The sequence below is a fragment of the Streptomyces sp. NPDC093568 genome (assembly GCF_044764945.1).
Taxonomy (GTDB): domain Bacteria; phylum Actinomycetota; class Actinomycetes; order Streptomycetales; family Streptomycetaceae; genus Streptomyces.
This window is the reverse complement of sequence record NZ_JBIWJD010000008.1, coordinates 319570-376084: the sequence shown is the minus strand read 5'-3', so window position 1 is coordinate 376084 and position 56515 is coordinate 319570. Positions and strand designations below refer to the sequence as shown.

Annotated in this window: 47 protein-coding genes, 3 tRNA genes and 1 pseudogene (1 of these 51 cut by a window edge); 26 read left to right on the top strand and 25 right to left on the bottom strand. The window is 71.6% G+C overall.

The features are described 5' to 3' along the window. The 3 genes from ACIRD7_RS30820 to ACIRD7_RS30810 all read left to right on the top strand — a co-directional run. Positions 1-542, top strand: the 3' portion of a protein-coding gene (locus ACIRD7_RS30820) for an RNA polymerase sigma factor SigF (protein ID WP_403458737.1). The gene continues 313 nt to the left of window position 1, outside the view; 542 of the gene's 855 nt are visible here — the last part of the coding sequence; the start codon falls outside the window, past its left edge; its stop codon occupies positions 540-542. A gap of 268 nt (positions 543-810) precedes the next feature. Further along, on the top strand, positions 811-1698 hold the full coding sequence (locus ACIRD7_RS30815) for an RNA polymerase sigma factor SigF (RefSeq protein ID WP_403458736.1): 888 nt from the start codon (positions 811-813) through the stop codon (positions 1696-1698). 73 nt (positions 1699-1771) lie between these two features. Beyond that, positions 1772-2527, top strand: coding sequence for a hypothetical protein (locus ACIRD7_RS30810; RefSeq protein WP_403458734.1), 756 nt, complete (start codon positions 1772-1774; stop codon positions 2525-2527). Between the two features lie 12 nt (positions 2528-2539). Here the strand turns inward: ACIRD7_RS30810 and ACIRD7_RS30805 are convergent, their stop codons facing one another. Next, positions 2540-2737 carry a hypothetical protein gene (locus tag ACIRD7_RS30805; protein WP_403458733.1) on the bottom strand — a complete coding sequence of 66 codons (198 nt, stop codon included), beginning with the start codon at positions 2735-2737 and terminating at the stop codon, positions 2540-2542. 206 nt (positions 2738-2943) lie between these two features. On the opposite strand from ACIRD7_RS30805, the gene ACIRD7_RS30800 reads away from it, so the two are divergent. The 4 genes from ACIRD7_RS30800 to ACIRD7_RS30785 all read left to right on the top strand — a co-directional run bounded on the left by ACIRD7_RS30800 (position 2944) and on the right by ACIRD7_RS30785 (position 7404). Continuing rightward, positions 2944-3444, top strand: coding sequence for a MarR family winged helix-turn-helix transcriptional regulator (locus tag ACIRD7_RS30800; protein ID WP_403458732.1), 501 nt, complete (start codon positions 2944-2946; stop codon positions 3442-3444). Between the two features lie 13 nt (positions 3445-3457). After that, complete coding sequence (locus tag ACIRD7_RS30795; RefSeq protein WP_403458730.1) at positions 3458-5962, top strand: MFS transporter; 2505 nt, start codon at positions 3458-3460, stop codon at positions 5960-5962. Positions 5963-6057: 95 nt separating this feature from the next. Beyond that, positions 6058-6882 carry a YceI family protein gene (locus ACIRD7_RS30790; protein ID WP_403458729.1) on the top strand — a complete coding sequence of 275 codons (825 nt, stop codon included), beginning with the start codon at positions 6058-6060 and terminating at the stop codon, positions 6880-6882. A gap of 48 nt (positions 6883-6930) precedes the next feature. Continuing rightward, a complete protein-coding gene (locus ACIRD7_RS30785; RefSeq protein WP_403458727.1) occupies positions 6931-7404 on the top strand; it encodes a PPOX class F420-dependent oxidoreductase in 474 nt (157 codons plus the stop codon). An 81-nt stretch (positions 7405-7485) separates the two neighbouring features. Here the strand turns inward: ACIRD7_RS30785 and ACIRD7_RS30780 are convergent, their stop codons facing one another. The 8 genes from ACIRD7_RS30780 to ACIRD7_RS30745 form a co-directional block, all read right to left on the bottom strand. Beyond that, positions 7486-8286 carry a TetR/AcrR family transcriptional regulator gene (locus ACIRD7_RS30780; RefSeq protein WP_403458726.1) on the bottom strand — a complete coding sequence of 267 codons (801 nt, stop codon included), beginning with the start codon at positions 8284-8286 and terminating at the stop codon, positions 7486-7488. A gap of 146 nt (positions 8287-8432) precedes the next feature. Further along, a complete protein-coding gene (locus ACIRD7_RS30775; protein WP_403458725.1) occupies positions 8433-9938 on the bottom strand; it encodes an MFS transporter in 1506 nt (501 codons plus the stop codon). Between the two features lie 119 nt (positions 9939-10057). Next, entirely contained in the window at positions 10058-12226 is a 2169-nt protein-coding gene (locus ACIRD7_RS30770) for an ArnT family glycosyltransferase (protein WP_403458723.1), read from the bottom strand. Beyond that, positions 12223-13656, bottom strand: a complete 1434-nt coding sequence (locus ACIRD7_RS30765; protein ID WP_403458721.1) for a glycosyltransferase — start codon at positions 13654-13656, stop codon at positions 12223-12225. The genes ACIRD7_RS30770 and ACIRD7_RS30765 overlap by 4 nt, the downstream gene beginning before the upstream one ends. Before the next feature lie 14 nt (positions 13657-13670). Next, positions 13671-15314: a sensor histidine kinase gene (locus ACIRD7_RS30760; protein WP_403458719.1), complete on the bottom strand. Its 1644-nt coding sequence runs from the start codon at positions 15312-15314 to the stop codon at positions 13671-13673. Continuing rightward, positions 15311-16051 (bottom strand): response regulator transcription factor, encoded by a 741-nt coding sequence (locus ACIRD7_RS30755; protein WP_403458718.1) that lies wholly within the window; start codon positions 16049-16051, stop codon positions 15311-15313. Before ACIRD7_RS30755 ends, ACIRD7_RS30760 begins: the two co-directional genes overlap by 4 nt. Before the next feature lie 192 nt (positions 16052-16243). After that, positions 16244-17119: a DUF2797 domain-containing protein gene (locus tag ACIRD7_RS30750; protein ID WP_403458717.1), complete on the bottom strand. Its 876-nt coding sequence runs from the start codon at positions 17117-17119 to the stop codon at positions 16244-16246. Positions 17120-17169: 50 nt separating this feature from the next. Continuing rightward, positions 17170-17559: an HGxxPAAW family protein gene (locus ACIRD7_RS30745; protein ID WP_403458716.1), complete on the bottom strand. Its 390-nt coding sequence runs from the start codon at positions 17557-17559 to the stop codon at positions 17170-17172. Between the two features lie 84 nt (positions 17560-17643). Here ACIRD7_RS30745 and ACIRD7_RS30740 point away from each other — a divergent pair, with 84 nt between their 5' ends. Continuing rightward, the gene (locus tag ACIRD7_RS30740) at positions 17644-18120 is read left to right on the top strand and encodes a MarR family winged helix-turn-helix transcriptional regulator (RefSeq protein WP_403458714.1); all 477 of its coding nucleotides are present in this window, start codon (positions 17644-17646) and stop codon (positions 18118-18120) included. Positions 18121-18155: 35 nt separating this feature from the next. On the opposite strand, the gene ACIRD7_RS30735 is transcribed toward ACIRD7_RS30740, so the two are convergent. Continuing rightward, positions 18156-18536, bottom strand: a complete 381-nt coding sequence (locus ACIRD7_RS30735) for a winged helix-turn-helix transcriptional regulator (protein WP_403458711.1) — start codon at positions 18534-18536, stop codon at positions 18156-18158. Positions 18537-18652: 116 nt separating this feature from the next. On the opposite strand from ACIRD7_RS30735, the gene ACIRD7_RS30730 reads away from it, so the two are divergent. The 5 genes from ACIRD7_RS30730 (at position 18653) to ACIRD7_RS30710 (ending at position 25329) form a co-directional block, all read left to right on the top strand. After that, positions 18653-19480, top strand: coding sequence for an NAD(P)H-binding protein (locus ACIRD7_RS30730; protein ID WP_403458877.1), 828 nt, complete (start codon positions 18653-18655; stop codon positions 19478-19480). Positions 19481-19769: 289 nt separating this feature from the next. Next, entirely contained in the window at positions 19770-20375 is a 606-nt protein-coding gene (locus ACIRD7_RS30725; RefSeq protein WP_403458875.1) for a hypothetical protein, read from the top strand. Then, the gene (locus ACIRD7_RS30720; protein ID WP_403458708.1) at positions 20372-23335 is read left to right on the top strand and encodes a SpoIIE family protein phosphatase; all 2964 of its coding nucleotides are present in this window, start codon (positions 20372-20374) and stop codon (positions 23333-23335) included. The genes ACIRD7_RS30725 and ACIRD7_RS30720 overlap by 4 nt, the downstream gene beginning before the upstream one ends. 126 nt (positions 23336-23461) lie before the next feature. Continuing rightward, complete coding sequence (locus ACIRD7_RS30715; RefSeq protein WP_403458707.1) at positions 23462-24289, top strand: PP2C family protein-serine/threonine phosphatase; 828 nt, start codon at positions 23462-23464, stop codon at positions 24287-24289. Positions 24290-24294: 5 nt separating this feature from the next. After that, entirely contained in the window at positions 24295-25329 is a 1035-nt protein-coding gene (locus ACIRD7_RS30710; protein WP_403458704.1) for an MASE1 domain-containing protein, read from the top strand. 302 nt (positions 25330-25631) lie between these two features. Here the strand turns inward: ACIRD7_RS30710 and ACIRD7_RS30705 are convergent. Together ACIRD7_RS30705 and ACIRD7_RS30700 are read right to left on the bottom strand one after the other, a co-directional pair. Then, a tRNA-Arg gene (locus ACIRD7_RS30705) sits at positions 25632-25704 on the bottom strand. Between the two features lie 235 nt (positions 25705-25939). Then, a tRNA-Ser gene (locus ACIRD7_RS30700) sits at positions 25940-26030 on the bottom strand. A 169-nt stretch (positions 26031-26199) separates the two neighbouring features. Between ACIRD7_RS30700 and ACIRD7_RS30695 the strand changes: the two genes are divergently transcribed. The 3 genes from ACIRD7_RS30695 to ACIRD7_RS30685 all read left to right on the top strand — a co-directional run bounded on the left by ACIRD7_RS30695 (position 26200) and on the right by ACIRD7_RS30685 (position 32356). After that, positions 26200-26718 (top strand): SSI family serine proteinase inhibitor, encoded by a 519-nt coding sequence (locus tag ACIRD7_RS30695; protein ID WP_403458701.1) that lies wholly within the window; start codon positions 26200-26202, stop codon positions 26716-26718. Between the two features lie 328 nt (positions 26719-27046). Further along, on the top strand, positions 27047-31273 hold the full coding sequence (locus ACIRD7_RS30690) for a PAS domain-containing protein (RefSeq protein WP_403458698.1): 4227 nt from the start codon (positions 27047-27049) through the stop codon (positions 31271-31273). A 177-nt stretch (positions 31274-31450) separates the two neighbouring features. After that, a complete protein-coding gene (locus tag ACIRD7_RS30685; protein WP_403458695.1) occupies positions 31451-32356 on the top strand; it encodes a prohibitin family protein in 906 nt (301 codons plus the stop codon). Between the two features lie 97 nt (positions 32357-32453). Here ACIRD7_RS30685 and ACIRD7_RS30680 read toward each other — a convergent pair whose 3' ends face one another. The 6 genes from ACIRD7_RS30680 to ACIRD7_RS30655 all read right to left on the bottom strand — a co-directional run bounded on the left by ACIRD7_RS30680 (position 32454) and on the right by ACIRD7_RS30655 (position 38592). After that, positions 32454-34133, bottom strand: coding sequence for a long-chain fatty acid--CoA ligase (locus tag ACIRD7_RS30680; protein WP_403458693.1), 1680 nt, complete (start codon positions 34131-34133; stop codon positions 32454-32456). 235 nt (positions 34134-34368) lie between these two features. Continuing rightward, positions 34369-34938, bottom strand: a complete 570-nt coding sequence (locus tag ACIRD7_RS30675; protein WP_403458691.1) for a SigE family RNA polymerase sigma factor — start codon at positions 34936-34938, stop codon at positions 34369-34371. A gap of 146 nt (positions 34939-35084) precedes the next feature. Further along, a complete protein-coding gene (locus tag ACIRD7_RS30670; RefSeq protein WP_403458689.1) occupies positions 35085-36251 on the bottom strand; it encodes a lipid-transfer protein in 1167 nt (388 codons plus the stop codon). Further along, entirely contained in the window at positions 36248-36721 is a 474-nt protein-coding gene (locus tag ACIRD7_RS30665) for a MaoC family dehydratase (RefSeq protein WP_403458874.1), read from the bottom strand. Before ACIRD7_RS30665 ends, ACIRD7_RS30670 begins: the two co-directional genes overlap by 4 nt. An 83-nt stretch (positions 36722-36804) precedes the next feature. Then, entirely contained in the window at positions 36805-37872 is a 1068-nt protein-coding gene (locus ACIRD7_RS30660; protein ID WP_403458687.1) for a bifunctional MaoC family dehydratase N-terminal/OB-fold nucleic acid binding domain-containing protein, read from the bottom strand. A 387-nt stretch (positions 37873-38259) separates the two neighbouring features. Continuing rightward, a complete protein-coding gene (locus ACIRD7_RS30655; protein WP_403458685.1) occupies positions 38260-38592 on the bottom strand; it encodes a hypothetical protein in 333 nt (110 codons plus the stop codon). Positions 38593-38979: 387 nt separating this feature from the next. Between ACIRD7_RS30655 and ACIRD7_RS30650 the strand changes: the two genes are divergently transcribed. From ACIRD7_RS30650 to ACIRD7_RS30640, 3 genes are all read left to right on the top strand, one after another. After that, on the top strand, positions 38980-39846 hold the full coding sequence (locus ACIRD7_RS30650; protein ID WP_403458682.1) for a bifunctional DNA primase/polymerase: 867 nt from the start codon (positions 38980-38982) through the stop codon (positions 39844-39846). 146 nt (positions 39847-39992) lie between these two features. Further along, positions 39993-40424 (top strand): hypothetical protein, encoded by a 432-nt coding sequence (locus tag ACIRD7_RS30645; RefSeq protein WP_403458680.1) that lies wholly within the window; start codon positions 39993-39995, stop codon positions 40422-40424. A 28-nt stretch (positions 40425-40452) separates the two neighbouring features. Continuing rightward, positions 40453-40896, top strand: a complete 444-nt coding sequence (locus ACIRD7_RS30640) for an amphi-Trp domain-containing protein (protein ID WP_403458679.1) — start codon at positions 40453-40455, stop codon at positions 40894-40896. A gap of 6 nt (positions 40897-40902) precedes the next feature. Here ACIRD7_RS30640 and ACIRD7_RS30635 read toward each other — a convergent pair whose 3' ends face one another. The 5 genes from ACIRD7_RS30635 to ACIRD7_RS30615 all read right to left on the bottom strand — a co-directional run bounded on the left by ACIRD7_RS30635 (position 40903) and on the right by ACIRD7_RS30615 (position 45385). Then, the gene (locus ACIRD7_RS30635) at positions 40903-41247 is read right to left on the bottom strand and encodes a hypothetical protein (RefSeq protein ID WP_403458677.1); all 345 of its coding nucleotides are present in this window, start codon (positions 41245-41247) and stop codon (positions 40903-40905) included. Then, the gene (locus tag ACIRD7_RS30630) at positions 41241-41573 is read right to left on the bottom strand and encodes a hypothetical protein (protein ID WP_403458676.1); all 333 of its coding nucleotides are present in this window, start codon (positions 41571-41573) and stop codon (positions 41241-41243) included. Before ACIRD7_RS30630 ends, ACIRD7_RS30635 begins: the two co-directional genes overlap by 7 nt. A gap of 182 nt (positions 41574-41755) precedes the next feature. Continuing rightward, positions 41756-41842: transfer RNA gene (locus tag ACIRD7_RS30625), tRNA-Ser, on the bottom strand. Positions 41843-41998: 156 nt separating this feature from the next. After that, positions 41999-43594, bottom strand: coding sequence for a protein kinase (locus ACIRD7_RS30620; protein ID WP_403458673.1), 1596 nt, complete (start codon positions 43592-43594; stop codon positions 41999-42001). Positions 43595-43795: 201 nt separating this feature from the next. Next, positions 43796-45385 (bottom strand): S1C family serine protease, encoded by a 1590-nt coding sequence (locus ACIRD7_RS30615; protein WP_403458671.1) that lies wholly within the window; start codon positions 45383-45385, stop codon positions 43796-43798. 268 nt (positions 45386-45653) lie between these two features. Between ACIRD7_RS30615 and ACIRD7_RS30610 the strand changes: the two genes are divergently transcribed. The 3 genes from ACIRD7_RS30610 (at position 45654) to ACIRD7_RS30600 (ending at position 48462) form a co-directional block, all read left to right on the top strand. Continuing rightward, positions 45654-46481: a glycerophosphodiester phosphodiesterase gene (locus ACIRD7_RS30610; RefSeq protein WP_403458668.1), complete on the top strand. Its 828-nt coding sequence runs from the start codon at positions 45654-45656 to the stop codon at positions 46479-46481. A 200-nt stretch (positions 46482-46681) separates the two neighbouring features. Next, the gene (locus ACIRD7_RS30605) at positions 46682-47320 is read left to right on the top strand and encodes an ATP-binding protein (protein ID WP_403458667.1); all 639 of its coding nucleotides are present in this window, start codon (positions 46682-46684) and stop codon (positions 47318-47320) included. 152 nt (positions 47321-47472) lie between these two features. Beyond that, positions 47473-48462, top strand: a complete 990-nt coding sequence (locus ACIRD7_RS30600) for a DUF5926 family protein (RefSeq protein WP_403458665.1) — start codon at positions 47473-47475, stop codon at positions 48460-48462. A gap of 243 nt (positions 48463-48705) precedes the next feature. Here ACIRD7_RS30600 and ACIRD7_RS30595 read toward each other — a convergent pair whose 3' ends face one another. Both ACIRD7_RS30595 and ACIRD7_RS30590 read right to left on the bottom strand, forming a co-directional pair. Then, positions 48706-49359 carry a hypothetical protein gene (locus tag ACIRD7_RS30595; RefSeq protein ID WP_403458663.1) on the bottom strand — a complete coding sequence of 218 codons (654 nt, stop codon included), beginning with the start codon at positions 49357-49359 and terminating at the stop codon, positions 48706-48708. 55 nt (positions 49360-49414) lie between these two features. After that, entirely contained in the window at positions 49415-50074 is a 660-nt protein-coding gene (locus ACIRD7_RS30590; RefSeq protein ID WP_403458660.1) for a bifunctional DNA primase/polymerase, read from the bottom strand. Between the two features lie 501 nt (positions 50075-50575). Here ACIRD7_RS30590 and ACIRD7_RS30585 point away from each other — a divergent pair. From ACIRD7_RS30585 to ACIRD7_RS30570, 4 genes and pseudogenes are all read left to right on the top strand, one after another. Next, a complete protein-coding gene (locus ACIRD7_RS30585; RefSeq protein ID WP_403458659.1) occupies positions 50576-52078 on the top strand; it encodes a PP2C family protein-serine/threonine phosphatase in 1503 nt (500 codons plus the stop codon). Positions 52079-52223: 145 nt separating this feature from the next. After that, positions 52224-53708 (top strand): aminopeptidase P family protein, encoded by a 1485-nt coding sequence (locus tag ACIRD7_RS30580; protein ID WP_403458657.1) that lies wholly within the window; start codon positions 52224-52226, stop codon positions 53706-53708. Between the two features lie 105 nt (positions 53709-53813). Next, a pseudogene (locus tag ACIRD7_RS30575) lies at positions 53814-55159 on the top strand (PLP-dependent aminotransferase family protein). A gap of 68 nt (positions 55160-55227) precedes the next feature. After that, positions 55228-56460, top strand: coding sequence for an MFS transporter (locus tag ACIRD7_RS30570; protein WP_403458655.1), 1233 nt, complete (start codon positions 55228-55230; stop codon positions 56458-56460). Positions 56461-56515 lie beyond the last annotated feature (55 nt).

The window sequence follows — 56515 nt, the reverse complement described above, 5'->3', positions numbered from 1 at the left end:
ACCCGGACCGGGGCGTGCAGTTCCCGACGTTCGCGATGCCGACGGTCGTCGGCGAGATCAAGCGGTACTTCCGGGACAACGTCCGCACGGTCCACGTCCCGCGCCGGCTGCACGAGCTGTGGGTCCAGGTCAACAGCGCGAGCGAGGACCTCACCACCGCGTTCGGACGGACCCCGACTACCGCCGAGATCGCCGAGCGGCTGCGCATCACCGAGGACGAGGTGCTCTCCTGCATCGAGGCCGGGCGGTCGTACCACGCCACCTCGCTGGAGGCCGCGCAGGAGGGCGACGGGCTGCCCGGGCTGCTGGACCGGCTCGGCTACGAGGACCCGGCCCTGGACGGCGTGGAGCACCGGGACCTCGTACGGCATCTGCTGGTGCAACTCCCCGAACGGGAGCAGAGAATCCTGCTCCTTCGCTACTACAGCAACCTCACCCAGTCGCAAATCAGTGCGGAACTCGGGGTATCCCAGATGCACGTTTCGAGGCTACTCGCGCGTAGCTTCCAGCGGTTGCGTTCGGCGAACCGGATCGACGCGTAACCGTATAGAGGATCGAGCGGTCACCGTCGCGAGCGAATCGCCCACCAGGGCGGATCCCGACAGTTCAGAGCCGAAATACCGTCAGACCCCCTTTATCCAGGGCGGATTCGAGTCTCACATGTCGACATGTCACTACAGCGTGTTGCCGACATGTGACATTCTTCGGGAAGCGCGTTTGCCGTGGCTTCGGCTCCGGTATTCAGGTGAAGGCCGACGTTCCTCGATCGGAGCGTTCGCCACGACCGTCCCGCGACCCAAAGGGGGTGGCATGTCCGCAGACCAGGGCAGCTCGAAGGTGCTCACGCTCACGAAGAGCGAGTCCGCGCCCGACGCCGTTCTCGACGACGTCACGGCCCTTGAGGCCGTCCCGGCCCCGGCCCTCCCGTCCTCGGGAGCCATCGACACCCGCACCCTGTCCCGCTCCCTGTTCCTGCGGCTCGCCGCACTGGACGAGAACAGTCCCGAGCGTGCCTACGTCCGGGACACCCTGATCGAGCTGAACCTCCCGCTCGTGCGCTACGCGGCGGCCCGCTTCCGCTCGCGCAACGAGCCGATGGAGGACATCGTCCAGGTCGGCACCATCGGCCTGATCAAGGCGATCGACCGCTTCGACTGCGAACGGGGCGTGGAGTTCCCGACGTTCGCGATGCCGACGGTGGTCGGCGAGATCAAGCGGTTCTTCCGCGACACGTCCTGGTCGGTGCGGGTGCCGCGCCGGCTCCAGGAGCTGCGCCTGGCCCTCACCAAGGCCAGCGACGAGCTCTCCCAGAAGCTCGACCGCTCCCCGACCGTCACCGAACTCGCCGCCGTGCTCGGTGTGTCCGAGGAGGACGTCGTCGACGGCCTCGCCGTCGGCAACGCCTACACGGCCTCCTCGCTGGACTCCCCGGCCCCTGAGGACGACGGCGGCGAGGGCTCGCTCGCGGACCGCCTCGGCTACGAGGACACCGCGCTGGAGGGCGTCGAGTACCGCGAGTCCCTCAAGCCGCTGCTGGCCAAACTGCCGCCCCGCGAGCGGCGGATCATCATGCTGCGCTTCTTCGCCAACATGACCCAGTCGCAGATCGGCGAGGAGGTCGGCATCTCCCAGATGCACGTCTCCCGGCTGCTGACCCGGACCCTGGCGCAGCTGCGCGAGGGGCTCATCTCCGACTGACCCTCATCTCCGACCGTTCCTCATCTCCGGACGACCCCTTCATATTTGACGGAGCGTCAGCCACCATGGCCCGATGCTTCGGCGGATATGGACGACCTCGACACCTGGCCGTCGGTGCGCCCTGATCGGCGCCTCGGCGGCCGTCGTCTGTCTGGGCGGGGCGCCTGCCGCGTGCGGAGGCGGCGGGGGCGGTGACGGGTTCGTCGCGACGGGAGCCGCGGGCGTTCCGCCCCGGGTCTCCGGTACGGCTGTCGCGCCGACGGGCGAGGTGACGCTGGTGCCGCTCGACGGACCGGTCGGCGGCAGCGGCGGTGATGCGGGGTCCCGCGACTCTTCCGGGCGGGGCGGGAGCCAGGAGCCGGCGACCACCCGGGCGGCCGGAGGCGCCGGTACGCAGAGCCCCGCCAGCCCGTCGAGTGAGCCGACCGGCCCGATGCTCACGCCGTCCGGCTCGGCCAGTGGTTCACCCGCCGCGCCCTCGACACCCGCGACCACCATCCCCGCGCCCGCCGCCACTCCCGCTCCCGCGAAGCTCACCGTGAGCGACCCCGAACGGGAGCCCACGGATCAGCGCTGGTGCGAGAAGGTCACACTCGGCTTCCACAACTCGGGCGGCACGGCCGTGCGTTCGGGCACCGTCACCTTCGGCACCCACATCATCGGCGCGCTCGGCATCGACTGGGCGACGATCGAGTCGACGCGGGACATCCCGGCGCCGATCGGAGCCGGGGCGCACAAGGAGCGGACCTGGACGGTGTGCGTCGACGCCTGGCGGGTGCCGCTCGGCATGCGCATCGAGACGCGGGACGTCACCGTCCGGTGGAAGTGAGGCCGGCGGCGCCTACTTGAGCGCGAGCCAGGCCACCGCCGCCACGATCGCCACGGCGACGATCACGCCGACGATCACGCCGATGCGGGGGCCGGCGGAGGAGGCCTGCTGCTGCCGGCCGCCCTGCGGGCCCTCGTCGACGAAGGCACGGAACATCTGGGTGCTGCCTGCGGGGTCGTGGTTGCCCTGGGGGCCCTGGGTGTTAGCCATGGCCTGAGACCCTAGCGAATCCGCCCGTTCGGCCCAAGTGGGGGCTCGACCCCTGCACAAGGGGTCACAGGACCCGCCCCACCTGCACATTTACGGTCGCAATACTTGCCTTTGCCGAGTTTTTATACCGGGCACCCGCCCATTTGTTTGCCTGTAGCAACCAAGCGCTTCTATGGTTGCCCTAAGCAACAAATGACGGAGGTGTGATGGCCGAGCAGGCGCAGTACGAGGAGCTGGTACGTCAGTTCAGCGCCTTCGGCGCCGTGAAGCGGGAGATGGGGCGGATCCTGCCGTCCGACTGCCCGTCCGGCTCCGCCGCCGTACTGACGTTGCTGAGCCGCCACGGGGACATGCGCATGAGCAAGCTCGCGGAGCTGCTGGCCGTGGACATGTCGGTCACCAGCCGCCATGTCGCCCACGTGGCCGAGCGCGGCTGGATCGAGCGCTCCCCCGACCCGGCGGACAAGCGCAGCCGCATCCTGCACCTCACCCCGGCAGGCGAGGAACGCGTCCGGGAGATGTCCCGGCTGACCACCGAGCTGCTCGCCGAGCGCCTGAGCGACTGGACCGACGAGGAGGTCGCCCAGCTCACCGGGCTGATGACCCGGCTGCGGGCCAGCTTCGACGACTGCCGCTCCGCGCACCGGCCGCCGGCGCCCCCCGACCCACCCGAACACTCCCCCCGTACACCCGCGATCACCCAGTAGGAAAAGGAACCCCATGGCAACGACCACACCAGCCGGTGTGCGGGCGCACGCCAAGCACTCAGGAGGGCCGTCCGGCGCTCCGATGTCGCACCGGCAGATCATGGAAGCGCTGACCGGGCTGCTGCTCGGCATGTTCGTCGCGATCCTGTCGTCGACGATCGTCTCCAACGCTCTGCCCGACATCATCAAGGACCTCGGCGGCGGCCAGAGCGCCTACACCTGGGTGGTCACCGCGTCGCTGCTGGCGATGACCGCGTCCACCCCCCTGTGGGGCAAGCTCGCCGACCTCTTCTCCAAGAAGCTGCTCATACAGCTGGCCCTGGTCGTCTTCGTGGCCGGCTCCGCGCTGGCCGGTCTCTCGCAGAACCCGGCCATGCTCATCACCTTCCGCGCGGTGCAGGGCATCGGCATGGGCGGTCTGTCGTCGCTGGCCCAGATCATCCTGGCCGCGATGATCTCCCCGCGTGAGCGCGGCCGCTACAACGGCTACCTCGGCGCCACCTTCGCCACCGCGATGGTCGGCGGCCCGCTGATCGGCGGCGTCATCACCGACACCGACTGGCTCGGCTGGCGCTGGTGCTTCTACGTCGGCGTGCCCTTCGCGGTCGTCGCGCTGATCGTGCTCCAGCGCACCCTGCACCTCCCGGTCGTCCGGCGGAAGGTCAAGGTCGACTGGGCCGGCGCCTTCTTCATCACCGCCGCGGTCTGCCTGCTGCTGGTCTGGGTGACCTTCGCCGGTGACAAGTACGACTGGCTGTCGTGGCAGACCGGTGCGATGACCGGTGGTGCGCTCGCGCTGCTGCTGATCTTCGTCCTCGTGGAGTCCAGGGCGAGCGAGCCGATCATCCCGCTGCGCCTGTTCCGCAACCGCACGATCACGCTGGCCTCGCTGGCCTCCCTGTTCGTCGGCATCGCGATGTTCGCGGGCACGATCTTCTTCAGCCAGTACTTCCAGCTGGCGCGGGGCGAGTCGCCGACCATGTCCGGCGTGCTGACCATCCCGATGATCGTCGGCCTGTTCATCTCCTCGACCGTCTCCGGCCAGGTCATCACCCGCACCGGCCGCTGGAAGGCCTGGCTGCTGGCCGGCGGTGTGCTGGTGACGGCGGGCCTCGGGCTGCTGGGCACGATCCGCTACGACACCGAGTACTGGCACGTCGCGATCTTCATGGCCCTGCTGGGTCTCGGCGTCGGCATGATGATGCAGAACCTGGTCCTGGCCACCCAGAACCAGGTGGCCCCGAGCGACCTGGGCGTCGCCAGCTCGGTCGTCAACTTCTTCCGGTCCCTCGGCGGTGCCATGGGCGTCTCGGCGCTCGGCGCGGTCCTCAGCCACCGGATCACCCACTACGCCGAGGAGGGCCTGACCCAGCTCGGCGTGCAGGGCTCCGGCGGCGGCCACGGTGAGATCCCCGACCTCGACGCGCTGCCCGGCCCGGTGCGCACGGTCATCGAGAGCGCGTACGGCCACGGCGTCGCCGACGTCTTCCTGTACGCCGCGCCGATCGCCTTCCTCGCCCTCCTGTTCGCGCTGTTCATCAAGGAGGTCCCGTTGAAGACGAAGGGCGCGCTGGCCCAGGCCGCCGAGACCGAGTCGCCGGAGCCGGCCGAGACCCCGGCGGTCGCGCCGGCCGCGGCGCAGGAGCGGGTGCCGAGCTGGGCCGCGGCCTCCCCGGACACCGAGGTCGCTCCCGACGGCACGCAGAAGCTGTCCGCCGTCGCCACGGTGGCCCGGCCGGAGGAGTCGACCGGCGGCGGTGTCCCGGTCCGCGGCTTCGTGCGGGGCGCCGAGAGCGCGCCGGTGCCGCGGGCGGCGGTCACGCTGATCTCGCTGGCCGGCCGGCAGCTGGGCCGCTCGGTCGCGCAGACCGACGGTGGGTACGCGGTGGACGCGCCCGGCGCGGGGTCGTACGTCCTGATCGCCTCCGCCGACGGCTTCCAGCCGCAGGCCTCCACGATCGTCGTGAACGGCGACGAGCCGGTGGCCTACGACATCCTGCTCAGCGGCACCAGCGGCCTGAGCGGTGTCGTGCGCGCCTCGCAGAGCGCGCTGCCGGTCAAGGACGCGATGGTGATCGTCACCGACGTGCGCGGCGACCTGCTGGCCACCGCCGCCACCGGTGAGCAGGGCGAGTTCAGCTTCGCCGAGCTGGTGCCGGGCGCGGTGACCGTCGCGGTGAACGCCGCCGGTTACCGGCCGCGCGCCCTGCCCGTCGAGGTCGGCGGCGCCGGGGTCACCCGGATCGAGGTCGACCTGGAGGCCGGCGCGCAGGTCCAGGGCGTCGTACGGGCGCCGCACGGTCCGCTGGCCGACGCCCGCGTCACCCTGGTCGACGCGGCGGGCAACGTCGTGGGCACCGCCACCACCGGCACGGACGGGGCGTACGCCTTCACCGACCTGGACGGCGGCGAGTACACGGTCATCGCGACGGGCTACCCGCCGGTGGCGACCGCCCTGACGGTGACCGGCCCCGGCACCGACGACCACGACATCGAACTCGCCCACCCCGGCGAGTAGTCGAACTCCGGCCCGTGGCGGGCGGCGCGCTCTGAGCGGAGGTGCGCCGTCGCCGCGGGCCGGTTCTTCTTGAGACCTTCTGAGGAGTACGTGAGATGGGACTGACCGCGAGGATCCGTACCCGGGACGGGTGGGCCGTGTCGCACGCGGTCGTCACGGTGACGGACATGACCGGGACGCAGGTGCTGCGGCTGGAGGCGGACGCGGAGGGGGCCGTACGGGACGCGAACCCGCTGGTCCCGGGGGCGTACACCGTGATCGTCACCGCCGTCGGCTACGCGCCCGCCGCCGCGAGCGCGATCGTCACCGCGAGCGGTCGCGCCGAGGTCGGCACGGTGACGCTGGCCCGGCAGGGCGGCACGGAGTTGCCGCCGCCCGGTCCGTGGACCGTCGACCCGGCGCACTCCAGCGTCGCCGCCGTCGCCCAGCACCTGGGGATCTCCAGCGTGCACGGCCGGTTCACCCGGTTCTCCGGCGCCATCGAGATCGCGCCGGACGATGTCACCAAGTCCCGGGTGGAGGCGGTGATCCTGGCCGACTCGATCGACACGGGCAACGGCATGCGGGACGGGCATCTGAAGTCGCCCGACTTCCTCGACGTGGAGAAGTACCCCGAGATCACGTACCGCTCGACGGGGGTCACGGCCGCCGCTGGCACCGACCGCTGGACCGTGCACGGCGAGCTGACCATGCACGGCGTCGTACGGCCGGTGGACCTGGACCTGGCCTACCTCGGCACCGGAGCCGACCCCTGGGGCGGGACGCGGGCGGCGTTCCGCGCGACGGCCGAGCTGCACCGCGACGACTTCGCCATGAACTACAACCAGGTCGTCCAGGCGGGGATCGCGGCCATCGGTTCGACGCTCAAGGTCGAGCTGGACATCCAGGCCGTGCAGGGCGAGACACTGCCGCGAGCGTAAGCACGGCAGGGGCAGGCTGAACGGCCCGTGGGCCCCTAGGCTGCCCTCATGGCACCGAACATCGCGACCAACACCCGCGTCTCGCTCGAAGAGCTGCTCGACTTCGTACGGACCCGTCATCGCGCCGTCCTGCTGACCCGGCGGACCGACGGCAGCCCGCAGGCCTCGCCGCTGACCTGCGGGGTCGACGACTCCGGGCGGATCGTGATGTCCACGTACCCCGAGCGGGCCAAGACGCGCAACGCCAAGCGGGACCAGCGGGTCAGCGTCCTTGTCCTCAGCGACGACTGGAACGGGCCGTGGGTGCAGGTCGACGGGACCGCCGAGGTCATCGACTCGCCGGATTCCGTGGAGCCGCTCGTCGAGTACTACCGGAACATCGCCGGGGAGCACCCGGACTGGGACGAGTACCGGGCGGCGATGGTGAAGCAGGGGAAGTCGATCATTCGGGTGACGCCGGAGAAGTGGGGGCCGGTGGCCACCGGTGGGTTTCCCGCGCGGCTCGTGGAGGGTGACGCCTAGGAGCTCGGGGGGCGTGGGTCGTCGTGCGGGTGCGGGTCCGTTGTGGCCGGTCGCGCCCGCGCGGCGGAGCCGCATATCGATTCAGTCCCGCGCCCCTGAAGGCGCTTCGCGCCCTCCGGGTGGGGCGCTGCGCGCCACCATCGCCTCGATGCCCGCCACCAGCAGGTCCAGGGCGAACTCGAAGTCCCGCTCCCACATCTCCTCGACCGTGTCGCCGCCCCTGGCCTCCATGAGTTCCGCGGAATCCTGGACGATGTCGGCGGCCTCGGGGGACTGGGTCACCGTGCTCATGGCGTGGTGGAAGTAGTCGTCCGGGGTCATGCCGAACGCCGTGCTGCGGGCGATGAAATGGCCCTCGATCGTGCCGAAGCCGTACACGAACTGGAAGACCGCGGAGATGGCGGCCACCAGGCCGTGCGCGGGCAGGCCCGTCCTGCGGATGATCCGCTGGACCTGGCGGGAGAAGGCAAGGCTGTTCGGGCCGATGTTGACGTACGTGCCGATCAGCGGCGACAGCCACGGGTGCCGGACCAGCAGGCCGCGGTACTCGCGGGCCAGCGCGCGCAGTTGGTCGCGCCAGTCCTCGTCGGTCTCCGGGTCGGGCAGGGCGAGCTCCCCGAACGCGGCGTCGAGGGCGAGTTCGAGCAGGTCGTCCTTGGTGTCGACGTACCAGTACACGGACATCGCGGTGACGTTCAGCTCGGCCGCCAGCCGCCGCATGGAGAACTTGGCCAGCCCTTCGGCGTCCAGCATCCGTACGGTCACCTCGGTGATCCGGTCCCGGTCGAGCCCTGAGGGCTGACCGCCACCGCGCCCACCTCTCCGCTCCTTGCCCTCCAGCCAGATGCTGGTCCGCGCGGACTGCCGGGCTGCCCTGGCCATGGCGCACCTTCCTAGAACATTCGATCGGCGATCACGAAAACGCCCCTCCAGGGGCGCGGGGCTGTTTCAATTTTGCGGCTCCGCCGCGTGGGCGCGACCAGCCACAACGGTCCCGCAGTCGCCCGACAACGGTATGCCCCGAGCTCTCAGGCGGAATCTCCCCTTTCAGCCCGCCGCAGCAAAGCGCCCGCGACCAATCCTCCCAACAGCACAGCCAACGCCCCCACCAGCAGACTGGTCTGAAGCCCGGAGGAGAACGCGTCCGTGATCTCCGCCTTCTCCTCGGCCGACCCGGCAGCCGCCAGCGCCGCGGGCAGGGACGTCGCCGCCACCGGAATCAGCGCCGCGAACCGCGAGTTGAGCAGGGCGCCCAGCACGGCGACCCCCAGCCCGGTGCCGAACTCCGCCACCGTGCCGTTGATCCCGCCGCCGACCCCGGCCTTCTCCGGCGGAATCGCACTCATGATCGCGTGTGACATCGCCGGACTCGCCACCGCCGCACCGGCACCGATGAGCACCAGCCCCAGCAGCGTGCCGGTGTAACCGCCGGAGGACACCGTGGCGATGGAGGCCAGGCCCGCCGCCATGACCGCCATGCCGAGCCCGATGGCGAGCGGGGTGCCCAGCCGGGTCGCCCACTTCGCCGCCACACCGGTGAAGTTCAGCGCCACGATCATCAGGGCGAGCGGGGCCGTGCGCAGCCCGGCCTCCAGCGGCTCGTAGCCGAGCACGAACTGCATGTGCTGGGTGAGCAGGAAGAGCGAGCCGCCCATGCCGAAGGTGATCAGCACACCGCCCGAGACCGCGCCCATGAACCGCCGGTTCCGGAAGAAGTGCATGTCGATCATGGGGTACGGGATCCGGCTCTCCCAGTACGCGAAGGCGGCCAGCACGAGGACGGCCACCGCCGCCGTCAGCAGGACCCGGCCCGACGTCCAGCCGTGCTCCGGCCCCGAGATGATCGCGTACACGAGCGAGGCCATGCCGATCGTGGAGAGGACGGCGCCCAGCAGGTCGGGGCGGTCGCCCTGGGGGTTCTTCGACTCCGGGACGAGCACCACGACGGCGATCAGGGCGAGCACCGCGACCGGGATGTTGATCAGGAAGATCGCGCCCCACCAGAAGTGGTCCAGCATGAAGCCGCCGAGCAGCGGGCCGGCCGCGAAGCCCAGCGAGTTCACCGCCGCCCAGATGCCGATCGCCTTGGGCTGCTCCTCCGGCGTGAAGATCTGGATCGCCACGGCCAGCACGGTGGTCATCAGCAGCGCGCCGCCGACGCCCATCCCGGCCCGCGCCGCGATCAGCTGGCCCGTGGAGTCGGCGAGGCCGGCCACCAGCGAGCCCACGCCGAACAGGGCCAGGCCCGCGGCCAGCATCTTCTTGCGGCCGTAGCGGTCGGCCGCACTGCCGGCCGTGAGCAGCAGACCCGCCTGCACCAGCGAGTAGGCGTTGATCATCCACTGGATGTCCGAGGTGGCGGCGCCCAGTTCGCGGGTGAGCGAGGGGATGGCCACGTTCAGCACGGTGTTGTCGAGCACCACGGTGAGCACCGCGAGGCACAGGACACCGAGGATCAGCCAGCGCTGCGGGTGGCCGCCCGGTGACTGGGGCTGCGGCGGGGCCGGCGCCTGTTCCTGGGGGGACGTCGTCATGTTGTACACCGTAGAACACCTCTCATACGGTGTACAGCAGATTTCCCATACAGCGTATAAGAGGAGGCCGAGAAGGGGGCGGTGGCTCTGGCCACCGCCCCCTGTTCTCGCAGGGACCGTCAGCTGTCGCTCGTCGGCCGCGTCAGGTCGTAGAAGGTCGTGCCGTCGACCGTCACCGACTTGAAGTTCTCCTGGACCCAGGAGCTGATCTGCGAGGAGGTGCCGTTGCCGCTGCCTCCCATGCCGCCGCCGCTGCCACCGGCGATGAAGTAGTGGATCTTTCCGTCCGCCACGTACTCCTTGAACTCGGCCAGTGTCGGGGACGGGTCGGTGCCGTTGAAGCCGCCGATCGCCATCACCGGCTCGCCGGTGGAGAGCTGGTAGCTCGCGGCGTTCTGGGCCCCGATGGCCGCGGCCGCCCAGGTGTAGTCCCCGGCGTTCGTCTCCAGCAGCTCCTTGACCTCGTCGCTGACGCTGGCGCCGTTGAGCAGACCGCCGACGCCGCCGCCTCCCATGCCGCCGCCCTCGCCCATCCGGCCGCCGCCGGGCATGCCGCCCTGCTGGTTCTGGCCCTGGCCCTGGCCCTGGGTGTTGCCGTTGCCGTTCTGCCCGCCCGGCGTGCCGCCGCCCGGGAAGCCGTTCTGGCCGTTCTGCTGGTTCTGGCCGGGCATGCCGCCACCTCCGGGGCCGCCGCCCATGCCCCCACCGCCGCCGGGGCCGCCACGGCCGCCCGCGACCGCGGGGCCCGCGGTGACGATCGAGCCGGTGTGGCCCTCGTTGACCGTGGTGAGCGTGTACGCGGTCGGGCCGGCCAGCGCCGCGACGAGGCCCAACCCGACGACGCCCATGGTCAGTCGGCGTCCGAGCTTCGAGGCGAAGATCAGGCCCAGCGCCGCGGTCAGTCCGCCGACCAGGACCAGCCATTTCAGCCAGGGCAGGTAGTCCGAGGAGCGGTTGAGCAGGACGTAGCCCCAGGCGGCGGTGGCCGTCATCGCGCCCGCCAGGGTCAGCGACGCCCACACCTTGTCGCGCCTGTCCCAGAGCAGCGCCGCGCCCATGCCGATCAGCGGGGCGATGTAGGGGGCGAGGGCCACCGTGTAGTACTCGTGGAAGATGCCCTGCATATAGCTGAAGACCAGCACGGTCGTGATCAGCGCGCCGCCCCAGACCAGGAACGAACCGCGCGTCACCGACGTACGGCGCGCCTTGCGCGTGGCCACCAGGGCCGCGACCAGCAGGATCAGCGCGGCCGGGAGCAGCCAGGAGATCTGGCCGCCGATGGAGGAGCTGAAGAGGCGGTCCCAGCCGGTCTCACCCCAGTTGCCGCCGCCGTTTCCGCCGCCACCGCCCCCGCCGACGCTGCCGGTCTCGTCGCCGCTGAGCCGGCCGAGGCCGTTGTAGGCGAAGGTCAGCTCCAGGAAGGAGTTGTTCTGCGAGCCGCCGATGTAGGGACGGGAGGAGGCGGGCCACAGTTCGACGATCGCGACCCACCAGCCGCCCGAGACGACGATCGCGGCGAGGCCCGCGGCGAGCTGGCCGATCCGCTTCCTCACCGGCACCGGGGCGCAGACCGCGTACACGAGCGCGAGCGGCGGCAGGATCAGGAAGGCCTGGAGGGTCTTGGCGAGGAAAGCGAAGCCGATCGCGGCCCCGGCCCACACCAGCCACCTGGTACGGCCGTCCTCCATCGCCCGGATGACGAAGTAGCAGGCCACGGCCATCAGCAGGGCCAGCATCGCGTCCGGGTTGTTGAACCGGAACATCAGCGCCGCGACCGGCGTGAGCGCCAGCACCGCGCCCGAGATCAGGCCGGCGGCCGGGCTGAAGCGGCGGCGTACGGCCGCGTACACCACGGCGACCGTGCCGACGCCCATGAGGACCTCGGGGAGCAGGATCGCCCACGAGCTGAGGCCGAAGAGGCGGACGGACAGGGCCATCGGCCACAGGGAGGCCGGGGGCTTGTCGACGGTGATGGCGTTCGCCGCGTCCAGTGAGCCGAAGAAGAAGGCCTTCCAGGACTGGCTGCCGGCCTGGACGGCCGCCGAGTAGAAGGAGTTGGCGTAGCCGGAGGCGCTCAGGTTGTAGAGGTAGAGGAGGAGGGTGGCGAGCAGGAGGCCGAGGATGGCCGGGCGCGCCCAGCGCGGGTCCTCGGGGCGGCCGCGCCACAGCCGCCGTACGAAGGGCTGCTCGGGGTCGCCGGCGCCGGGGGCCGGCGGTGGAGCCCAGGTGGCGGGGCCCGCGTCTCTGCCGTAGGTCTCGTGGGACTGCTGGTCGTAGTGGACGGTCATCGGTATTCCCTCGACTCGGTCTCGTGCGGGCGCACCGGCTGCAGTTGCAGGGTGGCGTCCCGCCAATTGCCGTCCGCGGCTTCACCGGCGCGGAACCGATCGGTGTCGTACGTGGGGTGGGGTGTGCGAAGCGGCAACGGGCCGTAGCTCAGGGGCGGTTGCGGGGCGAGGACCGCCGGCCCGGTGTCGTCACGCCGGTCCGGGAACACCCACGCCCGGAAGAGCAGGAACCGCAGCACGGTCGCCGCGAGGTTGGCGGCGATCAGGACCGCCAGTTCGGTGGAGTGCGCGGGATCGCTGCCGGCCGCGTTCAGGGCGGCGAGCGAGCCGCTGGTCAGGGCGAGTCCGATGCCGAAGACGACCAGGCCCTGCGCCTGGTGCCGGACCGCCCCGCTGCGGCCGCGCACCCCGAAGGTCAGCCGCCGGTTGGCCGCCGTGTTGGCGACCGCGGAGACCAGCAGGGCGAGCGCGTTGGCGAGCTGCGAGCCGGTGAAGACCCTGAAGCCGCTGTACAGCAGCAGATAGAACAGGGTGGACAGGCCGCCGACCACGCAGAATCCGACGAGCTGGCGGGCCAGGCCTCCCGGTACGTCCTCGATCTCCCGGTCGCGCGGGTCGTCACCGAACGGGCGGGCGAGGCGGTCCAGCGGCAGACAGCCGGAGGCCAGGGCCTTGCCGACCCGCCACACGCCCTTCAGGTCGTCGGTGGCCGTCTTCACGATGTGGACCGTGGAGTCGGGGTCGTCCACCCAGTCGACGGGCACCTCGTGGATCCGCAGGCCCGCGCGTTCGGCGAGCACCAGCATCTCGGTGTCGAAGAACCAGCCCGTGTCCTCCACCATCGGCAGCAGGATCTGGGCGACGTCGCGGCGTATGGCCTTGAAACCGCACTGCGCGTCCGAGAAGCGGGCGTGGAGCGAGCCGCGCAGGATGAGGTTGTACGAGCGGCTGATGAACTCCCGCTTGGTGCCGCGCACGACGCGCGAGCTACGGGCCAGCCGGGAGCCGATCGCCAGGTCCGAGTGCCCCGAGATCAGCGGGGCCACCAGCGGCAGCAGGGCGTTGAGGTCGGTGGACAGGTCGACGTCCATGTAGGCGAGGATCGGGGCGTCCGAGGCGGACCAGACGGTCCGCAGCGCCCGGCCGCGGCCCTTCTGCTCCAGCCGGAAGGACCTGACCGCGGGGAGCTCCGCCTCCAGCCGCGACGCCACCCGGGGGGTGGTGTCCGTCGACGCGTTGTCCGCGATCGTGATGCGGAACGCGTACGGGAAGGTCCGCTTGAGGTGATCGTGCAGTCTCAGCACACACGGCTGGAGGTCCTTCTCCTCGTTGTAGACGGGGATCACTACGTCCAGGACAGGCGTACCGGCGTCTCCGGCCGGGAGGTGCTCCCGCGCCGGCAGGGTGCCGGGAGAAGAGTCGGTTCGCATGGGACCGACTTTCGTCAGGCGCCCTGTTCCACCCATGTGGTGGCGCTGTGCTGTGCCTGTGAGTGCTGTTGCCAGCTCATTTCGGGGCTCGGCGGCGCGGGGAGCGCCGGCAGGCGCACCGTGAAGACGGTGCGTCCGGGCACGCTGTCGACGGTCACGGCACCGCCGTGCGCGGTGGCCACGGCCTGCACGATGGCGAGGCCGAGGCCGGTGGAGCCGGTGGCGCGGGAGCGCGCGGAGTCGCCGCGCGCGAACCGTTCGAAGACGTGCGGGAGCATATCCGGCGGGATGCCCTGGCCGTTGTCCTCGACGTCCACGCACAGCCACGGGCCCCTCCGCTGAACACGCGCGGTGACCGTCGTGCCGGGTGGGGTGTGGTTGCGGGCGTTGCCGAGGAGGTTGACGAGGACCTGTTGCAGACGCGCCGCGTCCGCGGAGACGAGCGCGGGCTCGTCGGGCAGGTCGAGGCGCCAGTTGTGGTCCATGCCGGCCGCGCGGGCGTCGCTGACGGTGTCGACGACGAGCGGGATCAGGTCGGTCTGCTCGAACTGGAGGGGGCGGCCCGCGTCCAGCCGGGCGAGCAGGAGGAGATCCTCGACGAGGAGGGTCATGCGGCCGGCCTCGGACTCGATCCGGGCGAGGGCGTGTCTGGTGTCCGGGCCGATGTCCTCCCTGCCGCGTCTGGTCAGCTCGGCGTATCCGCGAATGGACGCGAGGGGCGTGCGCAGCTCATGGCTCGCGTCCGCCACGAACTGCCGCACCCGCATCTCGCTCTGCTGCCGGGAGTGCAGGGCGCCGTGGACGTGGTCGAGCATGCGGTTCAGGGCGGCCCCGACCCGTCCGACCTCGGTGTGCGGGTCGGTCTCGGACTCGGGGACGCGTTCGCTGAGGTTGACCTCGCCGGTGTGGAGGGGGAGTTCGGAGACCCGGGTGGCGGTGCTGGCCACTCGGCGCAGCGGGCGGGTGGCCACGCCGACCAGCACGGAGCCGGCGATTCCGGCGGCGATCAGTCCGGCGCCGGTGACGCTGGCCTCGATGAGCATCAGTGTGTTGAGGGTGCTGGTGACTTCCTCGGTGGGGATCGCCACGTAGTAACTGCGGGTTCCTTCGATGTCGGTCCGGTACTGGACCCGGTACTCGCCGAGGCTGCCCAGGTCGACGGTGTGCTGCTTCTTGTCCTGGGCGACCTTGTTGAGCGCCGCCGTCTGACCTTCGGTGAGCTCGTTGGCCACCATTCCGAAATTGTCGGCAGTCGTACTGTCGTCGGACTTCTGGCCGACCTTGGCCTCGGTGATGACGCCGTTCCGGACCAGGGCGATGACCGTGCCGCCCGACGACGACGGGGTGCCCGCACGCTTGACGAACTCGTCGAGTTTGAGGGTCTGGGAGCCCTTGTCGGTGACGTTGTCGTCAGGTTCCTCCTTGCCGGGAGCGTCACCGGGAGGTTTGCCGAAACCTGTGGCCCGATCACCGGCCTCGCTCAGCTGGTTGCCCAACTGTTCGTACAGATGCGAGCGCAGCGCGAGCGTCGTCACGGTGCCGATCACCGCGCAGACCACGGCGATCAGCACCACGGAGGCGACGACGAGCCGGGTCCGCAGGGTACGCGGCTGACCTGCCCGTTTCTTCTGCGCACGCGGTCGTCGTCGCCCGCTCATGAGGCCGCGGGCTTGATCAGGTAACCGGCACCGCGCCGGGTGTGGATCATCGGCTCCCGGCCCGCGTCGATCTTGCGGCGCAGGTAGGAGATGTACAGCTCGACGACGTTGGCCTGGCCGCCGAAGTCGTAGGACCACACGCGGTCGAGTATCTGGGCCTTGCTGAGCACACGCCGCGGGTTGCGCATGAGGAAGCGCAGTAGCTCGAACTCGGTGGCGGTGAGGTGGATGTTGTCGCCGGCCCGCGACACCTCGTGGCTGTCCTCGTCGAGGGTCAGGTCGCCGACGACGAGCACGGAGTCGGACCGCCGGTCGGCGGCGCCGGAGCGCCGGATGAGCCCGCGCAGCCGGGCCACGACCTCCTCCAGGCTGAACGGCTTGGTGACGTAGTCGTCGCCACCGGCGGTGAGCCCGGCGATACGGTCCTCGACGGCGTCCTTCGCCGTCAGGAACAGCACCGGCACGTCCGGCAGCTCGCGGCGCAGCCGCCCGAGGACGGTCAGGCCGTCCATGTCCGGCAGCATCATGTCCAGGACGACGGCGTCGGGCCGGAACTCGCGCGCGGTCTGGACGGCACCGGTGCCGTCACCCGCGCTGCGGATCTGCCAGCCCTCGTAGCGGAGGGCCATGGACAGCAGTTCGGTGATCGACATCTCGTCGTCCACCACAAGCACTCGGACGGGGCTCCCGTCCGGCCTCAGCAGTTCGGTGCGCCCCTGGGGCGAGGTCGTGGTCATAGCGGACACCCTGTCGAGGTCCTCTAAGAACACGCTTTCCGCAACCTGTGATTTTCCTGAGAAACGCACAGGAGGCTCTCAGGAAGTCCCTGGGTACCGCTCATTCCGGGGCGTCGAGGTCACCGACGGCGACCTGAGCGCCAGCCTGGCGCTTGCTTCGCGCCTGCCTGGCGCCTGCCTGGGTGGCCTTCCTCAGAACAAGCCGTCCTGACCCGTCCTGCTCCTGAACCCCTTGACGGTCAGGGTCAGTTCGTCGCCGTCGGCCTGGACCAGCTCCCACCCCGCCAGCAACCGCGTGTCCAGCACGACGACCCCGCCCCCGCCCGCCAGGTCCAGATGGAGATCGGGCCCGGCGGCCGCCACCAACCGCCCGCTCACCACCCCGCCCGCGGCGAGCTCGGTCACCTCCCCGACGGCATCCGGGAGATCCGCGAGCCCGAACACCCCGGCGTGGTCGACCGGTTGGCACGGCTCGCGGGTGAGGGACTCCGGCCAGCCCGCCAGCGCGACCGCCCGTGCGTGCAGGTCCTCGACCTCGCCCGCCCGCTCCGCCGCCGACTCCGGCAACCGCGAGCGCACCGCCCGCTTGTCGGCGTACGGAATCCGGTCCGGCACCCGCAGGGCCGCCCGCAGCAGCTCCTCCGTGCGCCGCGCCGCCATCAGCGGACCGGCGCCGAGCCAGCTGAAGCAGACCGCGCCCTGCTCCAGCAGCCGTGCCGAGCCGCGCTCGAGGGCGGTGATGCCGACCTTGGTCATCCCGGGGCCGAACCAGGCCAGATACACGTGGTACGGCCGCGGATCGTCCGCGATCGTGTCGGCGGCCACCGAGTGCGCCCGGTCCAGCCGCGCACACTCCTCGCAACGCGCCCCAGTGCTCCGCCCCGGCACGGCCGCGCGCACCGGACACGCGTGCCCCCGCGCTCCCACGCAGGTCCGCGCTCCCCCTTCCGCGACCCCGAAGGCCACCCGCTTCCCCCAGGTCAGCGCCGAGCGCCGACCGCCGTCCCAGGCCAGCTCGGGGCCGCCCGCCGACCAGCGCAGTCCTGTGCATCTCCATGCCTGTGCCATCGCTTTCGGAGCCTAGAGGCCGCCACTGACAACGCCCCTGACCACGCCCTTCAGCGACCGCCCGGACCGGCCTCGGCGACCGCCGGCTCGGGCTCGGCGGCCGTGCCCCGCACAGCGACCACCTCCGTCGCCGCCACGGCCGTACGACGGCCGCGCCCCGCGAGCCGGCAGCCCCAGCAGTCCGCGTGCCCGGCCCGTGCCGTCAGGTCACGCGCCCCCATGGGCCACTGGGCGCGCGGCCGGACGCCCGGTGGCTTGCCCCATCCGGTCAGATGCAGGACCCAGGTGACGAGGACGCTCGCCGCCAGGATCCCGGTCCCGCCGACCATCAGCACGGCCGAAACCGTGCACACCCCCGCCCCCAGCACACTGGCGCCGATGGTCGCGATGGCCGTTCCGGTCCACCCCGCGACCGTATGCCCCTCGTCATACTGGCTCACGTGCCCGCCTCCCTCACGTCAGGGTCTCTCACGTCGTAAGAAGTTTAGGCACTAAATATCTCACAAGCTAAGGTAATCAGGAAGATGCACGCCAAGCCGCGCCCCTCCGCCTCCCCGGCCCAGGCCCTGTCCGCGATGGATCACCTCATCGCGACCTCGATGGTCGGGCAGCAGGAGATCGCCGCACAAGTGGGCCTGAACGTCACGGACCTGACCTGCTTCGCCTACGTCCTGGAGGCCGGCGAGAACCTGCTCACGGCCGGCGACCTGGCGGCGCGCGCCCACGTCACCACGGGCGCGGTGACCGGCATCCTCAACCGCCTGGAACGCGCGGGATACGTCACCCGCCGCCCCGACCCGACGGACCGCCGCCGGGTGCGGGTGGCCGCGGTGCCGGACGCGGAGGCCCGTATCCGCGAGATCTACGAGCCCTACTACGCCCGGCTGATGAACCTCTTCGCCGACTACTCCCCCGCGGAGATCGCCGTCCTGACCGACTGGTTCACCCGCGCGAGCACGCTGGCGGCGGACTACCTGGAGGAGTACTGCCGCGCCGACTGACGCGTGGGCCGCTTCACCCAGGGCCTGTCACGGGCTCACCGGCCGCGGCCGGTGTCCCGCGCGTCGTACGCTGTCCGCGCCCGCTCGACCTCGTCCAGATGGACGGACCACTCCGACAGCGCGGCGAACAACGGCGCCAGGCTGCGCCCCAGTTCACTGATCTCGTACTCCACGCGCGGCGGGACCTCGGGGTAATACGTGCGCACGACCAGCCCGTCGCGCTCCAGTTGCCGCAGCCGCTGGGTCAGCACCTTCGGCGTGATGGTGGCGATCCGGCGCTCCAGTTCGACGAAGCGCTGACGGCCGTACTCGTGGAGCGCCCACAGGATCGGGGTGGTCCAGCGGCTGAAGACGATGTCGACGACGGGGGAGATCGGGCAGGCGCTCTCGGGGTCCGCGCTCCGCGGGACCCGCATCCTTGTGTCCTCGGTCACAACTGCCCCCGTCCGCCAATACTTTCCTCTAGGTACCTACTACCTCCACAACAGTAGCGTCGCCGTACGAGATCCGAACTCGGAAACGGAGACCGATGATGATCGTGGTGACCGGAGCAACGGGCAATGTCGGAAGGCCACTTGTGCGTGCCCTCGTCGAGGCGGGCGAGCAGGTGACGGCGGTCTCCCGCCGCATCTCCGCGACGGACGTTCCGGCGGGCACCCGCCACCACCGGGCCGACCTGACCGACCCCGGCCGCCTGGAGCCCGCGCTCGCCGGCGCCAAAGCCCTCTTCCTGCTGACCTCGGGCGACTTCATGGCGGCCGGCGGCGACCTCGGCGCCGTCCTGGACGCCGTACGGGGTTCGGGCGTCCGGCGCGTGGTCCTGCTGTCCTCCCAAGGCGTCGGCACGGGCGACCACCCCTCGACGATGGAGGACGCGGTCAAGGCGTCGGGCCTGGAGTGGACGATGCTGCGGCCCGGCGGCTTCCACTCCAACGCCCTCCAGTGGGCCGACATGATCCGCGCACGCCGCGAGGTCGCCGCCCCCTTCGGCGACGTGGCCCTGCCGACCGTCGACCCGGCCGACGTCGCGGAGGTCGCGGCACTGACCCTGCGCGAGCCCGGCCACGACGGCGAGGTCTACGAACTCACCGGCCCCGCCCCCGTCTCCCCTCGACAGCAGACAGCCGCGATCGGGGCCGCGCTCGGAGAACCGGTCGCCTTCGTCGAACTGACCCGCGCCCAGGCCCGCGAGCACATGCTGCGCGCGCTGCCCGAGCCCGTCGTCGACAGCACGCTCGACATGCTGGGCGCGCCGCCGGCCGGGCTGCGACGGGTGAGCCCGGACGTGGAACGGGTTCTCGGGCGGCCGGGGCGTACGTTCGCGGAGTGGGTGGCGCGCGGTGTCGGGGCGTTCAAGTAGGCGATACCCGGAGGCCGGACGGTAGAGCGACACCGGGCCCCGCACGGTAGAGCCTGCCCTACCCCGAGTCCGGGAGGCCACCCCATCGTTCCGACGCGCGAACAACGGAATCGTTGGCCATGGTTGATCCCGGCGACGGTTCCGACGGCGGGCGCCGGCCGAAACCCGCCTGAGGCTCCGCTGAAGCCCGCCTGAGGCTGCGGTGAAGCCGTGCCGGGATGAGCTGAATCCTGCAAAGGATCCCGCCGCCCGGAAGGAGACCGCCATGGGCGCCATGGAGTCGCAGCGTCTGTCGGAGCCGAGCAGCTCGCAGCCGAACGCCCTGCCGTCGAGCGGGTCGGCCGCCGGCCCCGCGCGCCCGGGCCCCGTCTCCTCGTTCGTGCGGTTCGTGGTGTGCGGCGGTGGTGTCGGACTGCTCTCCAGCGCGGCCGTACCGCTGGTGGCCGCGACGATGCCCTGGGCGGTCGCGAACGCCCTGGTCACCATCGCCGGCACCCTGCTCTGCACCGAGCTGTACGCCCTGTTCAGCTTCGGCACCGGACGACGCCCCGGCCTGCGGCAGCACGCGCAGTCGTTCGGGTCGGCCCTCGCCGCCTATCTGGCCACGACCGCCGCGATGCTCGTCCTGCACGCCGTGCAGCCGGAGGCCGGCACGGTCCGGGAGCAGGCGGTCTACCTCACCGCCTCCGGGCTCGCCGGAATCGGACGGTTCCTGGTCCTGCGGCTGTTCGTGTTCGCCGAGCGCCGCAACGAGTCGGCGAGGGCTGCGGCGCTTCCCTCAACTGCACGTCGGCGCAAGCCCGTTGACCTCCGGTCAAGCGTCCGCGTGAGCCCGGTAAGGATCTTGGGAACCAGCGAATCGGTTGAGCTCGGAACGGTAAAGTCCGCTGCATGAACGCTCGGCTGGCACTGCTCGGCATGGTGGCCCCCGGTGTCGCGGAAAGCGAGGTCTTCCGGCTGGCCCTCCAGCACGCGGTGGGCCAGCTGGGCGCGCTGGGCGGCATGATCCATCTGAGGGGCCCGATGTCCGCGCTGCGGCTGGTGTCGGCGGCCGGGCTGCCGCCCGACCTCACTCGTCCCTGGGAGATCGTCGACCAGGAGGTGCCGCTCGCCCCGGCCCGCGCCCTGCGCGAGGGCAACGGCGTCTGGGTCCCGCTGAGCCCGGCCGGTGCCGCCGGGGCCCCGGACGCCGCCTGGCCCGGCACCGGCCTCGCCGCACTGCCGCTCTACACCGGCAACCGCGGCACCGGCGCCCTGAGCGTCCTGATGGGCGACCGGGGCGAACCTGGCCCCGGGGACTGGGAGTTCCTGCGTGCCGTAGCGGCGTGGACCGAGGACCGTATGGCCCAGGCACCGCCGCCCGTGGGGCCCGTCCAGCGGGAGCCGAACGGCGAACGCCGGCGCCGGGCCCTGAAGGAGGTCAGCGTCGGCTCCTGGGACTGGAACATCCGCACCGGCGAACTCCTCTGGGACGAAGCGGCCCTGGAGCTGTACGGCACCCGCCCCGAGGACTACGTCGGCCAGGTCGAGAACTGGATGAGATGCGTCCACCCCGACGACCTCCCGCCGACCCTGGCGCTGGTGGACCGGGCGATCCGGGAGCACGGCGTGTTCGAGGCCGAGTACCGGGTGCGCAAACTGGACGGCACCTGGGGCTGGACCCAGGCCCGTGCCAGGGCGACGTACGACGACAACGGCGAGCCCCTGCGGATGATAGGCGTGGGCTGGGACAGCAGTGAGCCGCGGTCCGCGCGTGACGCGCTGGGCCGTGCCCTGCGGCACATGAGCGACGGCTTCCTCGCGATGGACGACGACTGGCGGATCACCTTCGCCAACCTGGAGGCCGAACGCACCCTGGGCTTCTCCGAGGAGGAGTTGTTCGGCTGTCTGCTGTGGGACCTGCCCGCCGCCGAGCAGGTGCCCGGCCTGGAGATCCGCTGCCGGCAGGCGGCCGCCGCGGAGAAGTCGGTCAGCTTCGACGTACGGCTGCCGAACGGGCGGCTGTGCCACCTCCGGTTCGTCCCGGGCCCCGACGGCCGCACCATCTACTTCACCGACGTCACCGAGAAGCGGCGGCTGGAGGAGGAGCGCCGCTCCGCCGACCGGTCCGCCGCCGAACGTGCCGAGCGGATAGGGGAGTTGACGGCCGCCCTCGCCAAGGCGACGACGTCGACGGACGTGGTGGACGCGGTCGCGCGCGGGGTGCTGCCGCCGTTCGAGGCGTCCGGTCTCGTGGTGCAGACGGTGGAGGGCGACCGGCTGCACACCGTCGGCTCCATCGGCTACCCGGACGACGTCCTCGCCGTGCTCGACGGCCGTGAGCGCACGCAGTCCAGCCCGCTGTGGGACGCGATCCTGGCCGGAGCGCCCCTGTTCCTGTCCACCCCGCGGGAGTTCGCCGCCCGCTACCCCGAGCTCGCCGACCTGCCCGCCCGCGCCGGCAAGCAGGCCTGGGCCCTGCTCCCGCTGACCGCCTCCGGCCACACCTTCGGCATCTGCGCGGTCACCTTCGACCACCCGCGCCGCCTCACCGACGAGGAGCGCACCCTGCTGACCGCGACCAGCGCCCTGGTCGCCCAGGCCCTGGAGCGGGCCCGCCTCTTCGACGCCGAACACACCCGCTCCCGCGAGCTCCAGCGCAGCCTGCTCCCCCGGGACCTGCCCGCCCTCCCCGCCTGCACGGCCGCCGCCCGCTATCTGCCGGCCGGGCAGGGCATGGACGTCGGGGGCGACTGGTACGACATCATCCCGCTGTCGGGCGGCCAGGTCGCCCTGGTCGTCGGCGACGTCATGGGCCACGGCCTGCCGGAGGCGGCGACGATGGGCCGCCTGCGCACGGCCGTCCACACGCTGGCCGACCTCGAACTGCCGCCCGACGAGATCATGAGCCACCTCAACGACATCGTCGGCGCCATGGGCGAGGAGTCGTACGTGACGTGCCTGTACGCGCTGTACGACTCCACGACCCGCGTCTGCTCCATCGCGAGGGCCGGCCACCCGCCCCCGGCCCTGCTCCACCCCGACGGCACGGTGGTCTTCCCGGCCCTGGCGGCCGATCCGCCCCTGGGCGCGGCCGAGCCCCCCTTCGAGACGACGGAGATCCCGGTCCCCGAGGGCAGCGTGCTGGTGCTCTACACCGACGGCCTGGTGGAGTCGTCCAAGCGCGAGATGGACGAGGGCATGGCGGCGCTGTCCGGCATACTGCGCGGCGCGCACGCGGACGGCACGGCGAGCGACCTGGACCACCTCTGCGAGCGGGTCACCTCGGCCCTGCTCCCCGCCGACCAGCAGGCGGCCGACGACGCGGCCGTCCTCCTGGCCCGCCTGCACGCGCTGCCCGAGGCCCGCATGGCCGCCTGGCCCCTGCCGAAGGACCCCAGAGCGGCCGGCCAGGCCCGCACCCTGATCCGCGAGCAGCTGGCCGCCTGGGACCTGGACTCCCTCACCCCGACCACCGAACTCCTGGCCAGCGAACTCGTCGGCAACGTCATACGGCACGCCAAGGGTCCGCTGCGACTACGGCTCCTGTACGGCGCCGACCTGATCTGCGAGGTCTTCGACGGCAGCCTGACGATGCCCCGGATACGCCGGGCGACCGAGACGGACGAGGGCGGCCGGGGGCTCCAGCTGATCACCGCGCTGTCGCAGCGCTGGGGGACGCGGTACACACCGACGGGCAAGTGCATCTGGACGGAACAGGCCCTCCAGACGACGCCGGACGCGGCACGGGACGCGGCGGACGGGCCCGACGATCCGGCACCGGACCCGCTGGAGCGGATGTTCCTGAACCTGCCGGGGCTGGGGGAGGGCTTCGACGGGGACCTGGACGCGTTGGCGTTCGGGGATCAGGACTGACTCGGGGCGGGGTAACGTAAAAAGCCACATATGCCACGTATGCCTACGTCTGCCACGTATGCCTACGTCGCACATAACGCTCCGCCGCCGCTCACGGCGCTCCGCGCGAACCCGGGGTGTGATGCCATGGCCCGCCGCCGCACCGATTCGGCCGGTGCCACCAGAGAGCTGCTGAAAGAGCTCGGGGATCTCACCGGCCGGATACTGGACCAGATCAAGCTCCAGCAGGCACGAGTGGAGCTCGCCGCCGCGCTCCAGCGCCAGGTGCTCGCGGCCGAGCTGCCCGACATGCCCTGGCTGCGGGCCGCGGGCCGGTACACACCCGCGCGCGTCGGACTGGACATCGGCGGCGACTGGTACGACGGCTTCCTGCTGCCGGACGGCGCGGTGGGCTTCGCGATCGGGGACGTCCAGGGCCACGACGTCGAGGCCGCGGCCCACATGGGGCAGGTGCGCACCTGCCTGCGCGCCGTCGCGATCTCCACCACGGACCCGGCGGAGGTGCTGGGCCGCACCAACGACCTGCTCGTGGCGATGGCCTCCGAGCTCTTCGTGACCTGCTCGTTCCTGCGGTTCGACCCGGCCACGAGGGAACTGTGCGACGCCCGCGCCGGACATGTCCCGGCCGTCTGGGCCACGACCGGCGGCCGCTGCGAGATCGTCCTGCACGACGGCGGCCTGCCGCTGGGCATCCGCGCCGGCGAGCACTACCCGTCCTCACGCCGGCGGCTGACCGAGACGGGCGCGTTCGTGCTGCTCACGGACGGGGTCGTGGAGGGCCCTTCCTACCCGCTCGACGACGGGCTGAAGAAGGTGGCCGACCTGGTCGGCGACGCCTGCGACACCGACCCCGACGCGCTCGCCGGCGAGGTGATCAAGGTGGCGGACCTCACCGGCCACAGTGACGACGCCGCGGTCCTCGTTCTTCGCTACGGCGACGGCTGCGGAGGGTGAACGCCATGCACACCCTGCTCGCCCCGCAGGCACCGCGCGAGACCCGCGGCCCACAGCTCCAGCTACGCCAGTACGCCGTCCAGGCCCTGCGGCTGACCGTCGTGACCGCCGCCTACTACGGCAGCGCCAAGCTCGGCCTGGAGCAGCAGCTGGTACGCGGCCAGGTCACGCCGTTCTGGCCGCCCACCGGCATCGCGCTGGTCGCCCTGCTGATGTGGGGCCTGCGCATGTGGCCGGGCATCGCCCTCGGGGCGTTCGCGGTGAACATGCCGCTGGGCCCGTCGGTCCTCCCCGTACTCGCCATCGTGGCCGGCAACACGATCGCGCCGGTCTTCGCGTGCCTCCTCCTGCGCCGCGTGGGTTTCCGCCTCGCCCTGGACCGGCTCCAGGACGCCCTGGCGCTGGTCTTCCTCGGGGCCCTGGTCGGCATGGTGCTCAGCGCGACCATCGGCACGGGGGTGCTCGTGGCCTCCGAGGCCCTGGCGGCCGACGACTTCTGGCCGACGTGGTCGGTGTGGTGGACGGGCGACGCGATGGGGATCCTCGTCATCGCGCCCCTCCTGCTGGCCGCGCGCACCCTGCGCCGACCACGCGACGTGCCCGCCCTGCGGTGGGCGGAGGCGGGGGCCCTGCTGGCCGGCACGACGGCGGCGTCCCTGGTCGCCACCCACAGCTCCCTCAACCTGCTCTTCGTCGTCGTCCCCTTCCTCATCTGGGCGGCCTTCCGCTTCCAGCTCCCCGGCGCCGCGCCCTGCGCCCTGATCGCCTCGGTCGTGGCGATCTCCGCCGGCGCGGTCGGCGAGGGCCCGTTCGCAGGCCATGACCTCCTGGCCAAGATGGTCATCCTGCAGGCCTTCAACGGCACCGTGGCCCTGACCTCACTCCTCCTGTCCGCCACCATCGCCGAACGCAACCAGACGGTCCGGGCCCTGAGAGAAGCCTGCGAACGCCTGACGGAGGCCCTCTCCGAACTCCTCCCGGACCAGGCACTGGACCAGCGAACGCCGTCGCGACTGACGAAGCCGGAGGAGAAGAGATAGCCCGACGCGGGCCCGGATGGACCCCGAACAGGACGTCAGGCCCTGAGCTGACGCATCCGGCCAGGCGCATCTCATCCGGGGGAGGTGAGGACCACCATCGCCGTCCCCAACTGGCATGCTCCCCTGGCCCCCTGGCGGGCATGGAGATCGTTCACGTCGAAATCCTGGCACCGACGCTCGACTTGCTGTCAGCCGCTGATGTCAGACCCCAGCCAGTGGCTTGCCGGTCTCAGAAGTCGTCGCTGCTGTACGGCCCGGAAAAACTCAAAGGCCCCGGATCGCTCCGGGGCCTTTGACCTGTGTGCACTCGGCAGGATTCGAACCTGCAACCTTCTGATCCGTAGTCAGATGCTCTATCCGTTAAGCTACGAGTGCTTGTTCTGTTATTCTCCGCCGCTCTTGGCCCTTCCGGGCCCCGTCGCGGCGACAGGAAGAACATTACATGACTGCCGCCGCCATGTGAAATCCGTTTGGTCTACCCCTTGTGACCTGCGGAAATGCCGTGGTGGGGCCGTCGGTGTCCACATGGCGGGCCGGGTGTCCTGCCCTCGTATCCAGCGTCGCAAACGACGAAGCCCCGGTCCAGGGACCGGGGCTTCGTGATCAGGCGCGGAGGCGGAGGGATTTGAACCCTCGATGGGCTTTAAGGCCCAAACCGCATTAGCAGTGCGGCGCCATAGACCGGACTAGGCGACGCCTCCAGCACAGCCGCTCGCGCGAGCGCGAGTGGTGCGTGCAGATGATGACACAGTCGAGCGTGCTGTCACCAATCGACTCCCACGGTACTAGGCGGAGAGGTCGCAGGGCAAAGCACTTCCCGGCGCGCTTCGAGGGCCGCAACGTCCGGGGACGCGGGGCGTTAGTCAGGTCATGTTGCAGGTCAACCGTTCCGCCCGGACCGTGCGCCTTCGCCGGGTCCTCCTCGGCGCCACCGGCTCCCTCGTCGCCGTCGGCCTCACCTCCGTCGCGCCCGCCGCCGCGTCCCCCCTCGCCGCTCCGCAAGCCGCGCCCGCCGTCCCGCTCCCCTCCCTCCAGGCCCCGGACCGCGTCGGCGACCACCTCACCGTCACCGTCCGCGAGGCCGGCGGCGCCGACGGGAGGTACGAGCTGACCTGCCATCCGACGGGCGGCGACCACCCCGACGCCGCCGACGCCTGCGCCGTACTCGATGGCGGCACCCGCTGGGGCAAGGACGCCTTCGCCCCCGTACCGCGGGAGAGCCTCTGCACCATGCAGTACGGCGGCTCGGCCACCGCGCATGTCACCGGGACCTGGGCCGGGCGCCCCGTCGACGCCCGCTACGACCGCAGCAACGGGTGCGAGATCGCGCGATGGGACCGGCTGGTGCCGCTCCTGCCCGAGGTGCGGGCCGACGGGCAGCGGTCGTAGGCGGGAGGCGGCGGGGGTGGTCGCGCTCTGGGCGTCCGCCCCCGAGGCCCGCCGTCCCCCGTCGCACAGGCTTTCCATACCGGACGTACCGGATCCGCGAAAGTCCCGCGAAGGTCTCGCGAAGCCCGAATGGACACGCGGCGGACATGGGAAGGACGACGCCGCAGGCGGTCATACGTTCTGGGTCACTTCGTCGTGCGACCTCCCTCTCATCCGGCGTCGCGAGCGCAACCCCAACCCTTAGACTCCCTCGCGTGACACGCTGCGGACCGATTGGCAAGATGGCCCGAGCGGTCGGCAAGGTGCGGTAACAGGGAGGAAGCGTCTCGTGAGCAGCAGGCCATCCCGAGGCGCTGCTCGCCTCGCAGCCATACTCGACGCGCTTCCCGATGCGTTGGTGCTGGTCAACGCCAATGGGACCGTCGTGAACGCCAACACCATCGCCCTGGAGGCCTTCGAGGCGCCGGGGACGGCACTGGTGGGGCGGGGGCTGCTCGATCTGCTGCCGCAGTTCGACTCCAAGCTCATTCCCGGGTCCATGCGGCGGCCCGATCACATGGACCCGCAGGGCCGGACCAAGCCGACCCGGATGATGGCCCGGCGGACCGACGGGACCGAGTTCCCGGTCGAGGTCACGTCCGCGAATCTCGAGAACGGACAGCAGGCCTACGACGGGTACGGCTACAGCGGCGACGAGCTGCTGATGCTCGTCGTCCGGGATCTGACCGGCACCGTCGACACCGAGGCCGAGCTGGCGCGTTCGCAGCGGCAGACCGAGATGATCCTGCGGGCGGCCGCCGAGGGCGTGATCGGGACCGACACCGACGGGCGGATCGTCCTCGTCAATCCGGCCGCCGCCCAGATTCTGGGTTACCGGGCCAGCGACCTGGGTGGGCGGGAGCTGCACACGCTCGTGCTGCACTCGCGTCTCGACGGCTCGCCCTTCCCGTACGAGGAGTCGCCGCTCGCCGACACCCTGCGCTCGGGGCGCAAGCACCGGGTGCGCGGGCAGGTGCTGTGGTCCAAGGGCGGGGACAAGGTCTCCGTCGACCTGACGACCGCGCCCGTGCGCGACGGGGACCAGCTCGTCGGCGCCGTCATGACCTTCACCGACCGGCGGCCCTACGACGCCCTCGCCGAGGAGAAGGACGCCGCCCAGAAGCGGCACGAGGAGGAGCTCGAACGGCTCGCCGAGGAGCACGCCTCCGAGCTGACCGCCCTGCGGCAGAAGCACGTGACCGAGGTCGAGGAACTCGAGGAGCGGCACGCCGAGGCGCTCGCCGCGGGCGAGGACCGCTATGCCGCGCTCGGCGAACGCGAGAAGGACCGGTACGAGGCGCTCGCCGCCCGGCACGAGCAGCTGCTGACCCTGCTCGCCGGTTCGCTGCGCGGCCCGCTGGACGAGCTGCGCCGCGAGCTGGCCGCACTCGCCGCCGACGACGCGGGGCAGTTGTGGCCCGAGGCCAACCAGGTGCTGCATCACCTGTCGGCCGGGTACTCGCGGATCACGACCCTGATCGACAACGTCCTCGGGTACCAGCGGCTGGACTCGGGCGGCGACCAGGTCTCCCGTACGAAGGTGATGCTCGACGCCGTCGTGGCCGCGGGTGTCGACGGGGCCGTCGAACTCATCGGCCCGGGGCGGGTGCAGTTCGCCGTGCACGCGCCGCCCATCGAGGCCGAGGTCGACCCGCAGCGCCTCGCCGTCGCGCTCGCGCATCTCGTCGCGGACGTCGCCGGGGTCGACGCGACCGGCAACTCGCCGGTGTCGGCGGGCGGTTACATGGACAACACCGTCGTCGTCGCGGCGGCGCAGCGCGGTGAGGTCGTACGGATCGAGGTGCGCGGGCCCTATCCCGGGGGAGACCCGGTGCACGAGCCGATCGTGCGCGGGATCGTGCGGGCTCACGGCGGGGTGCTGCAGACGCACGAGGTGCCGGGGATGAGCGGCAGTGCGTTCGTGCTCGAAGTGCCCATCGGCGGTGGGGCGGGGGCCGTTTCCGCCGCTCCGGCCGAGGCCGCGCCGACGGACGCCGCGCCGACCGGCACCGGTGACGGGACCGCGGGTACCGCCGTGGCCGTCGTCGCCGCCGTCGCCCCCGAGCACAGTGGCGGCAGCGGGCGGCGGCGGGCCCGGCGGGCCTCCGTGGACGCCTTCCTGGAGAGCGACACCCCGGGTGGCGAGGCCGAGGGAGGCGCCGAGGCCGAGGGCGCCTCGCCCACGGGGCGGCGACGCAGGCGCGCTGCCGCGCCGGAGCTTCCCCAGGGTGCTGAGCACGGTGGCGGCGAGGCCTCCGGCGGAACCGGCCGGCGCCGTGGTCGGCCCGCCGAGGACGGCGGGGACGTTGTCGCCGAGGGTGCCGTCGTCACGGCAGCCGAGCATGCGGCGGGGACCGCGGCCGTGGGCAGCGGCCTGGGCGGGACCGTGCCGCCGCAGGGTGTGCCCGCACCCGCCGGCCGACGTGCCCGGCGCGACGGCGGGGAGCAGCACGCGCTGCCGCCCGCCCTGCCGGCGCCGACCGGTGACGCCGCGGCCGCCGAGTCCGGTACGGCCGCCTCGGGCGACGCTTCTCAGCCGACCGGGCGGCGCCGGCGTGCCCTGGCCGCGGCGTCCGAGCGGGCGGCCGCGCAGGAGGCGGGGGCCCGTACGGTGTTCGCGCTGCCGCCCGCCGAGGCGGACCGGGCTCCGGCCGAGCAGGCGCAGGGGGCGGCTGTGGCTCAGGGGGCCGGTGCGGCTCCGGGGGCCGGTGCGGCTCCGGGGGCTACCGCCTTGGCTGCCGCGTCCGCCATGACTCCTGCTTCGGCTGTGGTGCCCGGGCAGGTTCCGGGGCAGATCCCCGGGCAGGCGACGCCCGTGGACGCCCAGGGCGACGTGCGTGGCGACGAAGGCCGGCACGATGCCGTGCCGCACGACCAGGCCGAGGACCACACCCCGCCGCAGCCGCATCCGACCACCGCGCCGACCGGGCGTCGCCGCCGGGCCGTGGCGCCGCCGGCGGAGGCTGCCGGGGCCGCGCAGGAGGTTCCCGCACAGGCTGTCGCCGCCCCGGCCCCCGTCGCCGTCCCGGGTCAGCCCCTCCCCGCCGAGGCGGCCCCGTCGCAGGGCACCCCGGCGCAGGGCGTCCCGGCCCCGCAGCCGTGGCCCGCCGCCGACGACACGTCCGGCACCGGGACAGCCGTACCGGCGAACGGCGCCGCCACCCCCGTACCGCCGCAGCCGAACACCCCCCAGGCCGCGCAGGCCGCCCAGAGCACTCCGGCGCCGGGCACCGCGCTGCCGCCCGAAGCCGCGGCGGCGGCCGGGGCGCGGCAGCGGGCGGCCCAGCCGCTTCCCGCCGAGGCCGCCGCTCCCGCCGCGCCGAGTGCGCCCGTCGACCCGAACTCGACGCAGGGGCGCGCGATCAGCGTGCGGACGTTGGGGCAGGGAGTGCCCTTCACGCGGCAGGCGGCGCAGGTGCAGCAGCCCGCGGCGCCCGCGCCGTCGTCGACGGCCACGCCTCCCCCGCATCAGACCAGCGGTGGGCGGCGCCGCAAGCTGGGTACGCCGCCCGACCCGGCCGCACGGGCCGGTGGGGCGACGGAGCAGGCCGCGCGGCCGCATCCGCCGGCCGAGCAGCCGGTGCCGGCCTCCCCTGCGCCGCAGCAGCCACAGCCGTCCCAGCCTTCCCAGGCCGGGCAGTCGCGGCTCGCACCAACAGCCGAGGCGGCCGGACGGTCGTACGCCATAGGCGCGCCGGACGAGAACGCCGCCGAGGGACCCGAACCCCTGGACGGGCCCGGCGGGGCGGTGGAGGTGGCCGACACCCCGCGTCCGCAGCCGATGGACGACGAGTTGCCCCCGGAGCCGCTCGACAACCCGCGGCGGCTGCTGGTGTGGCCGGCGCCGGATGTGACGACCCAGCAGGCGCTGAGCGACCGCGGCTACCGGCCGGTGATCGTGCACTCGCGCGAGGAGGTCGACGCGCAGATCGCGGCGTTCCCGGCCGCGCTGTTCGTCGACCCGCTGACCGGCCCGATCACCCGGACCGCGCTCCAGTCGCTGCGGCAGGCCGCCGTCGCGGCCGAGGTGCCGGTCATGGTGACCGCGGGCCTCGGACAGGCCTCACGGGAGGCGGCGTACGGCGCCGACCCCGCCGTACTGCTGAAGGCGCTGGCCCCCCGGGACAGCGAACAGCACCCGCCGCGGGTGCTGTTGATCGAGGAGCACGCCGAGATCGCGCTGGCGCTGACCGCGACGCTGGAGCGGCGCGGGATGCAGGTGGCACGGGCCGCGAGTGACGCCGACGCGGTGATGCTGGCGGGCGACTTCCACCCGAACCTGGTCGTGATGGACCTGATGCAGGTGCACCGCCGCCGGGCCGGGATCGTGGACTGGCTGCGCGCCAACGGCCGTCTGAACCGCACCCCGCTCGTCGTCTACACCGCCGCCGTCGACCAGGCCGACCTGCCGCGGCTCGCCTCCGGCGAGACGGTGCTGTTCCTCGCGGAGCGGTCGACCAGCGGCGAGGTGCAGGCCCGGATCGTGGATCTGCTCTCGCGGATCGGGACCAACTAGCCGCTCAGGGGTCGGCATTCGGCCGGAACTTGATCCCGCTACGATGCGCTGCGCGCCGCCTGCGAGGCGGCGCCGATCCGTTCTCGTCGGAGTTCGGGGTTTCGGGGTTTCGGGGTTTCGGGGTTTCGGAGCGGAGTTTCGAAGTTCCGGAGTTCCGGAGTTCCGGTGGGACATTCCGTGGGGGAGATTCCTGTGTTCGTGCTGTCCATCCTGCTGCTCATAGCGGCGGTCGTGCTCTTCCTCGTCGGCCGCGGCCGCGACTCCGCCGGGGGGTGGAGACTCGGGGCGGCCGTCAGCGCCGTGGGGGGCGTGCTGGCCGCCGCCTTCGCCTGTGTCTTCGTGGTGAGCGCCTACGAGGTCGGCGTGCCGGTGACGTTCGGCAAGGTCGGTTCGCCCCTGACCTCCGGTCTGCACTTCAAGTCGCCGTTCACCGACGTCACGTCCTTCTCCACCCGGCCGGTGGACCTCAGCCTCAACGACAAGGACGTCGTCGAGGTGCGCTCCTCGCAGGGCGGGGTGCTGTACGCGGACGTCACCATCAAGTGGGCCGTGGTGCCGGCCAAGTCCGTCGCGCTGTACCGGCTGGCGGGCAGCCAGGAGGCCATCGAGGAGCGGCTGGTGCTGCCGGACAGCCGCGAGATCATCCGCAACGTCTTCGCCAAGCACACCAGCGAGGAAGGCTACGCCTCCGGGCGTGAGCAGATCGGCGCGGAGATCGAGAAGCTCGTCAAGGAGCGCCTGGCGCCGCGCGGGATCGACGTCTCCACCGTCAACCTGCGCAATGTGCGGCCCTCGGACAAGCTGCAGGAGCAGATCGACAAGAAGATCCAGCAGGAGCAGGCCACCGACCGGGCCGTCGAGGCGTCCCGGACGGCCAAGGCGGAGGCGGAGCGCCGGCGGATCGAGGCGGAGGGCATCGCCCGCGCCAACAAGATCATCGAGCGTTCGCTGAGCGACAACGTGCTCTACAACCAGTGCCTGGAGGCCTACAAGGAGGCCGCCAAGGCCAACCCGGTCTACGCGGTGCCCTGCGGCACGAACTCCTCGGGGACGCCGGTCATCGTGGACAACGGCAAGAACTAGCGGCCATGGCAATGGCTACCGGCCTGCGCTAGCGGCAGCCGGGTGTGACGGACAGCCCCCGGCGTCTGCCGGGGGCTGTCGGCGTCGTACGGCGGTGTCAGCCGAGCTCGGTGACGTCCAGGTCGCCGGCGGCGTACTGCCTGCGCAGCACCTTCTTGTCGAACTTGCCCACGCTGGTCTTCGGCACCGCCTCGATGATCGTCCACCGCTCGGGCAGCTGCCACTTGGCGATCCGGCCCTCGTCGGCGAGGAAGGAGCGCAGGGTCTCGAAGTCGGCGGCGGCGCCCTCCCGCAGCACGACCGTGGCCAGCGGGCGCTCGCCCCACTTCTCGTCGGGGACGGCGACCACGGCCGCCTCGGCGACGTCCGGGTGGGACATCAGGGCGTTCTCCAGCTCGACCGAGGAGATCCACTCGCCGCCGGACTTGATGACGTCCTTGGCGCGGTCGGTGAGGGTGAGGAAGCCGTCGGCGGAGATGGTGCCGACGTCGCCGGTCTTCAGCCAGCCGTCCTCGCTGAACTTGTCGGCGGGGCGCAGCGGTTCGCCGTCCGGGCCGTTGTAGTACGCGCCCGCGATCCAGGGGCCGCGCACCTCCAGCTCGCCGGCCGACTCGCCGTCCCACGGGATGCGCTCGCCGCCGGGGCCGGTGAGCCGGGCCTCGACGCTCGTCGGGAAACGGCCCTGGGTGAGGCGGTACGCGAACTCCTCCTCGGTGCCCACCGCGTGCGCCGGCGGCCGGGCGACCGTGCCGAGCGGGGAGGTCTCCGTCATGCCCCAGGCGTGGCAGACCCGCATGCCCAGCTTGTCGAACGCCTCCATCAGCGAGGGCGGACAGGCCGAGCCGCCGATGGTGACCTGGCCGAGGGTGGACACGTCACGGGGGTTCGCGTTGAGCTCGGCCAGCAGGCCCTGCCAGATGGTGGGCACGGCGGCCGCGTGTGTCGGCTTCTCGCGCTCGATCATCTCGGCGAGGGGGGCGGGCTGCAGGAAGCGGTCCGGCATCAGCATGTTGACGCCGGTCATGAAGGTGGCGTGCGGCAGACCCCAGGCGTTGACATGGAACTGCGGGACCACCACGAGCGAGGTGTCCTGGTCCGTCAGGCCCATCGACTCGGTCATGTTGACCTGCATGGAGTGCAGGTAGATCGAACGGTGCGAGTAGACGACGCCCTTCGGGTCGCCCGTGGTCCCGGAGGTGTAACACATGGCGGCGGCCTGCCGCTCGTCCAGCTCCGGCCAGTCGTACGTGGTCGGCTTGCCGGCGATCAGTTCCTCGTACTCGTGGACCTGGACGGAGGCGCCCTCGAGGAGGGAACGGTCACCGGGGCCGACCACCACCACGTGCTCGACCGGCTTGAGGTGCGGGAGCAGCGGGGCGAGCAGGGGGAGGAGCGAACCGTTGGCGATGACGACGCGGTCGGCCGCGTGGTTGACGATCCAGGCCAGCTGCTCGGGCGGGAGCCGGAGGTTGAGGGTGTGCAGGACCGCGCCCATGGAGGGGATCGCGAAGTACGCCTCGACGTGCTCGGCGTTGTTCCACATCAGGGTCGCGACCCGCTCGTCGCCGGCTACGCCCAGGTCCTCGCGCAGGGCGTGTGCCAGCTGGGCCGCGCGATCACCGATCTCGGCGAAGGACCGGCGGTGCGGCTCGGCCTCCCCGGTCCAGGTGGTGACCTGCGATGTGCCGTGGATCGTCGACCCATGGGCCAGGATCCTCGAGATCAGCAGCGGTACGTCCTGCATGGTGCTCAGCACGGAGTCCTCCCGGGGCGACATTGCCTACGCGGTGGTAAGGGTTGCGGAGATTCTGCGCGCATACCGCGCGGTATGTCACTAGGGCCGGGCGATCGATCATGTCACGTTGCGTTCACAGAGCTCTGCCGCTACGGGTGCCCTACCCACTGACTACCGTGCGTCACTCCTACCGGGGCGTCCCTCCCACCGGGGCGCCACTCCCACCGGGCGTCGCCCGTACCTACCGGGTGTCACTTCTACTTACAGGGCGTAACTCCTACCGGGCCAGCACCAGCTCCGGGTCCTCGCGCAGCTTCCCGAGCGCTCTCGACACCGCCGACTTCACCGTGCCCACGGACACCCCGAGCACCTCGGCCGTCTGGACCTCGCTGAGGTCCTCGTAGTAGCGCAGCACCACCATCGCCCGCTGCCGGGCCGGCAGCCGCATGATCGCGCGCCACATCGCGTCGTGCAGCGCCTGCTGCTCCGCCGGGTCGTCGTCGTGGCCGGGCAGGGGCTCCGGCTCGGGCAGCTCGTCGCAGGCGAACTCGTCGACCTTGCGCTTGCGCCACTGCGACGTCCGCGTGTTCAGCAGCGCCCTGCGCACATAGCCGTCGAGCGCCCGATGGTCCTCGATCCGCTCCCAGGCCACATACGTCTTGGTGAGCGCGGTCTGCAGCAGATCCTCCGCGTCGCTCGGGTTCGCGGTGAGCGAGCGGGCGGTACGCAGCAGCACCGGCTGGCGGGCCCGTACGTACGACGTGAAGGAGGGATACGTCGCGTTCGGACGGGTCTGCCTCGCTGAAGTAGCGGCGTCGGAAGCGCTGGTGCAGACGGGTGTGGTCATGGCTCCACGCTATGAGCGAGGCCTGCTTCAGCGGATCGGCCGCAGGTGCCGAAGCAACGTCCGCCTCAGGTTGTAGGGGTGGGGCTGACTCCACCTCCTGAAGGTGGACGAGCGAAGGACCGCTACTGCGGGATTACCCCTGGGGGTCACCCGTCGCAGGCAAGCACCAGACCCGACGTCGGCACCCCCGTCCCGGCCGTCACCAGCACTCGCTCAGCCGCGGGTATCTGGTTCACGGACGTCCCTCTCACCTGCCTCACCCCCTCCGCGATTCCGTTCATTCCGTGCAGGTACGCCTCCCCGAGCTGCCCCCCGTGTGTGTTGAGCGGCAGCCGCTCCTCGGCGACGAAGTCCGCGGCCTCCCCCTTTCCGCAGAACCCGAACTCCTCCAACTGCATCAGCACGAACGGAGTGAAGTGGTCGTACAGGATCCCCACGTCGATCTCCCCCGGCCCGAGCCCCGCCGTCCGCCACAGCTGCCGCGCCACCACGGCCATCTCCGGCAGGCCGGTGAGGTCGTCCCGGTAGAAGCTCGTCATCTGCTCCTGGCCCCGGCCGGCGCCCTGGGCCGCCGCCGCTATGACCGCCGGCGGGTTCGGCAGGTCACGGGCCCGCTCCACGGACGTGACGACCAGCGCCTGGCCGCCGTCCGTCTCCTGGCAGCAGTCCAGCAGCCGCAGCGGCTCGACGATCCAGCGCGAGGCCGCGTGGTCGGCGAGGGTGATGGGTCTGCCGTGGAAGTAAGCGGCCGGGTTGGTCGCCGCGTACTTGCGGTCGGTCACCGCCACATGCCCGAACGCCTCCGGCGTCAGCCCGTAGGTGTACAGATACCGCTGGGCCGCCATCGCCACCCAGGAGGCCGGGGTGAGCAGTCCGAACGGCAGGGACCAGCCCAGCGCCACGCCCTCCGCCGACGGCTCCCGGTGCTGGACGCCCGAGCCGAATCTCCGGCCCGACCGCTCGTTGAAGGCGCGGTAACAGACCACCACCTCCGCGATGCCGGTCGCCACCGCGAGCGCCGCCTGCTGAACCGTCGCGCAGGCGGCGCCGCCGCCGTAGTGGACGCGGGAGAAGAAGGACAGGTCCCCCATGCCGCACGCCTGTGCCACGGTGATCTCCGGGCTGGTGTCCATCGTGAACGTCACCATCCCGTCCACGTCCCTGGGCGTCAGCCCCGCGTCGTCCAGCGCGGCCCGCACCGCCTCCGCGGCCAGCTGGAGCTCGCTGCGTCCGGAGTCCTTGGAGAACTCGGTGGCCCCGACACCGACGATCGCCGCCCGGCCGCCGAGGGCGTCCCGCTCGCGCACGTTCATGCCGGTCCCTCCGACGCCGCTGTGCTCTGCCCGCCCACTGTGGTCTGCCCGCCCGCTGAGCTCTGCCCGTCGGCTGCGCTCTGCTCGGCCGTCGGCACGGTGACCGTCACCGTGCCGGTCACGTGTTTGCCGATGCCGTTGGCCCCCACCACTCGGACCGTCGCGGTGTCGCCTTCGACCTCCTCGACCCTGCCGGTCAGCACCATCGTGTCGCCCGGGTAGTTGGGCGCGCCGAGCCGTATGGCCACCTTGCGCAGCACGGCCGTCGGTCCGAAGTGGTCGGTGATGTAGCGGCCGACCAGGCCGTTCGTCGTCAGGATGTTCATGAATATGTCGGGGGAGCCCTTCTGGCGGGCCAGTTCCACGTCGTGGTGCACGTCCTGGTAGTCGCGGGAGGCGAGGGCGCCGGCGACGATCAGGGTGCGGGTGATCGGGATCTCCAGCGGGGGCAGTTCCGCGCCGGCCGTCATCAGGGGCGGTTTCGCGCCGGCTGCCACCGGGGGCAGTTCCGCGCCGGCTGTCATCCGGGCCGGCGTCCTGCCGGCGGTGCCCTTCATCCGACAGCCTCCTCGGCGTCCTGTGCGCGCCAGACCGGCAGCACCAACTCCTTGTCGTACTCCTGGAATTCGAGCCGCACCGGCAGCCCGATCCGGACCTTGTCGTACGGCACGCCCCGCACGTTGCCGATCATTCGCACGCCCTCGGAGAGTTCGATCAGGCCGACCGCGTAGGGCGGGTCGAAGGCCGGGAATGGTGGGTGGTGCATCACGACGTAGGAATAGACCGCCCCTTCGCCGCTCGCCTCGATCGTGTCCCAGTCCGGTCCTCCGCACGCGTTGCAGCCGGGGAGCCAGGGGTGGCGCAGGGTGCCGCAGGTGGTGCAGCGCTGGATGAGGAGGGTGTGGTGCCGGATGCCTTCCCAGAAGGGGGCGTTGTCCCTGTTGATGACGGGGTGGGGGCGCGGGGGGCTCTCAGGGCTCTGGGGCCGGTCCTGGTGGGACGGTCTGCGCGGCTGGACCGGCTGGACCGGCTGGACCGGCTGGACCGGCTGGACCGATTGTGCAGGCTTCTGCTGCCGATCGGGCTGAGACTCCTGGCCTGCTCCGCCCGGCCGCTTCGCCCGGCGGGCGGGCGCGTACTTGAGGATCCGGAACCGGTGGGTGCCCGCGAGGTCGGGGCCGACGTGGATGTCCATGCGGGTCGTGACGAAGTACCCCGTGCCCAGCTTCGTCGTCTTCCGCTCCGACACCGACTCGATCACCGAGTCGAAGGTGATCTCGTCCCCGGGCCGCAGGGGCCGTAGATACTCCTGCTCGCAGTCCGTGGCGACCACCGAGGTGTAGCCGGCTTCGTCGAGCATGCCGAGCAGTTCGTCGTAGGCGTGCGCGCGTCCCGTATGGCCGGAGAGGCCGCCCATCGTCCACACCTGGAGCATGGTGGGCGGTGCGATGGCGTCCGCTCCCGAGTAGGCCGCGTTGGTGTCGTCCATCGCCTCGCACCAGTGGCGAATCATGGGCGCGTTGACGGGGTCCTTGCCCGCGCGCGCCACGGCGGCGGGCTGCTCCTCGAACGCCCTCAGCCGCGTCTCGAACTCCTCGTCCGCCGCCACCTCTTGACTCACCCCCGGCCCGTAGCTCACCGTCGCCCGCCCCCCTCGTCTTCGTCGCCCGCCCCGCCCCGCGGCGCATCGCATTGACACTTCTGGTACACCGCAAGGGCCGATCCGGTTCCCACTTTTTTCGGGCCCGGGGGCGGTCGTTCGCCTGCCTCAGGAAGGTTTCTGACTGTCCGTCAGATAGACCGCACTGTCAAGACCACCAAGTAGCGGCAGGAACTGCACCCGCCGCGCGCCCCGTCACGGACCGGCGGGCAACCTCCGGCCGGGGCAACGCGAAAACGCCTGCGCGGCGGCACCGAAGTACCGCCGCGCAGACGCGTTACACCCCACAGCACACCCACAGTTCCGAGGAGGCCGGCGCCTGAGCACCGGGGCGCCGGCCCCCTCAGCTCACCACCAGAGCGGAGTGAAGTTGACCGACGTGTTGTCGTTGCCCTGGTTGACCGAGGTGAAGGCGGAGCCGTTGACCTGGGCGGTGTTGCTCTGGTTCGAGGCACCGGAGCCGGTCGCCTGCTGCTGGGTCGTGGACGAGGTGCCGTAGTTGTCGCCGCCGACCCCGCTGCCGATAAGGCCCTGAGCGGCCTCCGTCTCCGTGACAGACGCGCTGGATCCGTTGTCCGCGAGGGCGCCGTTGTCCGCCGTCGCGACGCCCGAGAAGAGGGCGACCGCGAGCGGAAGGGCGGAGACGGCTGCGATGGCGCGGGCGGTACGGATGCTTGCCATGTTGTTCCTCCAGAACAGGTGCGCCCAGGCTCCCCGCCGGACGCATTGGTGGTGCATGAAGTACGGCTTCTTCCAGGGAAGTTGGCCGACCGCCCCGGAGTCGTTCACGACGTCGCGAGATCAGAGTTGCCCACCGAATCCCCGGCGAACCACCCCGGAAGCCCCTATTCGCCCTCAAGCGTGATGACAAGTCGATAAACCCCTTTCGCCACTTCACACTCCCAGGCGGGGCAGTACGGGACAGGTCGCCCCCAAGCAGCACAAGGGGGGAAAGGTTCCCGCAGCCATCCGGCCAATCTCCGACGCCCGGCGAGTCGTCGGCGGGTCGTCGGCGAGTCACACCCAATCCCTCTTTCTTTTTTCGAACACTCGTACGAACATAGAGGCATGGCCACCACCGACCGGCAGGCCACGACGCTGGCCCTCGCACACGCCCTGTCAGCCGCCGAACGCGGACTGGCCGTCATCCCCCTGTCCCGGACGAAACTCCCGGCCCTGCGCTCCCCCCACCGCGACGACCCCGACCCCAGGCCCTGCCACGGCGAGTGCGGCCGTTTCGGACACGGCGTCTACGACGCCTCCACCGACCCCGCCCGCATCCGCGAACTGTTCGCCGCCGCCCCGTGGACGACGGGCTACGGCATCGCCTGCGGCCTGCCCCCGCACCACCTGATCGGCATCGACCTCGACACCAAGTCCGGTACGGACTCCTCCGCCGCCCTGCGGGAACTCGCGCTGCGCCACCTGTTCACGATTCCGCCCACGGTGGTCGTCCTGACCCCGAGCGGCGGCCGGCACCTCTGGCTCACCGGCCCGGCCGACGTCGTCGTCCCCAACTCGGCGGGCCGCCTCGCACCCGGCATCGACATCCGGGGCGCCGGCGGCTATCTCGTCGGCCCCGGCTCCCGCACCGACCACGGCGTCTACAGCACCGCGCCCGGCACCTCCCACATCACCCCCGCGCCCTGCCCGCGCGCCCTTCTGCGCCTCCTCCTCCCCCCACCACGCACCCCCCACCCCGCGCCTCCGTCGACCAGCGGCCACGGCCAGGGGCTCGTCCAGTTCGTGCTCGCCGCGCACGAGGGGCAGCGCAACACGCGCCTGTTCTGGGCGGCCTGCCGCGCGTACGAGGACGGCATCGGCCCGGCTCTCGTCGAGCCCCTCGTCGAGGCGGCCCTCAACACCGGCCTCACCGAACGCGAGGCCCGCGCGACGATCGGGTCGGCGGCGCGGATGACGGGGCATCGGCCCTGAGGGGACGTAATCGAACACCCTGCCCGACAGACATGCGTGCCGGTACGACCGGCGGCGGCGTGGGGCGACTGCCTGACCCAGTCAGGCGACTGACCGGCCCTGCAATTCACGGGAGCTCGATGCACCACCGCCCTAAAGTGCCGACCATGTCGCTGACCCGCGTCGTCCTCACGTCGGGCCGCTCACTCGACCTGTCCGAGCTGCGGTTCTCCTCGACGTACGGCGGGATGCTGGAGGGCTACCCCTGCAAACCGGTGAACGACATGAAGATCAGGAGCCTGGTCAGGGCGGCGGAGCGCGCCCACCCCTCGCTGCCGGTGCACCTCGTGCCGCCGCCGCGGGAGTATCCCGACCAGTACGCGGGCGCCTTCGGGCCGGTCGAGGTGCTGCCGTCCGTGGCCTGCGTGGGCGCCTTCCATTCCGCGGCCCTCGACCGCGGCCAGGACCCCGTCCTGCGCCGCTCCGCCCTCACGATCATCTGGTTCCAGCCCACGGCGCACATGCCGACCGGCTGCGATGCGGAGGACGCGCTGCGGGAGGTCGACTGGGAGGGGCTGGCGCGGGACTACGAGCTTTAGCGGGCTCTTGCGGTCGGGGACCCTAGGGGTGATCGGCGGGCTCTGGCGGGCCGATGGGCTCCTCGGCGAGATGTCCGACTCGGCACTCGGCAGCAGAATGGGTGATATCGGATGTTTGCGCCGGATCGGAGAGGCCATGAAGGACCTCAAGCTCGAGCAGAAGCGCTCGCTGTCACGTACGGAGGCCGCTGATCAACTCGAGGCGCTCGCGAGCGCGCTACGGGAAGGCGGGGACGCGGAACTGGAACTCGATCCGTGGAAGCTGAGCCTGCGGATCCCCGCCGATCTTCGCAGTGAGATCGAGATCGAGGTGAGTGACGGGGAGATCGAGCTGGAGATCGAGTTCAAGTGGTCGACGACTGCCACCACCCCCGACCGAACCGGCACCGGGGCCGGAGCCGTGTCCGGCAGAAGCAGAGGCGGGACTACGAAGCGCACCGCTTCGAAACGGACTGCGGCGAAGAGGTCCTGAGCCTCGCTACACGTGCCGGACGACCTCATAGATCGTCTCGGACGCGGGTGCCGGGTGCGGCGCGTTGTTCCAGCCGATCTCCTCGGCCCGCTTCTCGATCGCCCCTCGCGCGGCGTGAGCTGCGGCTTCGTCCTCGAAGAAGGCGACAGACAGTCCGTTGCCGGTGGCAGGGTCGACGAGGTGGTACGCGCCTTGGACGCCGGGCACGGTGGCGGCGGCATCCAGCACCCAGGCGCGGTCGTCAGTCGGCATCGGTTCCCACACGGCCACCCTCGCGATCATCGCTGCCTCCTTCTTCTCGTCGGTCTGAGCCTCCAGGATGGGGCAACCTTCGGCTGCAATGCTCACCATGACTGGTGGTCCAGGTGGGCAAGTCCCTCGATGGAGGCCAGACGGGCCTGCAGGGTGGGATCTGCGGCCGGGGTGGTAATCAGCAAAAGCACCTGGGCCCCCGGGTGTTCGGGAGCATAGAGCTCGTCTTCACCGTCATCGCCGTCATCGCCGGGGACCAGATTAGGCTGGATCTCGATCCGCCCGTCCGGGCTGTCGGCGAGGTGGTAGATGCCCCGATAAGAGCTCTCACGCTCACTGAAGGCCAGGCTGAAACGGTCGCTGACGAGCCGGACCAGCTCGCTGACACTGTGGCCGCTCGTGCCGTACGTGTGGTGGTCGGTCATGGTGGGGGGAACCTTATGCCGCGTCGGCGGCATGGCGTTGGCGAGCACGACGGATCCGAAGTCCCGTGCCCCAGCCGTGCCCGGTCGAGCGGGAAGCGCTGGGCAACGGCAGTTACTCACGGACAACGACAAAGGCGATGGCCCCTGACCGTTATTTCCTGGTCAGGGGCCATCAGCGTGCGCGGTGGGTGTGGGATTTGAACCCACGGTGACATCGCTGCCACGACGGTTTTCAAGACCGTTCCCTTAGGCCGCTCGGGCAACCCACCTCGGCTCCGGACCGCCGGGGGCGGAGCGGGTACAGCGTACCGGCACCGCGCGGTGCGCGGGGTTCGTGGTCCGGATGGGGCTACGGGGGGGCGAGGTGGGTGGGGTAACAGGGATGGGGCGCCCAAGGGCAAGGGCTCGGAGACGGCGTCACGGCGTCACGGCGTCGCGTCGTGCAGTCTGACCCCGTTGACCGCCGTGTCGAAGATCGGGCGGTACTTGTGCCACTCGGCGTCCGGGGCGGAGAGGTAGATCACGTACTGGGTGCCGTCGGTGTTCGCGAAGGCCAGTTCCGCGGCGCGGTACTCGCGGGCTCTGCCTTCGAAGGTGAACTCCCAGTACCCGGCGGGCTTTCCCCGGAAGGTCGTCTCGGCCATCCGGACCCGCTCGTAGCCGGGGTTGTCGCGCGCGGTCTGTTCCTCTTCCGTCTCCCGCCAGTGGCGGAGCGGGTCATTGCCCGCGAACTCGATGACGTTGACCCTCAGGCCCACCAGTTCCGACGGGTCTATGTAGGCCACCTCGCCGCCGGACAGCGTCGTGGACTTCCAGCCGTCCCGCACCGGAACGGAGATGCGGGTGTCCGGCTTCGCCAGGTGGTAGCCGGCCGGCAGTGGCGGTACGCCGGAGCCGGGGCTCGTGCTCGGCTCCAGGGTGGACACACTGGAATCGGAACCGGAACCGGCGGAACCCGAGCCCCGGCCACCCGCCCCGTCCGCCCTGCCGTCGAGCCACCACACCGCACCGGCCGCCAGGCAGGCCGCGAGCGTCACCGCCACCGCCGACAGCAGCACCGTACGGCGGCGTTTGCCGGTGCCCTTCGGGGTCGCGGGCGCGAGGTCGGCGGCGCGGTCGAGGCGGGTCGGCGGATCCAGTCGGGTCGGCGGGTCCAGGCGCGCGGTCGATGTGCCGGTCAGGTCGGCCAGGCGGCGTTCGACCTCGTGCACGTCCATGCGCTGCTCGGGATCCTTGACCAGCAGGCCCTCGATCACCGGGGCCAGGCCTCCGGCGCCGCGCGGCGTCTCGTACGGGTCGGTGGCGATGGCGTACGCCGTCTCGAACGCGGTGTCACGGCGGAACGGGTCCCGGCCCTCGACCGCCTGGTACAACGTCGCCCCGAGAGCCCACAGATCACTGGCGGGGCTGGTCTCGGGGCGGGCGCCGCGCAGGCGTTCGGGCGCCAGGTAGCCGATGGATCCGATCAGCTCTCCGGGCTTGGTCAGCGAGGACGTGCCCGATTCCATGGCGATCCCGAAGTCGGTGAGGACGATCCGCCCGTCGTCGCCGAGCAGGACGTTCGCGGGCTTGACGTCCCGGTGCAGGACCCCGGCGTCATGGGCGGCGCGCAGGGCGGCGGCCATGGCACGGCCGATGCGGGCGGCTTCCTCCGGTGGCAGCGCGCCCCGCCGCTTCAGCACGTCGCTCAGGGTGACCGACGGCACGTACTCCATGACGATGCACGGCAGCCCCTCGTCGTCGAGCACGTCGTGCACCACGATCACGTTGGGATGGGCGATCCGCGCGGCGCTGCGGGCCTCCCGGCGGGTGCGCTCGTAGAGGGTCTGGATCTCGTCGTCCTGGAGGTGCGGCGGGATGTGCAGCTTCTTCAGGGCGACATGACGGCCCAGCAGCCGGTCCTCGGCGCGCCACACGGTGCCCATGCCGCCGCTGCCCACCCGCTCCACCAGCAGGTACCGTCCGGCGACGAGCCGTCCCTGATCGGTCACCGCGAGACCGTCCCCTTCTCTGCTTCCCATCCGCGGCTCTTCTTCCCGTTCGCGAACAGTCCAGGCCGAGAACGCACGATAGTCCATTCGAGTGCATGGACATGGTGACCCGGCCGCTCGACACGAGCACGGCCGAGAGAGTCACGGAAGGGTGGGGCAGTTGCGGAGTACGCGTGTGGGGCGGGCCCCCTCCAAGGGTGGCCCGCCCCACGCGCGCGTGCTCGTCTCTCGTCAGCTGTCGCCCGTGCGGGCACCCAGGGTGAGTTCGACCGTGCGGGACTTGCCGTCCCGTTCGTAGGTGATCGTGACCTTGTCGCCGGGCTGGTGGGTCCAGATCTCGCCGATCAGGGTCGGGCCGGAGTCGATCACCCGGTCGTCGAGCTTGGTGATGACGTCGCCGGGCTTGAGGCCGGCCTTGGCGGCCGGGCCGCCCGCCTCGACCGCGTCCGAGCCGCTGGCGCCCTGCTCGGTGATCTTGGCGCCGTCGCTCGTGTCCTCCAGGGAGACGGAGGCGCCGATCTTCGCATAGACCGGCTTGCCGGTCTTGATCAGCTGCTGGGCCACGTACTTGGCCTGGTTGATCGGGATGGCGAAGCCGAGGCCGATCGAACCGGACTGGCTGGTGCCGCCCAGGCCGTTGGCGGCGGACTGGATCGCGGAGTTGATGCCGATGACATTGCCCTGCGCGTCCAGCAGCGGGCCGCCGGAGTTGCCGGGGTTGATCGAGGCGTCGGTCTGCAGGGCGCTCATGTAGGAGGCGTTGCTGCCGGTGCCGTCGCTGGAGGCCACGGGGCGGTTCTTGGCGCTGATGATGCCCGTCGTGACCGTGTTCGACAGGCCGAAGGGGGCGCCGATCGCGATCGTGGAGTCGCCGACCGCCACCTTGTCGGAGTCGCCCAGCGTCAGCGGGTTGAGGTCGGACGGGGCGCTCTTGAGTTTGATGACCGCCACGTCGTAGCCCTGCGCGTGGCCGACGACCTCGGCGTCGTACTTCTTGCCGTTCGGGAACGTCGCCGTGAGCTTGCCGCCGTCCACCGCGTCGGCCACCACGTGGTTGTTGGTGACGATGTGGCCCTCGGTGTCGAAGACGAAGCCGGTGCCGGTGCCGCCCTCGCCGCTGCTGCTCTCCGCCTGGATGGTGACCGTGCTGGGCAGCGCCTTGGCGGCCACGCCCGCGACAGTGTCCGGGTCGCGCTTGACCGAGCCGCCGCTGTCGGAGGCGGAGACGGTCGTCGAGGAGGTGTTGTCGTCGTTCTTGGCCAGGGTGTAGCCGAGGCCGCCGCCCAGGCCGCCCGCGACCAGCGCGGCGATGAGGACCGCGGAGAGCAGACCGCCGCGGCCACGGCCGGGCTTCGGCGCCGGCGGCTGCTGGTACGTGGCACCCCAGCCGGTGCCCGCCCCGAAACCGCCACCACCGTGACCGCCACCGCCGTAACCGCCACCGCCGTAACCGCCATCGCCGACACCAGCACCAGCACCGGCTGCACCGGCACCAGCACCAGCACCAGCACCAGCACCAGCACCAACGTCACCCGCCGCGGCACCGCCGTCCGCGTGCGGCGGTGTGGCGGGCGGCGGCGGAGGCGGCCAGGAGGCGTCGGGGGCCGAGCCCTGGGTGGCGCCCTGAGGGGCGGGCGGCTGGGCGCCGTTCGAGGCCGAGGGCTCGGGGGCGCTCGCTACCGGCGGGATCGGGGTGGTCGGGGCGGCGTCGGCCTGCGGAGCCGGGCGCTCCTGAGGGGCCGGAGCAGCGGGAGCGTCCGTCGGCACGGGGGGTGCGGACGGGGCCGGGGGTACCGCGGCGCCCTCGTTCTCGGTGCTCACAGCTTCTCTCCTATAGATCCACGGCTGGTGTTGTCGGTCGCACTCGGTCACGCCCGTTCACGGTTGTTCATGGCCGGTGCGTTTCAGCTGTGCATGTCTTTTGTATGCCGTCAGCTTTTCCCACGGGCCGTCAGAGCACCATAAGCCGTTGCTGTGGGTCCGCGGCCATTCCTTATATAGGTCATGTGCGACTAAACGGGCCCAATACTTGCACGCCCGAAACCGCTCCGGTCGCACGCGTACCCGGTTGCGGTGGCACCATGACGCGGTGACCCACGCACGGCAGCACCAGATCCAAGTCGTCGCCCATCGCGGAGCCTCCGAAGACGCTCCCGAGCACACGCTGGCGGCGTACAAGAAGGCGATCGAGGACGGTGCGGACGCCCTCGAGTGCGACGTACGCCTCACCGCGGACGGACATCTCGTCTGCGTACACGACCGTCGCGTCAACCGTACGTCCAACGGCCGCGGAGCGGTCTCGGCTCTTGAGCTCGCCGATCTGGCCGCGCTGGACTTCGGGTCCCGGAAGAACCGTGACTCCTGGAAGAACCGGGCCGAGGAGCCCGACTGGGAGGTCCGGCCGGAGGACCCCGAGGACACCTCCGTACTGACCCTGGAGCGGCTGCTCACGCTGGTCGCGGACGCGGGGCGGCGCGTGGAGATGGCCATCGAGACCAAGCACCCGACGCGCTGGGCCGGGCAGGTCGAGGAGCGGCTGCTGCTCCTGCTGAAGCGGTTCGGACTCGACGCCCCGGTCTCGGCCGCCGAGTCCCCGGTGCGCGTCATGAGCTTCTCGGCGCGCTCGCTGCACCGTGTGCGCGCGGCCTCGCCGACGCTGCCGACGGTCTCCCTGATGCAGTTCGTCTCACCGCGGCTGCGGGACGGGCGGCTGCCCGCGGGCGTCCACATCGCGGGCCCCTCGATCAGGATCGTGCGCAACCACCCCGCGTACGTGGAGCGCCTGAAGGCGGCCGGTCACCAGGTGCACGTATGGACGGTGAACGAGCCCGAGGACGTCGACCTCTGCGTCGAGCTCGGTGTCGACGCGATCATCACCAACCGCCCGCGCGCGGTCCTGCACCAGCTCGGTCGCTGACCGGCCGGCGACCGCACGCACGCGTGCCGGAAGCAAGCGCAACACAGGGAAACCCCTAAAACCCCTTCAATCCCTGCGCAACCTCTTGACCCGGTAGTCCCATCAGCCTCATCCTCCCCTCTCAGCCACACCGACGAATTCCAGCCATCTCGATTACGGGGAGTGCTCCGGCGCGTTCGGTCCGTATTCGATCGTTGCGAGTGCGTCACCGGACATTGGTTGGCCGGTTTCCGGTACAGGCCAATGGGGCATCCACACCGTGGCGTGGGGCAAAGGAGGTCTCGGGGGTGGCGTTGGTGGTGGCACAGGAGGTGCCCACGTCGTCGAGCATGGCTGTACCCCATGGTCCTGCGGGCGTGGGGAAGGCTCGACACCGGATGCGTGCGCAGTTGCGCAGGGGTGGCGTAGCGGAATCGGTCATCGACGATGCCGTTTTGATTCTTTCCGAACTCTTGAGCAACGCTTGCAAACACGGCCGTCCACTCGGTGACGCGCTCGCCGGCGACGGCGACGTCCTGGCCGCGTGGCGGGTGGAGGCGGGCGGCAGGCTCACCGTGGAGGTGACGGACGGCGGCGGACCCACCCGCCCTGCTCCGGCCACGCCCTCGGTCACCGCGCACGGCGGCCGCGGGCTGAACATCATCACCGCGCTGGCCGACGACTGGGGCGTGAGAGACGACGCCCGGGGCGAGGTCACGGTCTGGGTCGTGGTCCACGACGACGTACATGATCCTGACGCCGGGCACCGCCGGGACGACTTCGCTACGCGCGTCGCGGCCCCGTCGGTGGGCGTCATATCAGGCCTCGACTTCAGGGACGCCTTCGACGACATGGACTGAAAGCGCCGGTTTCGGCGCGCGCACCGCTCATCCCGGAAACGGGCTTCTCCCCGGCACGACCCGACGGGTTGTCCACAGCCTCCCGTCGGCCATGGCGTGAACGGCTAGGCTCGCGCCCGTACCAGACGAGCCGTAACCGGGAGACACCCACGATGGCCAAGAAGCGACCCCAGACCCAGGCCAAGCGCCCGCAGCTCAGCGACGGGGCCCGCGCCGTAGGCGCCGATGGACAGGTTCCGGTTGTCGGCGCGCGCGAGCCCTGCCCCTGCGGCAGCGGCCGGCGCTACAAGGCCTGTCACGGCCGGGCCGCCGCACAGGCGGTGACCGAGCTGGTGCAGCGCCCGTTCGAGGGACTGCCGGGCGAGTGCGACTGGGTGGCCCTGCGCGAGCTGGTGCCGGCCGCCACCGTCGAGCTGCCCCTGAAGGGCGGCCTCCCCGAGGGCGTCCCGTCGGTCACCCTGGCCACGGTGCTGCCGATGGCATGGCCCGCCCTGCGCCGCGACGACGGATCGGTGCTGCTCGGCCTGCAGAACGACACGGCGTCGGGCGACATCAGCCGCGACCTCGCCGACACCCTCCAGCAGGCCCTCGCCGCACAGCCGGGCACCCCGGTCCAGGGCCGCCGCGCCCCCGCCGACGGTCCGCGGCTGCAGGATCTGCTCGACCCCGAAGGCGCGTTCGAGCCAGTTGTCCACCCGGGCTTCGAGTTCTGGGTCCCGGACGCGGAGAACGCCACTCCGGAGGTCGCCGCCTCCCTGGAGCGGGCCAACGCCGCGGCCATCCCGACCGTGAAGCTGACCGGTGTGGACTCCGCCTACTGGTGCCAGACGCCGGAGAAGAACCACCTGCGCTGGGTCATGCCGCACCCCGAGGAGCAGCTTCTGGACGCTCTGGCGCGACTGCACGCGGCGGGCCGTTCGAACCTCGGCGAGGGCACCCGCCTGGTGGGCTCCTTCCGTGCTCACGGCCTGACCGTGCCGGTCTGGGACCTGCCGAGCGGTGTCGGAGCGGAGGACGTGGAGAAGCCGGCGGCCGAGTTCGCCGAGCGCCTCGCCGCGGCCCTGGCGACGGACGCTCCGCTCACGCCGGAGGAGCGTCGCGCGCGCGGCGGGCTGACCAACCGGCAGGTCACGCTCAGCTGACGCACAGCGCGGAGATCGGGTTCGGCTGAACGGCCGTTCAGCCGAACCGGCCCGCCCGGGAGAGGTGAATCGGATCACAACTCCCCTGCGGAGCAAGGGAATCCGTGACTTGAAAGCCCGGATCGAATTTGCGAACCGCCGATCTCTTGTTACCGTTCCATTAGCCCGGTTGCTGGTGCATCCCCCGTCGCCAGCAACCGGGTCTTTCCATGCCTGCGGCCCTTTACGGAACGACGCCGTACGTCAACCGCCCTTGGGCGCCTCGGAATTGCCCGGCGCGGAGTTGCTCGCGGACCGCAGCAGCAGCGCCCCGCCCCCGGCCCGCTCGGCGAACTCCGTGACGGCCGTGTAGGCGTCCAGGCCCGCACGGGTGCGCTCCCGGGGCGTCTCGCACGTCCCCGGCTCGTCCTCGGCGCCCACCACGCAGCTCATCTGCACCGTGCGTCCTCCGGGCCCCATGAGGCTCAGCACGGAGTCCAGCGCACCACCGGTGGCATTGCGGAAGTAGGTGCGCGCCCAGGTGTCCTCGCCCTGCGACAGGACACAGGTCTGCGCTTCGATGCCGCCGGGCGAGGTGAGTTCGGGACCGCAGCGCATCGCGGTGGCGAGGCCCAGGTCGAGCAGGGCGGAGTCCGTCGGGGTGGCCGAGGGCGCCTTGGCATCGCCCCGGGGGGACGGGCGTACGGCGTCGTCCTTCGGGGCCGGCGGGGTGGACCGGGCTGACGACCCGACGGCGGCGCGGCCCGCCTCGACCACCTGGCCGGCCGCGGCCCAGGCCAAGGGCAGGGCGACCACGGCCGCCCCGATGGACGCGAGGGCGATCAGACGGACTCTTCGCTGGTTCGGCCCGCGGCGATGCGACGACGGTGCCCTGTTTCCCCTGGAATGACGCGGCATATCCGGAAGATTACGATCGTGCGGGCGCGCGCCGTTCCGCGCGCGCCGGAGACCCCTACAACTCGGGGGCGCTCACACCCGTACGAGTGAGTGCCTCGACCACGGCGTCGACGACGGCCTCCACATCGGGCACCCACGGGGAGGCCGAGCCGGGCAGCGGGGCGCGCTGCCAGGTGATCGGGCCCTGGCCGGTCTCGGACGGGGGAAGGGCGAGATAGCCGCCCTCGCTGTGGAAGCGGAGGGAGCCGGGGACGAAGTCCTTGGCGTACAGCAGTTCGCCCAGCTGTTCCATGGAGTACGGCTTCACCAGGATCGCCCAGCGGGCGGGCGAGGCGACGACCGGGCCGAGGCGCATGCCCATTCGGTCGAGTGCGCTCAGGGCGTGCGCGGCGGGCAGGGCCGGGAGGCTGACCGCGCAGGGGGCCGTCCCCCCGGTGGCGAGGATGATCGGCGCCGCGGGCCGGTTCGTCCACCACCAGCGCACCATGCGCTCGTCGGTGGTGGCGGCGAGGAGCCCGGGGTCGAAGGGGTGGGCACCGGGAACCGTGCACTCCGGGTCGGGGCAGCCGCAGCGGGAGTGCCCCTGGGGGTGCGTCGCCGCTCCCGGGAGTACCGGCCACTGCCATTCCGTCGCGTAGGTCAGGGCCGCGCTGATCAGCTCAGGCCTCTCGTCACCGCGCAGGAGCCTGCGTCGCCTTCCGAGGATCTCGCGCATGAGCGCTCGTTCCTTTCCGTTGCACCGCTGGCAACACCGTGGGACATCACACCATGTGTCGATCACTTCACTGTGCGTACCTGTTGGCGCATCACACCCCTGCCTTGAGCAAGGGAAACCCCTATGGGCCGAGCGTTGGCTGCTTCCGCGGCAGCCTCGCCCATACCGCGTCTACCAAAAGCATGGGCGTGGCGTGGGGTGGCGAAGTCTGGCGTTTTACGGTCGCGCGTATTTCTCTTCGCCTCCGCCACGGGAGGATGGGGCACGATCGTCAGTGGCTAAGACGCCCGGGTCCGTCACCAGGTTCCGGGTGGTCGTCAACCACCCCTGGCCTTCACCGAGTACGTACCCATCACGACCGCTGTGACGCTCCGTGCAGCGAAACCAGTCGACCGCAATACCCCGTTCCCTGAGGCAGTTTTAAGCCAACTTTGCCTTTACGCAAGAGGTCTACGACGAGTGCTCTGGTTGCCCACGGACACCAGGAATCCCAGCAGGACAATGCTGGACATCCCCTTACGAGTGCGTGTACATGTGGAGACACTGCTAGCGGCGCAGAATGACATGGGGGTTTGCGATGCTTTTGAGCAATACGCACCGGTCGGAAAGCCGGACGCCATGAACGCCCCTCACCCTTCGAAAGTGGCCGGAATCGATTCGGCGGTTCCCTCGCCCGCACACACTGTCGCGCCCGCGCCCGCGACCGCGGCGGTCGCCCCACCGAACGCTCCGGGCGCACTGCTTCAGGACCGACTCGCCGGCTGGGTCTCGGACCTCACGACGCTTCACGAGCTCACCGAACGCCTCGCCCGGACGGGCGGACTCGCCGAAGCGCTGGAAGAACTGCTGCGCGCCGGGTCCGCCCTCGTGGGCGCCCGGCGCGGTCTCGTCGTACTCGAACCGGCGGACGGGCTGGGCCCCGACACGACCATCGGCCTGGGCCTGGCCCGCGCGGACCTCGGGCACATCGAGACCGTGCCGCGCAGCGCGATGTCGTACGGCCGGATCCTCGACGGCCTCCCGGGCGGGGACGGCGAGATCGCCCAGCCCGACCTGCTTTCCGAGGACGGACTCGACCCGCGCCACCGCGAGGTCGCCGCCCGCCTCGGCTACGCCGCCAGCTACGCCCTCCCCCTGACCACCGACGCCGCCGGCCGGCTCGGCGCCGCCGTGTGGCTGTACGACGAGCCCGCCGAACCGGCCGAGCGCCAGCGCCACCTCATCGGCCTGTACACCCGCTACGCCACCGAGCACCTGGCCCGGCTCCTCGAAGTCGAGCGCACGCGCGCGTGCATGCGGACGATGGCCGAGGAACTGCTGCCCTCCCGGCTGCCCCGCATGGCCGGGGTTCAGCTGGCCGTCCGGCATCGCACCGGCCCGCGCGGGGGCGGCGACTGGTACGACGCACTGCCGCTGCCCGACGCCGCGCTCGGCCTCGCGGTCGGCTCGGTCACCGGGTCCGGGCCCAGCGCGGTCGCCGCGATGGGCCGACTCAGGGCCAGCCTGCGGGCGTACGCCGTGATGGAGGGCGAGGACCCCGTCGCCGTCCTGTCCGACCTGGAGCTGCTGCTCAGGCTCACCGAGCCGGCCCGCTCCGCCACCGCCCTGTTCGCCTACTGCGAGCCCGCGCTGCGCAAGATCACGCTCGCCGGCGCCGGGCACGCCCCGCCGCTGCTGATCGGCGACCGGCGCACGGAGTTCGTGGAGACCTCCGTCTCCGCGCCGCTGGGCATGCTGGCCTGCTGGGAGGCGCCGAGCGTGGAGCTGACCGCCGAAGCCGGAGAGACGGTTCTGCTGTACACCGACGGACTGCTGCACCGCACCGGCGACCCCACCGACCGCGCCTTCGCCCGGCTGCACGCCGCGGCGGCAGGGGTGCCGAGGGCGATCCGGCACGACCCGGACGCCGTCGTCGACCACGTCCTGCGGACCGTGCTGCCGGGCGGAGTGGACCAGGCGGACAGCGAGGAGGACGTCGTCCTGCTGGCGGCCCGCTTCGAGTAGCTGCCCGCGACGCTCGGTCACCCACCCATAACAGGCACGTGACCGGTGCCATAGCAGGGCCCGGCCGGAGGTCGTTCGCTCCTGGGACCCGCTCGGTACGAACGTACGATGGACGGGGTCCAGTGCCGTATCGAGGAGGATGACCGTGGCCGACGAGCTCACCCCGGACGAGTCCATTGCTGCTACCGCAGCGGACCCGGAGACCGAGTCCGAAGAGCCGATCAAGCAGCGCAAGAACGGCCTGTACCCGGGCGTGTCCGACGAGCTCGCCGAGAACATGAAGTCCGGCTGGGCCGACACCGAGCTGCACGACCTGCAGCCGATCGCCCAGGCCGCAGAGACCGCCGCGCGGCGCGCCGCGCTGTCGGCGCGGTTCCCGGGTGAGCGCCTGGTGATCCCCGCGGGCAACCTGAAGACGCGCTCGAACGACACCGAGTACGCCTTCCGGGCGTCGGTCGAGTACGCGTACCTCAGCGGCAACCAGACCGAGGACGGCGTACTCGTCCTGGAGCCCGTCGCGGACGGCCACGAGGCGACGATCTACCTCCTGCCCCGCTCCGACCGCGAGAACGGCGAGTTCTGGCTCTCCGGCCAGGGCGAGCTGTGGGTCGGCCGCCGGCACTCGCTGACCGAGGCGGAGAAGCTGTACGGCATTCCGGCCTCCGACGTGCGCGAGCTGGCGGACAAGCTGCGCGAGGCCACCGGCCCGGTCCGGGTCGTGCGTGGCTACGACGCCGGCATCGAGGCCGCGCTGACCGACAAGGTCACCGCCGAGCGGGACGACGAGCTGCGCGTCTTCCTGTCCGAGGCGCGGCTGGTCAAGGACGACTTCGAGATCGGCGAGCTGCAGAAGGCCGTCGACTCGACGGTGCGCGGCTTCGAGGATGTGGTGAAGGTCCTCGACAAGGCCGAGGCGACCTCCGAGCGCTACATCGAGGGCACGTTCTTCCTCCGCGCGCGCGTGGAGGGCAACGACGTCGGCTACGGCTCCATCTGCGCCGCCGGTCCGCACGCCTGCACACTGCACTGGGTGCGCAACGACGGACCCGTGCGCTCGGGTGACCTGCTGCTGCTCGACGCGGGCGTCGAGACGCACACCTACTACACCGCCGACGTCACGCGCACGCTGCCGATCAACGGCCGCTACAGCGAGATCCAGAAGAAGATCTACGACGCCGTGTACGAGGCCCAGGAGGCCGGGATCGCGGCCGTGCAGCCGGGTGCGAAGTACCGGGACTTCCATGACGCCTCCCAGCGGGTGCTCGCCGAGAAGCTGGTCGAGTGGGGGCTCGTCGAAGGGCCGGTCGAGCGGGTGCTGGAGCTGGGCCTTCAGCGGCGGTGGACGCTGCACGGCACCGGGCACATGCTCGGCATGGACGTGCACGACTGCGCCGCCGCGCGCGTGGAGTCCTACGTCGACGGCACGCTGGAGGCCGGCATGGTGCTGACCGTCGAGCCGGGGCTGTACTTCCAGGCCGACGATCTGACGGTGCCGGAGGAGTACCGGGGGATCGGCGTGCGGATCGAGGACGACATCCTGGTGACCGCGGACGGGAACCGGAACCTCAGCGCCGCGCTGCCTCGGCGGTCGGACGAGGTCGAGAGCTGGATGGCCGCGCTGAAGGGCTGACGTCGGATTGATGGCCGGGCACCCGTGGGGGTGTCCGGCCATCTTCGTGTCCGCGGGTCGCGGGGGCTTGTCGCGCAGTTCCCCGCGCCCCTTGAGGGGGTCGCAGTGGACCTGCATCTTGAACTCGCCGACGCCCACGGGCGCCGTACCGGAATCGAACGTGCCCTGCGTGATGCCGTGCGGGACGGGCGGCTGGCGCCCGGGGCTCTGTTGCCTGCCACTCGGCGGCTCGCCTCCGAGCTCGGGGTCTCCCGGAACACCGTGAAGGCGGCGTACGACCAGCTCGTCGCCGAGGGGTATCTCACCGCCCGGCAGGGTGCCGGTACGCAGGTCGCCCCGCTGCCGCCCGTCGACCCCGCGCCGCCCGAGGCAGCCGTACGCGCGCGTGCCCCGCGCTTCGATCTGCGGCCCGGGAGCCCGGACGTGGGGGCGTTTCCGGCGGCGGCCTGGTTGCGGGCGCTGCGCAGGGCGATCGCCACGGCGCCGTCGGTGGCGTACGACTACGGGGATCCGCGGGGGCGCGTGGAGCTGCGGACGGCGCTTTCGGGGTATCTGGGGCGCGCGCGTGGGGTGCTCGCGCCGCCGGAGCGGATCGTGATCACCTCCGGGTATGTGCAGGGCCTCGCGCTGCTCACGCGGGTGCTGGACGGCGGGGTCGTCGCGATGGAGGACCCGGGGCTGCCGTTCCACCGGGAGGTGGTGCGGCGGGGCGGCGGCACCGTCGTGCCCGTGCGGACCGACGAACGGGGTGTGTGCGCAGGGGAGTTGGCCGACTGCGCCGCCGTCGTCGTGACGCCCGCGCATCAGTATCCGACCGGTGTGACGCTGCACCCCGAACGACGGCGGCGCTCACGGACTGGGCACGCGTCGGCGGCGGGCTGATCGTCGAGGACGACTACGACGGGGAGTTCCGCTACGACCGCCAGCCCGTCGGCGCGCTCCAGGGGATGGCACCGGGTCAGGTGGCGTACCTGGGCACGGCCTCGAAGACGCTCGGCCCCGCGCTGCGGCTCGGCTGGATGGTGCTGCCGCCGCACCTCGTCGACGCCGTCGTGGACGCCAAGCTGCACAGCGACCATCACACCGAGTCCATCGGCCAGTTGGCGCTCGCCGAACTGATCGGCAGCCATGCCTACGACCGCCATGTGCGGGCCTGCCGGCTGCGGTACCGGCGGCGCCGGGACCTGCTCCTGGACCGGCTGGGGGCGCATCGGCGGGTACGGGGGGTCGCGGCCGGCCTGCACGCGCTGGTGGAGGTCGACGACGAGGCGGCGGTGCTGGCGCGGGCCGAGGCGGAAGGGCTCGCCGTGGGACACCTGGGGGAGCACTGGCATACGGCGATCGGCGCCGAGGGGCGGACGCAGGGCCTGGTCGTGGGCTACGGGTCGCCTCGGGAGCGGGTGTATCCGCAGGCGTTGGAGGTGCTCGGGAAGGTGCTGGACGGGGTCTGAATTGGACCACTGGAATGCCTCGGAATTGGGCCTGTCGATGGATCCACCGGGTCCCTACCGTCGTTGGCATGACCACCAGCCGCCTCCTCCCGCCCGCGGGACCGCAACGCGTCCTCGCCTCCGCCCAGTTGGCCAACTCGATCGGTGACGGCGCCTACTACGTGACGTCGGCGTTGTACTTCACCCATGTCGTCGGCCTCGCGCCCGCGCGCGTGGGGCTCGGACTGACCGTCGCCTGGGCCGTGGGCTCGCTGGCGGGGGTGCCGCTCGGGCGGCTCGCCGACCGGCGTGGACCGCGGGGCACGGCGGTGCTGCTCGCGCTGGCGACCGCGCTGGCGGTGGCGTCGTTCCTCGTCGTCCGTGGCTTCGTGCCGTTCGTCGTGGCCGCGTGCGCGTACGCGACCGCCCAGTCGGGGCTGGCGGCGGCCCGGCAGGCGCTCCTGGCCGGGCTGGTGTCCGCCGGGGACCGGACCGGGCTGCTCGCGCATCTGCAGTCCACGCTGAACGCCGGGCTGGCGGTGGGAGCGGCGCTGGGCGGGCTGGCGCTGAACGCGGGGACGCGGGAGGCGTATCTGGCCGTGTTCGCGCTGGACGCGGTGAGCTTCGTGGTGTGCGCGGGCGTGCTGACGAGGCTTCCCTCGGTACGGCCCGTCGCCGTGCGGACGCGGGACTCCCTCGGCGTCCTGCGGGACCGGCCGTACGCCCTGGTCACGTTCCTCAACACCGTCCTGCTGCTGCGGATGCCGCTGCTCAGCCTCGGGCTGCCGCTGTGGATCGCCGAGCGGACGGACGCGCCGGCCTGGCTGGTCTCCGCGCTGTTCGTGCTCAACACCGGGGCCGTGATGGTCTTCCAAGTGCGCATGGCACGCGGCGTGACCGGCGTCCCGTCGGCCACGCGCGCGGTGCGGCGGTCGGGCTGGGTGATGCTGGCGGCGTGCGCGGTGTTCGCGCTGTCGGCGGGCGCCTCGCCCTGGGTGGCCGCCGGGGTGCTGGTCGCCGGCGCGGTGCTGCAGGTCGCCGCCGAGATGGGGCAGTCGGCGGGGTCGTGGCAGCTGTCCTTCGACCTGGCGCCGGCGGATCGCGTGGGCGAGTACCAGGGGTTCTTCGGCACGGGCGTGACGGTGGCACGGACCCTGGGGCCGCTCGTCCTGACCTCGCTGCTGGTGGGGTGGGGGACGCCGGGATGGCTGCTGCTGGGCGCCGTGACCCTGGCCGCGTCCTACGCCATGGGACCCGCGGCACGGTGGGCCGCCGACTCTCGGGTACGCCGTGCTGTCACGCGGCCCGCGCTGGTGCCCTGACCGGCAGGGCGTCCAGGAACAGCGCGCCCGCCAGCAGCCCGGCGCTCCCCCGCAG

Excerpts from the sequence above, each read along its gene's own strand:
- ACIRD7_RS30600 (WP_403458665.1), top strand. The coding sequence starts at position 47,473 with ATGGCCAAGAAGCGACCCCAGACCCAGGCCAAGCGCCCGCAGCTCAGC.
- ACIRD7_RS30680 (WP_403458693.1), bottom strand. The coding sequence starts at position 34,133 with ATGTCGCCCCGGGAGGACTCCGTGCTGAGCACCATGCAGGACGTACCG.
- ACIRD7_RS30815 (WP_403458736.1), top strand. The coding sequence starts at position 811 with ATGTCCGCAGACCAGGGCAGCTCGAAGGTGCTCACGCTCACGAAGAGC.
- ACIRD7_RS30805 (WP_403458733.1), bottom strand. The coding sequence starts at position 2,737 with ATGGCTAACACCCAGGGCCCCCAGGGCAACCACGACCCCGCAGGCAGC.
- ACIRD7_RS30730 (WP_403458877.1), top strand. The coding sequence starts at position 18,653 with ATGATCGTGGTGACCGGAGCAACGGGCAATGTCGGAAGGCCACTTGTG.
- ACIRD7_RS30785 (WP_403458727.1), top strand. The coding sequence starts at position 6,931 with ATGGCACCGAACATCGCGACCAACACCCGCGTCTCGCTCGAAGAGCTG.
- ACIRD7_RS30585 (WP_403458659.1), top strand. The coding sequence starts at position 50,576 with ATGCTGGACATCCCCTTACGAGTGCGTGTACATGTGGAGACACTGCTA.
- ACIRD7_RS30780 (WP_403458726.1), bottom strand. The coding sequence starts at position 8,286 with ATGGCCAGGGCAGCCCGGCAGTCCGCGCGGACCAGCATCTGGCTGGAG.
- ACIRD7_RS30735 (WP_403458711.1), bottom strand. The coding sequence starts at position 18,536 with ATGCGGGTCCCGCGGAGCGCGGACCCCGAGAGCGCCTGCCCGATCTCC.
- ACIRD7_RS30570 (WP_403458655.1), top strand. The coding sequence starts at position 55,228 with ATGACCACCAGCCGCCTCCTCCCGCCCGCGGGACCGCAACGCGTCCTC.
- ACIRD7_RS30760 (WP_403458719.1), bottom strand. The coding sequence starts at position 15,314 with ATGAGCGGGCGACGACGACCGCGTGCGCAGAAGAAACGGGCAGGTCAG.
- ACIRD7_RS30675 (WP_403458691.1), bottom strand. The coding sequence starts at position 34,938 with ATGACCACACCCGTCTGCACCAGCGCTTCCGACGCCGCTACTTCAGCG.
- ACIRD7_RS30775 (WP_403458725.1), bottom strand. The coding sequence starts at position 9,938 with ATGACGACGTCCCCCCAGGAACAGGCGCCGGCCCCGCCGCAGCCCCAG.
- ACIRD7_RS30665 (WP_403458874.1), bottom strand. The coding sequence starts at position 36,721 with ATGACGGCCGGCGCGGAACTGCCCCCGCTGGAGATCCCGATCACCCGC.
- ACIRD7_RS30790 (WP_403458729.1), top strand. The coding sequence starts at position 6,058 with ATGGGACTGACCGCGAGGATCCGTACCCGGGACGGGTGGGCCGTGTCG.
- ACIRD7_RS30595 (WP_403458663.1), bottom strand. The coding sequence starts at position 49,359 with ATGCCGCGTCATTCCAGGGGAAACAGGGCACCGTCGTCGCATCGCCGC.
- ACIRD7_RS30695 (WP_403458701.1), top strand. The coding sequence starts at position 26,200 with ATGTTGCAGGTCAACCGTTCCGCCCGGACCGTGCGCCTTCGCCGGGTC.
- ACIRD7_RS30755 (WP_403458718.1), bottom strand. The coding sequence starts at position 16,051 with ATGACCACGACCTCGCCCCAGGGGCGCACCGAACTGCTGAGGCCGGAC.
- ACIRD7_RS30650 (WP_403458682.1), top strand. The coding sequence starts at position 38,980 with ATGGCCACCACCGACCGGCAGGCCACGACGCTGGCCCTCGCACACGCC.
- ACIRD7_RS30645 (WP_403458680.1), top strand. The coding sequence starts at position 39,993 with ATGTCGCTGACCCGCGTCGTCCTCACGTCGGGCCGCTCACTCGACCTG.
- ACIRD7_RS30795 (WP_403458730.1), top strand. The coding sequence starts at position 3,458 with ATGGCAACGACCACACCAGCCGGTGTGCGGGCGCACGCCAAGCACTCA.
- ACIRD7_RS30750 (WP_403458717.1), bottom strand. The coding sequence starts at position 17,119 with ATGGCACAGGCATGGAGATGCACAGGACTGCGCTGGTCGGCGGGCGGC.
- ACIRD7_RS30740 (WP_403458714.1), top strand. The coding sequence starts at position 17,644 with ATGCACGCCAAGCCGCGCCCCTCCGCCTCCCCGGCCCAGGCCCTGTCC.
- ACIRD7_RS30720 (WP_403458708.1), top strand. The coding sequence starts at position 20,372 with ATGAACGCTCGGCTGGCACTGCTCGGCATGGTGGCCCCCGGTGTCGCG.
- ACIRD7_RS30655 (WP_403458685.1), bottom strand. The coding sequence starts at position 38,592 with ATGGCAAGCATCCGTACCGCCCGCGCCATCGCAGCCGTCTCCGCCCTT.
- ACIRD7_RS30620 (WP_403458673.1), bottom strand. The coding sequence starts at position 43,594 with ATGGGAAGCAGAGAAGGGGACGGTCTCGCGGTGACCGATCAGGGACGG.
- ACIRD7_RS30810 (WP_403458734.1), top strand. The coding sequence starts at position 1,772 with ATGCTTCGGCGGATATGGACGACCTCGACACCTGGCCGTCGGTGCGCC.
- ACIRD7_RS30590 (WP_403458660.1), bottom strand. The coding sequence starts at position 50,074 with ATGCGCGAGATCCTCGGAAGGCGACGCAGGCTCCTGCGCGGTGACGAG.
- ACIRD7_RS30635 (WP_403458677.1), bottom strand. The coding sequence starts at position 41,247 with ATGGTGAGCATTGCAGCCGAAGGTTGCCCCATCCTGGAGGCTCAGACC.
- ACIRD7_RS30670 (WP_403458689.1), bottom strand. The coding sequence starts at position 36,251 with ATGAACGTGCGCGAGCGGGACGCCCTCGGCGGCCGGGCGGCGATCGTC.
- ACIRD7_RS30630 (WP_403458676.1), bottom strand. The coding sequence starts at position 41,573 with ATGACCGACCACCACACGTACGGCACGAGCGGCCACAGTGTCAGCGAG.
- ACIRD7_RS30710 (WP_403458704.1), top strand. The coding sequence starts at position 24,295 with ATGCACACCCTGCTCGCCCCGCAGGCACCGCGCGAGACCCGCGGCCCA.
- ACIRD7_RS30770 (WP_403458723.1), bottom strand. The coding sequence starts at position 12,226 with ATGACCGTCCACTACGACCAGCAGTCCCACGAGACCTACGGCAGAGAC.
- ACIRD7_RS30800 (WP_403458732.1), top strand. The coding sequence starts at position 2,944 with ATGGCCGAGCAGGCGCAGTACGAGGAGCTGGTACGTCAGTTCAGCGCC.
- ACIRD7_RS30765 (WP_403458721.1), bottom strand. The coding sequence starts at position 13,656 with ATGCGAACCGACTCTTCTCCCGGCACCCTGCCGGCGCGGGAGCACCTC.
- ACIRD7_RS30715 (WP_403458707.1), top strand. The coding sequence starts at position 23,462 with ATGGCCCGCCGCCGCACCGATTCGGCCGGTGCCACCAGAGAGCTGCTG.